Origin of the sequence: Amycolatopsis acidicola (assembly GCF_007713735.2) — a bacterium.
In the GTDB taxonomy this organism is placed as follows: Bacteria; Actinomycetota; Actinomycetes; order Mycobacteriales; family Pseudonocardiaceae; genus Amycolatopsis_E; species Amycolatopsis_E acidicola.
In genome coordinates this window covers 1-57247 of the sequence record NZ_VMNW02000042.1, presented here as the reverse complement: position 1 = coordinate 57247, position 57247 = coordinate 1, and the positions used below count along the sequence as shown (strand labels likewise).

Genomic DNA, 57247 nt, shown 5'->3' with positions numbered 1-57247 from the left:
CCTGTTCCGGCCCGCGATCACGACCCCGGCCAGGCCGAGTACGGCGAGCGCGACGAGCATGACGCCGAGCGCGGCTTTCGCGTTGCTCGTATAGGAAAGCTGCACGGCCAGCAGGGGAATGCAGGCCGCGCCGAGCATGTTGCCGAACTCGCGCGCCAGTCCCATGCCGCTGTAGCGGTACCGGGCGGGGAAGAGCTCGGCGACCAGCGGCCCGGCGGGCGCGACGATCGCGGACGCGGCGACCCCGTTGCCGAGGAACATCGCCAGCCACAGCCCCATCGGCCAGTCCGGCCGGATCAGCGCGAAGTTGGGGAACGCCAGCGCGCCCGAGGCCACCATGCCGATCGTGATCACCGTGCGGCGGCCCCAGAGATCGGACAGGATGCCGAACACCGGGATCAGCAGACCGCAGGAGACCTGGGCGACGATGAGCCCGATGAAGGTGTCGTTACTGGACAGTCCGATGTGGTTGCCCGCGTAGGAGACGACGAAGACCAGGTAGAAATAGCCGAACCCGGTCTGCGCGGTGACGATCGCGACGATGGCCGCGATCGCGCCGGGGCGGTGGCGCAGGATGTCGCGCAGCGGGGTGCGCGCCTTGCGCTCGATGGTCTTGAAGCTCGGGGTTTCCGGGAGCCGGATCCGCAGCCAGAGTCCGTAGGACACCAGGACGAGGCTGAGCAGGAACGGGATGCGCCAGCCCCAGTCGAGGAACTGCGCGGACGTCAGTGAACTCGACACGGCCAGCATGATCACGGAACCGAGCATCCCGCCGAACGAGGCGCCGGCCGCCGGCAGCGAACCGAGCAGGCCGCGCCGCCGCTTCGGGGCGAACTCGACGGCGACCAGGGTGGCCCCGCCGAACTCGCCGCTCGCGCCGATGCCCTGCAGGATCCGCAGCAGTACCAGGAGAACGGGCGCGAGCCAGCCGATGGTGGCGTGCCCGGGGATCAGCCCGACGCAGGCGGTCGCGATCCCCATCGTCAGCAGGGTGAAGATCAGCACGCGCTGCCGTCCGACGCGGTCGCCGAGGCTGCCGAGGAACGACCCCATCAGCGGCCGCACCAGGAACGCGATGCTGAACGTGGCGATCGACTGGAGCGAGGCCAGGAACGGCGACGCGCCGGGGAAGAAGACCTTCGGGAAGACGGTCGCGGCGGCGGTGGCGTAGAGGCTGAAGTCGTAGTACTCCAGCACCGAGCCGAAGAACGCCGCGGTTCCCGCCTTCCGGCGCACTTTCGGTTGCACCGCAGCGGTTTCAGGATGGGGCATCGTTGCTCCGTTTCCGGGGGACCGCCCGGCGGCGAGCGCGCCGGGCCTGGGAAATACGTGTTTCGAACCAGTTCGGGCACGCCTGATGAAGCGCTCGGCGCCCGGTGAAACTCCTCCCGGCTGCTTGCTGTGGGGCATTGCGCAGGAGGCCATAGTAACGGACACTGTCCGTTAGACAAAGTGGTCAGAGGTCGAGGAGCAGCCGGGCGCATTTCGCCCGTGAAACGCAGACCATCATGGTCTCGTTCGACGCCTGTTCCTCGGGCGTGAGCAAGGAGTCCCGGTGATCGGGTTCGCCAGCCAGTACAACGGTTTCGCAGGTGCCGCAGGTGCCTTCCTGGCACGACGAAGGCACGTCGAGGCCGGCTTCGCCGAGCACTTCGAGGATCGACTTCTCCGGCGGGACGGTCAGGACGCGGCCGGACTGGTCGAGCTCGACCTCGAACGACTCCGCGCGCGCCGGCTCGCCCAGGTCCTTCGGGGTGAAGCGCTCGACGTGCAGGGTTCCCGGCGGCCAGGCTTCGGCCTGCGCTTCCACGGCCTGGAGCAGCGGTTCGGGCCCGCAGCAGTAGATCGCGACGCCCGGCCGGGGTTCGCCGAGAAACGCGGCGAGGTCGAGCAACCCGGTTTCGTCCTGCGGCCGGATCCGTACCCCGTCGCCGTGCGCGGCCAGTTCGTCGCGGAAAGCCATACTGGACCGGGTGCGCCCGCCGTAGAGCAGCTGCCACGGGGCGCCGGTCCGCGCCGCTTCCTTGATCATCGGCACGATCGGCGTGATCCCGATGCCGCCCGCGATGAACAGGTACTCCTCCGCCGCGGACAGTTCGAAATGGTTCCGCGGGCCGCGCACCGAAATCCGGGTGCCTTCGGTGAGCCGGTCGTGCGCGAACTCGGAGCCGCCGCGGCTCGCGGGCTCGCGGAGGATGGCGACCTGCCAGCTGTGCTTGTCGTCGGGATCGCCGCACAGCGAGTACTGCCGCACGAGGTCCTCGGTGAACCGCAGATCGATGTGCGCGCCCGGGCTCCACTCGGGAAGCGGGGCGCCTTCGGGATCGGCCAGGCGCAGCCGGACCACGTCGTCCGCGAGTACCTCGCGGCGGTCCACCACGAGCTTCAGGTCTGCCTCTTCCGGTGTGCTCCGCACCTGATCCTCCGTCGTCGGTCTGTCCGGACGCATGAGACGCTAATCCTTGTAATCTTATATGTCTATTGGCGTTCGGTTGTTGCGCTCTAATCCTTGCAAAGATTACAAGCTTGTGCCAGGCTTTGACGGCAGCGGACAGCGCGGGGTCGACGAGGACGGAAGGGTGATCGCGGTGGATGTGCGGAACTTCGTGGGTGGTTCCTGGCAGCCGGCCGAGGGTGAACGGACCACGGTGAACTTCGATCCTTCGACCGGGAAGCAGCTGGGCCTGCTGGCCGAGAGTTCGGCCGCGGACGTGGACCGCGCGGTCGGGGCTGCCATCGAGGCAGGCCGCGAATGGCGGGAAACCCCGCTGTCCCAACGGATCGAGCTGCTGCACCGCGCCGCCGACATCGTCGACCGGCGGGCCGAAGAGCTCACCGGGCTCCTCGCCGCCGACACCGGCTGCGCGATCCGGATGTCCGCCGCGCTCCAGGTCGCCGGCACCTCGATGCTGCTGCGCGAATGGCCGAAGCTCGCGCCGTACCTGGAACGGCCCGAGGCCGCGCCGATCGACGCGTCGGCGTTCCTCGGCCAATGGGAGACGCACCGCCTGCCGCTCGGCGTGATCGCCGCGCTCACCCCGTTCAACGTGCCGATGTACGTGGTGGGGCAGAAGGCGATTCCCGCGCTGCTGGCCGGGAACACCGTTGTCGTCAAGCCTTCTCCGCTGGCGCCCGCCGGTCCGGCGTTGTTCGCGGAAGTGCTGGCGGAGGCCGGATTGCCCGCCGGTGCGCTGAACATCGTCAACGGCGGGGCCGCGCCGTCGCAGCATCTGGTGGCGCATCCCGAGGTCGCCGGGGTCTCCTTCACCGGCAGTTCCGCCACCGGCAGCAAGGTCATGGCCACCGCGTCGGAGACGCTCAAGCGGGTCCAGCTGGAACTGGGCGGCAAGTCTCCCGCGGTGATCCTCGAGGACGCCGATTTCGATCTCGCGCTGCCGGGCGCGGTGTTCGGTTCGGTGCTGCACGCGGGCCAGATCTGTGTCGCGACAAGCAGGTTGATCGTGCCGCGCGGCCGGTACGAGGAAGCCTGCGAACGGCTCGCGGGGCTCGTCGGCGCGTTGCGCGCCGGCCCGGCCACCGACCCGGACACCGACGTCGGCCCGGTCGTGTCGGCCTCGTCGGCGAAACGAGTGCACGACATGATCGCCCGCGCGCAGGACCAGGGTGCCAAGATCGCCGGTCGCGCGGGCACCAATGGCGAGCTCCCCGACGGCGGTTACTACGTGGTGCCGACCGTGCTGCGCGACGTGACGTCCGAAATGGACATCGCGCAGGAGGAGACCTTCGGCCCGGTGATCACCGTGCTGGCCGCGGATTCCGTGGACCACGCCGTGGAAATCGCGAACTCGACGCGCTACGGGCTCGCGGCCTCGGTGTGGGGGAGCGACCTCGTCGCGGCGCGCGCCGTGGGTGAGCGCATCGACTCCGGCACGGTCTGGGTCAACGAGTACGGCATGGCCCACGTCCGCGACTCACCGATGGAGGGCTGGAAGTACAGCGGCGTCGGCGCGCAGTACGGCACCGCCGCGCTCGACGGGCTGACCCGCACCAAGAGTTTCTACACCGCACTGGATCCGGACCCCGCGCGCCGGCCCTATGGGCTGCTCGGCGCCAAGTGGAACTGAAAGGAACGCAACGATGCGTCTGGCGAACAAGGTAGCGATGATCACCGGTGCGGGCTCCGGGCTCGGCCGGGTCTCGGCCCAGCTCTTCGCGCGGGAGGGGGCGAAGGTCGTCATCACCGACGTCCAGGAGTCCCGCGCCAAGGAGACTCTGGCGCTGGTGACGGAAGCCGGCGGCGAGGCGATCGCCGTCAAGGCCGACGTGACGGTGGAGTCCGAAGTGGAGGCTGCCGTCAACGCGACCGTCGAGCAGTACGGGAAGCTCGACGTGATGTTCGCGAACGCGGGCATCCCCGCCAAGGGGTTCGGGCTCGCGCCGTTCGAGGACATCACCGAGGAGGAGTGGGACGAGACCCACGACGTCGTGCTCAAGGGCGTCTTCTTCTCGGTCAAGCACGCCGTGCGCGCGATGAAGAAGAACCCCGGCGGCCCGGCCGGCAGCTCGATCATCTGCACCTCGTCGGCCGCGTCGCTGGTCGGCTACCCCGGTTTCCCGCAGTACGGCGCAGCCAAGGGCGGGATCAACGCGATGGTGCGGATCTGCGCGGCATGGGAGATCGGCAAGTACGGCATCCGGATCAACGCGATCTGCCCCACGCACGGGATGTCGGCGAACTTCATCCTGCCGCCGGAGGCGCCGGTGCTCGGCAAGTCGCACGAGGAAATGGGCGGCGAATGGATCCCCGAGCATTCGCCCATCCCGCTGAAGCTGCCGCGGCCGCCGCAGATCCTCGACAACGCGTACCCGGCGCTGTTCCTCGCCTCCGACGAGTCGATGTACATGTCCGGCGTCAGCCTCCCGGTGACCGACGGCGGGACCCTCGCGCAGGTCGCGATCCCGTTCGGTGACAACTGGCGGGAAAACATGATGGAACAGGCCGCCAGCGGGATCATGGGCGAGTAACGGGAGTGACCACAATGGACCAGAAGATCGCAGAACTGCGCACCGAACTCCGTCGTGACTACGACGTCTACGCCCAGACCACCATCGCCGAGCACCTGTCCGAGCTCGCGGACCGCCGCGAGAAGTGCCCGGTGAGCTTCTCCGCCGACGGCGGGTTCTGGGTGCTTTCCAGCTACGACGACATGAGCAGCGTGCTGCGCCGCAACAACCGCGGGTTCGTCAGCTTCCCCAACATGCCCGACGGTTCGCAGGCGTTCGGGCAGAAGCGGATGATCCCGCTGGAGATCGACGGCTCGCTGCACCGGCAGTACCGGCGGCTGCTCGATCCGCACTTCTCCCCGGAGGCCGTGGCGAAGCTCGAACCGCGGATCCGCGGCGTGGCCAACGACCTGATCGACCGGTTCATCGAGAAGGGCCACTGCGACTTCGACCCGGAGTTCGCTTTCCCTTACCCCGGAACGACTTTCCTCGCGCTGATGGGCTGGCCGCTGGAGGACGCGCCGAAGCTGACCAAATGGGTCGACGTGTTCCTGCACGGCATCCCCGGCGCTCCGCAGGAGGAGACCGACAAGGCCCGCGCCGAGGCCAGCGCCGGCGTGCACGGCTACGTCATGGAGCTGATCGAGCAGCGCAAGCAGAACCGCACCGACGACATCACCAGCGCGCTGCTGGAGTCGGAGATCGACGGCGAGCCGATCCCGGTCGACGACCTGTTCGACCTGTTCCTGGTGATGATGCTGGCCGGGCTCGACACCGTGCAGAGCGTGCTCGGGCAGAGCATGGCGTACCTGGCCCGCAACCAGGACAAGTGGGCGGAGATGTTCTCCGCGCCGGAAAAGCTCGAACCCGCCGTGGAGGAGCTGCTGCGCTGGGCCTCGCCCGCGGTGCCCACGCGCAACGTCGCCGTCGAGTCGGCGAAGGTCGGTGACCTCGAGCTGCCGCAGGGCGAGCGCGTGCACTGCCCGCTCGGCGCGGCCAACCGCGACCCGAAGTACTTCGAGGACCCGGACGAGGTCAAGTTCGACCGGCCGCCCAAACCGCATCTCACGTTCGGCCTCGGCGCGCACCGCTGCGTGGGCGTCCACCTGGCGAAGCTGGAGCTGAAGATCGCCTTCCAGGAGCTGCACCGGCGGATCCCGGAGTTCCGCCTCGCCGACGGGGTGGAGGTCGAGGAGCACCTCGGCCTCACCTGGGGCGTGGAGAACGTCGAGCTGGTCTTCGCGCCCGGCCGCCGCGAAACCGCCTGACCGGAAGGGAGGACACATGGGAGTCCTGTACGAGGCCGATCCGCACACGCACGTCGCGCTGATCACCATCGACCGCCCGGAGGCCCGCAACGCCGTCAACGGCGAGGTGGCCACGGGGATCGAGGAGGCGCTCGACACGATCGAGGCGGACGACGACATCTGGGTGTCGATCCTGACCGGCAAGCCACCGGTGTTCTCCGCGGGCGCCGACCTCAAGGTCGTCGGCGCGGGGAAGGACCGCGAGATGCGGACCCGCAAGGGCGGGTTCGCCGGGCTGGTCCGCCGGGAGCGGGCCAAGCCGCTCATCGCCGCCGTCGACGGGCACGCGCTGGCCGGCGGCACGGAGATGGTGCTGGCCTGCGACCTCGTCGTCGCGTCGACCAAATCGACGTTCGGGCTGCCCGAGGTGCGGCGGGCGCTCGTCGCCGGCGGCGGCGGGCTGTTCCGGCTCGGCCGGAAGATCCCGGTCACCGTGGCGATGGAGTGGGCGCTCACCGGTGAGGCGTACGGCGCGGAGCGGGCCTATGAACTGGGCCTGGTCAACGAGCTGTGCGAGCCGGGCGAGGCGGTGGCCGTGGCGCGCAAGCTCGCCGAGCGGATCACCGTGAACGCGCCGCTGGCCGTGCAGTACTCCCGTGAAGTCGTGCTGAACGCCACCTCGCTGCCGGACAGCGAGGCATGGCAGGTGTCGAACGACGCGACGCGGAAGGTCGGGAAGACCAACGACGTCAAGGAAGGCGTGCGGGCGTTCATCGAGAAGCGGGCGCCGGAATGGACCGCGTCGTGAGCCCGCGTGACGTGGTGATCATCGGCGCCGGGCAGCTGCGCGACAACCGCGGGCGTGCCCTCGACGCGGCGGTGGAACCGCTCGAGCTCGTACTGCGCGCGGTGAACGAGGCGGCCGCCGACGCCGGGGTGGACGCGCTGGCACTGTCCGGTTTGGACCTGGTGTCGGCGGTGAAGATCGTTTCGTGGTCCTACGCCGACGACGCCGGTGCCGTGGCGGAACGGCTCGGCGCGGCGAAAGCCCGGACCGCCACTTCGGGCGCGGGCGGGCACCAGCCGGTGGAACTGCTCAAGGGAATCGCGGAGCAGATCGCGGCTGGGGAAGCGGAACTGGCGCTGCTGTGCGGCGGGGAGTCCCAGTCGTCGCTGGAAGCGTTCCAGCGCGCGGAAAAGGAGCCGCCCTGGTCGCGCGATCCCGGTGGTCCCGGCAGGTTCAGCCGCGCGGTCGGCGGGACCGAGCGGATGTGGGACCTCGGGCTGGTCGGGCCGATCCGGATCTACCCGTTGTTCGAGAACAGGCTCCGGCACGAGCTGGGCCAGTCCTTCGCCGAGGCGCAGGACTGGTCGGCCCGCATGTACGCGGGGTTCAGCGAGGTCGCCGCCGGCAACGACGCGGCGTGGAATCCGCAGGTCCGGGCGCCTGAGGAGATCTCGGCTGTCGGCCCGAAGAACCGGATGATCTGCTTCCCGTACCCGCTGCTGATGAACGCGACCGCGAAGGTGGACCAGGCGGCCGCGCTCCTCGTCGCGAGCGTCGCGGAGGCGGACAGGCTGGGCGTGCCCGAGTCGAAGCGGATCCACGTGTGGTCCGCGGCCTCGGACAGCGACTGCGAGGACGTGCTGGAGCGCCCCACTTTCGGTGCTTCGGCGGGGATGGCGCGGGCGCTGGACGGGGCGCTCGGCGGCGCGGAACTGTCCGATGTGGACGTTCTCGACCTGTACAGCTGCTTCCCGGTGGTGCCCAAGCTGGCGAGCCTGCACCTGAAGGTGACGGACCGGCGGCTGTCGGCCACCGGCGGGCTGACCTCGTTCGGCGGGCCGCACAACAACTACTCGTCCCACGCGCTCGTCGCGGTGACGCGGGAGCTGCGCCGCAGCGGCGGCACCGGCCTCGTGTACGCGAACGGCGAGTACGTGACCAAGCATTCGGCCGTCGTGCTCTCCGGCACGGCACGGCCGGAGGGTTTCGTCGCGGCGCCGGGAATCGGGACACCGCAAACGATTGCGGTCGACGACCGGTACGCCGGCGACGCGGTCGTGGAGACGTTCACCGTCGAGTACGACCGCGAGGCGAACCCGGCCCGCGGGTACGTGGTGGCGAGCCTGCCCGACGGCAGGCGCACCGGGGTCCGGGTGTCCAAAAAGGATGGTTACACGCTGGGAGAGCTGGTGTCGGAGAACGCCGACCCGATCGGCCGTCGTGGCCGGATCACCGAGGCCGACGGCAGGCGGACCTTCGCGCTGGAGGGGGCGGCATGACGGCGACTCTCGACACGCACGAAGAGACCGGCACCTTCGGCTTCCTCGCGCTGTGGGACGCGATCGCCGAAGTGGTCGGCGACCGGGACTGCCTGGTGCAGAACGAGAAGCGGCAGAGCTGGGCCGAGACTCGCGACCGGACGAAGGCGCTCGGCTGGTGGCTCACGGCGCACACCGAGGGCCGCCGCGAGGGCGAGCACCACCCGTGGGAGTCGCCGAACGACCTCGTCGGGGTCTACGTGCGCAACAGGCCGGAGTTCCTCGAGGCGATCCTGGGCGGCTATCGCGCCCGGTGCGCCCCGTTCAACGTCAACTACCGGTACAAGGCGGGCGAACTGGCGTACCTGCTGCGCGACGCGGCGCCGAAGGTGCTGGTGTACCAACAGGAATTCGCGCCCGTGCTGCGGGAGGCGCTGGCTGAAGTGTCCGAGCCGCCCGTGCTGGTGTGCGTCGCCGACGACTCCGGCGCGCGGCCGGTGGCGGGCTCGCACGACTACGAGCGGGTCATCGCCGAGGCCGTCGCCCCCGCCGAGGAGCGCGTGCCCTCCGGTGATGACGTGCACATCCTGTACACCGGCGGCACGACGGGCATGCCGAAAGGCGTGATCTGGCGGCAGAAGGACGCCATCCCCGGGCCGTGCGGCATCCAGGTCCGTTCGATCGCGAAAGCCGTCGAGGGTGCCCCGCGCCGGGAATGGCTGCGTGCGCTGCCCGCGCCGCCGCTGATGCACGGCACCGCGCTCTGGTACGCGTTCAACGCGTGGTCCAGCGGCGGCACCGTGGTGCTCAGCGACGACCCGGTGCACTTCGACGCGGCCGAAACGGCGGAGACCTTGCGGCGGGAGCGGGTGTCGTCGCTGGCGATCGTCGGCGACGTGTTCGCCCGCCCGCTGCTGGACGCGTTCGCGGCGAGCACGAACCGGCCGGAGCACCTGCGGTTCGTTTTCTCCAGTGGCGCGGTGCTTTCCGAACGGTCGTGGAGCGGGTTCACCGAGCTCTTCGGAGACGTCACGGTCATCAACGCGCTCGGCTCCTCGGAGACGGGCCCGCAGGCGAACCAGACCCGCGGGGACACCGGCGGGTTCGTCGCCGGCCCGAACACCTGCGTCGTCGACGAAGAGAGCGGCGAGATCCGCGACGCCTCCGCGCCGGGCCGCGGCCTGCTGGCCAACGGCGGTTTCCTGCCGCGCGGGTACCTCGGCGACCCGGAGCGGACGCGTTCGGTGTTCCGCACCATCGGCGGCCGGTACCTCGCGGTGTCCGGCGACCGCGCCGAGATCGACGACTCGGGCCGGATCACGTTCCTCGGCCGCGACGCCACAGTGATCAACACCGGCGGCGAGAAGGTCTACGCCGAAGAGGTGGAGTCCGCTCTGCTGAGCCTGTCCGGCCTCGCCGACGCGCTCGTGCTGGGGCGTCCCAGCGAACGGTGGGGCAGCGAGGTCGTCGCGCTCGTGGTCACGGACTCACTGACAGACCAGGAAATGCGGGCCGCGGTCGCGGAGCGGCTCGCCGGATACAAGGTGCCCAAGGCGTTCCTGCGCGTCGAGCGGATCCGCCGGTTCGACAACGGCAAGCCCGACTACGGCTGGGCCAGGGCACAGGCAGGACAAGGAGACAGCTGATGCTGATCAAGGTGGGAGACCGGCTCGTGAGCCCGGTCTGCGGCACCCAGGTCATCGTGGTCCGGCCGCCGAAGAAGGCCGTCGCGATCACCTGCGGCGGCGCGCCGATGAGCCGCCTCGGCGAAGAGCCCGCGGAGCCGCCGGCCGGTACCGCGGTGGACCGCGAACGCGGCACGCTCATGGGCAAGCGCTACGTCCATCCCGGACTCGGGCTGGAGTTGCTGTGCACCAAGCCCGGCGACGGCACGCTCCGCGCCGACGGGCTGGTGCTGGAGATCAAGGAAGCGCGTTCACTGCCGTCCTCGGACTGAAGACCGCACGCGGAAGGGAGGTTTTCTCGATGGGCACAGTGCTCGACCATCTGTGGGTCGACGGCCGCCCCGTCCCGGCGACCGGGAGCGAGCGGATCACGCTGCTCAACCCGGCCACCGAAGAGGTCATCGGCTCGGCGCCGGTCGCGACGGAGTCCGATGTGGACACCGCGGTGCGGTCCGCTTCGGCGACTTTCGGTGCCGCGCAGTGGCGCAAGCTCGGCCCCGCCGACCGCGCCGCGCTGCTGCGCGGGCTCGCGGAGATCATCGAAGCGCGCGCCGGTGAGCTGGCCGCGCTGATCACGCGGCAGAACGGGATGCCGGTCAAGATGGCACGCTGGGGCAACGCCTACGGCGCCGCCGCGGCTTACCGCTACTACGCGGACCTCGTGGAAAACCTCGCGGAGGAGGAAGGCAGGCCGGGCGATCCCGCGCACGCGGTCGTCCGCCGCGAACCGGTGGGCGTCGTCGGGATCATCGCGCCCTGGAACGGGCCGCAGATCCTGGTGGCCTGGAAGCTCGCCCCGGCGCTCGCCGCGGGCTGCACCGCGGTGCTCAAACCCGCGCCGGAGACCAGTCTCGACGCGCACTGGCTCGCCGAAGCCGTGCAGGAGGCCGGTTTCCCGCCCGGCGTGCTCAACGTCGTGACCGGCGGCCGTGACACCGGGATGGCGCTCGTCGAGCACCCGCTGGTGTCCAAAGTGGCCTTCACGGGTTCCTCGGCGGCCGGGCGCGAGATCGCCGCGGCGTGCGGGCGAGCCTTGAAGCCCGTCACGCTGGAACTGGGCGGGAAGAGCGCGGCGATCCTGTTGGAGGACACGGATCTCGACGACTTCACCGGCCAGGTGACGCGGCTGTGCGCGCCGAACTCGGGCCAGGTCTGCTACTCCTGCACCAGGATCCTGGCGCCGGAGTCCCGCTACGACGAGGTGGTCGACGCCGTGGTCGCCGGGATGCGCACGGCGCGCCTCGGTGACCCGTCCGACCGCGGCACGGACTTCGGCCCGCTCGTCAACGCCCGGCAGCGCGATCGCGTGGCCGCCTACGTCGAGTACGGCAAGGGCGAGGGCGCCGAGGCCGTGCTCGGCGGCGAACGCCCGCCGGGGAAGGGTTTCTTTTACCGGCCCACGGTTTTCCGTGGGGTGAACAACGGGATGCGGATCGCCCGCGAGGAGATCTTCGGGCCGGTGCTGGTGGTCATCCCGTTCCGTGACGAGGACGAAGCGGTGGAGATCGCCAACGACTCCGACTACGGCCTCGGCGGTTCGGTGTTCACCGCGGACCCTGAGCGCGGGATGCGCGTGGCCCGGCGAGTGGAGACCGGCACCATCGGCATCAACGGGTACGACCTGAGCATGGAAGCCCCGTTCGGCGGCCGCAAGGCCAGCGGGCTCGGGCGCGAGCTGGGCCCGGAAGGGCTGACGCCGTACTACGTGCTGAAGTCGATCTACAACGCCCCGGTGGCCTCATGAGCACCGATCTGACCGGCAAGGTCGCCTTCGTCACCGGAGCGGGTCGCGGGCAGGGACGCTCGCACGCCATCGCGCTCGCCAGGGCCGGCGCGTCGGTGGTCGTGACGGACTGCTGCGCGCAGATCCCGACCGTGCCGTACCCGATGTCCACTTCGGACGATCTCGCGAAAACGCTGGCGGCGGTGGAAGAAGCCGGTGGCAGGGGGATCAGCGTGGTGGCGGATGTCCGGTACTCGCGGCAGCTCGCCGACGCCGTGGCGCGGACGCGCGAGGAGTTCGGGCGGCTCGACATCGTGGTGGCCAATGCCGGTGTCGCGCAAGGCTTCCCGGAAGAGGAAGCGCACACCCCGGACGAGATCTGGGGCGACTACCTCGCGGTCAACCTGACCGGGTCCTGGAACACCATCCGGGCCACCGCGCCGCTGCTCGTCGAGGGCGGCCGGGGCGGCAGCGTCATCCTCATCAACTCGACCTCGGGGTTGAAAGGCATGTCGCGCGGCGACCCCCGCAGCGACGCGTACACCGCGGGCAAGCACGGGCAGGTCGGCCTGATGAAGGCCTACGCGCTGGAACTCGGGCCGCACGGCATCCGGGTCAACTGCGTGCACCCGACCGCGGTGGCCACGCCGATGATCGACAACCCGGCGATGCGGTCCTGGGTGGAGCACAACATGGCGCGCGTCGCGACGGGTTTCGGCGACGCGATGCACGCCGGACGCCTGGAACCCGAAGAAATCAGCGCGGCCGTCCTGTGGCTCGCGTCCGACGCGACGAAGCACGTGACCGGAGTCAGTTTGCCGGTCGACGCGGGCTTCGCCGTCGTATGACCAACTTACCCGGAGGCCGGTGTGGACTTCAGTGATTCCGACCGCGGCGCGATACTGCGCCGCGAACTGCGTGACCTGGTGCGGTCCGCGATGCCGCGCGAGTACCTCGGGGCGTTCACCGACGACCCGAAGGATCTCGGGCTGGCGCAGAACTTCTGCAAGCTGCTGGCGGACAAGGGCCAGCTGACCCCGGCGTGGCCGGTCGAATACGGCGGCGCCGCGTCGAGCCCGTGGGAACAGGCGATCATGCGCGAGGAGATGTGGGCGCATTTCGAGCCCCGCGGCGCGCAGTACATGGGCGTGAACTGGGTCGGCCCGGCCATCATGCGCTTCGGCACCGAGGCGCAGAAGGCCGAGCACCTCGAACGCATCGCCCGCGGCCAGGTCATCTGGTGCCAGGGCTTTTCCGAGCCGGAAGCGGGCTCGGACCTGGCTTCCCTGCGCACCGCGGCGGTCGCCGACGGCGACGGCTGGCGGGTGCGCGGGCAGAAGATCTGGACCTCCTACGCGACCATGGCCGGCTGGTGCTTCCTGCTGGCCCGCACGAACCGCGGCGCGAAGAAGCACCACGGCATCACGGTGTTCCTGGTGCCGATGGACCGGGCGGGTATCCGCGTGGTGCCGATCAAGGCGCTCGTCGGCCCGCACCACCTCAACGAGGTCTACTTCGACGAAGTGCCGGTGACCCGGGAGGACGTGCTCGGCGAGGTCGACGAGGGCTGGTCGATCGTGCGCGAGGCGCTGGCCTTCGAACGCGTCGGCATCGCCCGTTACGCCCGCTGCGACCGGCTGCTCAACCTGGCGCCGGTCATGCTGGCCGACCGCTGGGAGCAGTTCCCCGTCGAGCTGAAACAACGCTGGGCCAACGCACTCGTGCACACCCGCCAGGCCCGGCTGCTGGCCTACCGGGTCATCGAGAAGCAGGAGTCCGGCACGGTCGACCCGGCCGACACCGCCGCGTACCGGATCGTCGCGACGCGGCTCGACCAGGAAGTGGCGGAGGTGCTGATGGACATGCTCGAAGAACGCGCGGTCGGCGCCGGTGACCCGGCCCGGCTCTTCGAACGCGCGGTGGACGACCACTGGCGCTACGCGCAGGCCGCGACCGTCGCGTCCGGAAGCATCGAGGTGCAGCGGATGCTGCTCTCGCGAACCCTGCTGGGGGCGAAATGAACACCGAACTGAGCAGCGAGGCCCAGGACCTCGAAGCCATCGTCGAATCCGCGCTGCGCAAGGCGGGCGGGTTCGAACTGGCCCGCCAGGCCGAAGCGGGCAACGCCGACGACACCGTGCAGCGGCTGCTCGGCGAGATCGGCGTGTGGGAGCTGCGCCCCCGTGAGTCCGAAGTGGACGGTGAAGCCGCCGCGGCGGTGTGCCGGGCGGCCGGGCGGTTCGCGCTGCCGTATCCCGTCGCGGAGCGGCTCGCCGGTGGGGACGAAGCGGTGGCCGTCGTGTCGCTGCCGAACCCGCGGGTGAACCTGGCCGGCATCGACCCCGCGCTGCGCTGGTCCGTTGTGGACGGTGATGGCCGCCGCGCCCCGGTCGTTTCGGTCGGTGAGCGGGTCGGCTCGAAGCTCGGCTCGCTGGCCTGCCCGGTCGAGCTGGGCGAGTGGACCGTGGACGACGGTGTCGTCCCGCTCGCGCTGACCCTGCCGTGCTGGGTGTTGCTGGGCATGGCCGACGAGGCACTGCGGATGACCCGCCGCCACCTGCTCGACCGCGAGCAGTTCGGCAAACCGCTGGCCACCTTCCAGGCCCTGCAGTTCCAGCTCGCCGACACCGCGGCCGGGCTGCAGAGCCTCGAAGAGCTCGCGAAGTACACGCTGTGGTCGGTGCTGGCGGGCAACCCCGGCGCGTCGGCGGACGCGCTCGCGCTGCGCACCTCCGCGATCGAGGTCGCGGAGAACGTGTTCCGCACCGGGCACCAGATGTTCGGCGCGATGGGCTTCTGCGACGAGACCGACCTGTCGTGGCTTTCCCGCTACAGCCAGCCGTTGCGCCGCCTGCCGTGGGGCCGCTCGCAGACCCAGGCCCGGCTGCTGAGCGCAATGGAGGCGGTCCCGTTCGCGAGCCTGTTCGACGATCTGTCCGGCGACCTGCTGGCACAGGGCTCATGACCGGGGAACGCAACGCCGCCACCGAGTTCTCGCAGCGGGTCGACGCGCCGTACTGGGAGGGCCTCGGCGAGCACGAGCTGCGGATCCAGCGCTGCACGTCGTGCCGGCGCTGGGCCTGGCCCGCGGACTGGCGGTGTCCCGGCTGCGGCTCGTACGAGCTGGGCTGGGAAGCCGTCGAACCGGTGGGCAGGGTGTTCAGCTGGATCCGCACGCATTACCCGTTCGTGCCCGGCTACGCCGAACTCGTGCCCTACGACAACGTGCTCGTCGAACTGCCCCAGGCCGGGGGAGCGCGGGTGATGGGCCTGCTGACCGGGGAGCCCGTGCGGATCGGGGACCGGCTGCGCGGCACGTTCGCCGCCGCCTCCGAGCGCACCGCCGGCCTGCCGGTGCTGACGTGGACGAAGGAGTCCTGACCATGACCAACCGGCCCACCCAGGTGGCGGTCGCGGGAATCGGGATCACGCCGTACCACAAACGCGGCCAGTCCCCGGACGCCGAGCGGAAACTGCTGCTCAAGGCGATCGACGCGGCCGCGGCGGACGCGGGCATCCCGGCGAGCGAGATCGACGGGTTCTGCTCCTACGGCGCCGATGTCCAGGAGGGCACGCGCCTCGCGGGCCCGCTCGGCACGAAGGAGCTGCGCTGGACCAGCCTCGTCTGGGGCGGCGGAGGCGGCGGCAGCGCGGGCGCGATCGCGATGGCCGAGGCCGCGATCCTGTCCGGGCACGCCGAAACCGTCGTCGTGTACCGCGCGACCGCCGAGTCGTCCAGCGGGCGGCTGCTGCGCGCGGTCAGCCAGGGCGTGTTCGGCCCGCACTACGCCGCGCACGGGGTGGATTCTCCCGCGCAGGCCTTGGGTTTGCGCACGCAGCGGCTGATCGAGCACGACGGCGTCTCCCCGTCGGCGCTCAAGGCGATCGCGCAGGCGTGCTACTACCACGCGGGCAAGAACCCCGGCGCCGTCGGACGGGGCGTCGACCTCACCGACGAGAAGTACACCTCGTCGCGGTGGATCGTGGAACCCTTGCGGCTCTTCGATTCCTCGCGTGAGAACGACGCCGCCGCGGCGATCATCCTGACCTCCGCCGAACGCGCCCGCGACCTCACCGGCAAGCCGGTTTACCTGCTCGCCTCCGCGATCGGCGCGGACGGCCCGCGGTGGGGCGAGCTGGAAGAGAACCACGAGCCGTACACGTCTTCGTCGCAGGTCTCGGCCGGGCGCCGGGTGTGGGAACGCTCGGGCGCCACGCCCGCCGACGTCGACGCCGTGCAGCTGTACGTGAACTTCACCGGCCCGGCCGTGTCGGCGTTGATCGACCTGGGTTTCTGCACCGCCGAGGGCGCGGGCGAGTTCTGCACCTTCGAGAACCTGATCGCCCCGGACGGGAAACTGCCGATCTGCACCGGTGGCGGCGACCTCGCCGAAGGGTTCCTGCACGGCATGGGCAACGCCGTCGAGGCCGTGCGGTTCCTGCGCGGCGAGTCGAGTAACCCGGTCCCCGGCGCCGAGCTGTGTCTCGTCTCCGGCGGGCCCATTTCGGAGCTGAGCAGCGTCGCGCTGTTCGCGACGACGGACGGAAGGTGAGCATGCCGGTACTGGCGGGACTGCGGGTTGTCGAGCTGGCGGAAGGGATTCCGGGCCCGTTCGCCGCCCGGTTGCTGGCCGAAGCCGGCGCCGACGTGGTCAAGGTGGAGCGTCCTGGCGGGGATCCCGCGCGCCGGCTGTGGCCCGCGGGCTTCGCGACCTGGAACCGCAGCAAACGCGGCACGCTCTGGGACGCGGACCGGTTCGACGAGCTGCTGGCGCGGGCCGACGTGCTGATCCACTCGCTGCCGATCGGCGAGGCCCGCGAACTGGGGCTCGACGAGGAGTCGCTGGCGAGCCGGCATCCGCACCTGATCCTCGGTTCCGTCCCGGCGTATCCCGAGGGGCATCCGCGCGCGGACTGGGCGGCGGCCGACTCGCTGGTGCAGGCCGCCGAGGGGTTCATGGACGAGCAGCAGGGCAACCGCGAGGGCCCGGTGTTCGTCCGGATGCCGTTCCCCAGCTGGTGCGCGGCGTACCTGGTCGCCTCGGGCGTGCTCGCGCGGCTGGTGCAGCGAGAGCGGACCGGCACCGTGCGCGCCATGCACACCAGCGTGTTCCAGGGCGCGCTCGCCCCGGCCGCGTTGTACTGGCAGCGTTCCGAACACCTGCCCGAAGGGCTGACCGGGCACACCCTGCCCAAGATCTGGCCGGACGCCGCGCTGAGCATTTTCGCATGCGCGGACGGCGAGTGGATCCAGCTCGCCGGCGCGATGGGCGGCTGGCTGGAGTCCCCGCCGATCCTGGAAACCCTGGCCGTACTGGACAAAGTGGACCTGTACGAGATCGGCGTGAACCCGGGAAACCGGGCCGAGTGGGCCGAAGTGTTCGCCCAGCACGACTCGGCGCACTGGATCGCGGAGTTCGCCGAAGCCGACGTGCCGTGCATGCGCATCCGCGACCTCGGCGACTGCTTCACCGAGGAACAGGCCAGGGTCAACGACTACGTGGTCGAGGTGGACGACGCCGAGATCGGCCGGTGCCTGCAGGTCGGCCCGCCGATCGGGACCACGCCGCCGAGCGTCGTGCGGTCCCCGGCGCCCCGGCTCGGCGAGCACGAATTCTCCGACGTGGTGGCGTCTTTCGGCGACCCGCGCCCGGAATTGTCGCGCGCCGGTGACGCGCTGCCGCTGGAGGGCTTGCGGGCGCTGGACTTCGGCAGCGTCGTCGCGGGCCCGTACGGCGCGCAGTGCCTGGCGGACCTCGGCGCCGATGTGATCAAGGTCGAGCCGAAGGGCGGTGACCGCGGGCGGGGGCTGACGCAGTTCGCCGGGTCCAACCGCGGGAAGCGTTCGGTCGCGCTCGACCTGAAGGCGCCCGAATCCCAGGAACCGTTGCGGCGCTTGATCGAAAGCGCGGACATCGTGCTGCACAACATGCGCCTGCGCCCGGCGGCCCGGCTCGGGATCGACGGGCCGGGGCTGCGCGCGGTCAACCCGCGCGTGGTGTTCAGCCACGTCAGCGCCAACGGCCAGAAGGGCCCGCTCGCGGCGTACCCCGGTTACGACCCGACGGCACAGGCGCTCACCGGCTGGGAACGGGCGAACGCGGGCGAAGGGCAGCCGCCGAACTGGCTGCGCAACTCGATCCTCGACGTGCAGGCCGGGCTTTCGGCGACGGTCGGCGCGCTGCTGCAACTGTTCCAGCGTGAGCACACCGGCGTCGTCGGTGACGCGGCCACGTCGCTGCTCGCGGTGGGGATGACGATGGCGAGCGAGGTCGCGCTGCCGGTTTCCGGCGAGCGGCTGCCGGTCGACCGGATCGACGCGGAGCAGACCGGAATCTCGCCGTGGCACCGGATCGTGCCCGCGCGGGACGGCTGGGTCGCGATCGCCGCGCTCACCGAGGAAGAGCGGGAACGGCTGGACGGCGTGGATCTCGACCGGACGGCCGGCGCACTGCTCGCGGCGCTGGAGGAAGCGGGCGTGCCCGCCACGCGCGTGACGCTCGACCGGATGGACGCGTTCTTCGACGACCCGGTCCACCGCGAACTGGGCGTGAGCCGTTCGTTGCGGACCAAGGGTTACGGCGCGCTGGACGTGGTCGGCGGATTCTGGAGTGCTTGCCGGAGCGGGGAATCCGTCCCCGCTCTCGGTGAGCACACCGCGGAGGTGCTCGACGAGCTCGCGGGAAAGACGGAGGTGATGGCGCGATGAACATCGCGATGCTGCTGGACATGGTGGCCGACGCGGCGGCGGAGCGGCGTGCGGTCGGGAACACGACCTACGGCGAGCTGCGGGAGCAGGCGCGCGCCGTCGCGGGCCACCTGACGGACCGCAAGGCGCGGCGGCTGGTGCTCGCCGGGCTCAACTCCGACGACATCCCGGCGATGGTGTTCGGCGGCGCGCTGGCCCGTGTCCCGTTCACCGCGGTCAACTACCGCCTCGCCGACGACCGGCTCCACGAGGTGCTCGGCCGGGCCGCGCCCGCGGTCGTGGTGGCCGACGAGCGCACCCGCGCGCGGATCGAGAACGTGCCGGGCCTGGATTTCGCGGACGACCTCCTGACGCCGACCTCCACCGAACCGGGCGAGGAGGGCTCCGACGTCGCGATCGCCCTGTTCACCAGCGGCACCACGGGCACCCCGAAGCTCGTGCTGCTGCGCCACCACAACCTCGTCTCCTACATCCTGTCCACAGTGGACTTCCTGAGCGCAGGCGAGGAAGAGGCCGCGCTCGTCAGCGTTCCGCAGTACCACATCGCGGGCATGGCGGCGGTGCTGTCCAATGTGTACCTCGGCAGGCGGCTGGTGTACCTGCCGCAGTTCGACGCCCGGCAGTGGGTCGGACTCGCGGCGGCGGAGAGCGTCACGCACGCCATGATCGTGCCCACCATGCTCGGCCGGATCCTCGACGTCCTCGAGGAAACCGGCACCCGGCTGCCGAGCCTGCGGCACCTTTCCTACGGCGGCGGGAAGATGCCCACCCCGGTCGTCGAACGGGCCATGAAACTGTTGCCCGAGGTGAACTTCGTCAACGCGTACGGGCTCACCGAGACCAGCTCGACGATCGCGCTGCTCGGGCCCGAAGACCACCGCTCGGCCGCCGCCGCGACCGACCCCGCGGTCAGGGCCCGGCTGGGCTCGGTCGGCCGGGCGGTGCCCGGAGTGGAGATCCAAATCCGCTCCGCGGAAGGGAAACCGCTCCCGGCGGGCGAGGTCGGTGACGTGCTCGTCCGCGGCGAGCAGGTGGCGGGGGAGTACGAGCACTCCGATGCCCGTGACGCCGAAGGCTGGTTCCGCACCAACGACACCGGGCGGCTCGACGCCGAGGGCTACCTGTTCATCGAGGGCCGCGCGGACGACGTGATCGTGCGGGGCGGGGAAAACCTGTCGCCGGGCGAGATCGAGGACGTGCTGGTCCGCCATCCCGCCGTGTCCGAAGTGGCCGTGGTCGGCGTGCCCGACACCGAATGGGGCGAGACCGTGGCGGCCGCCGTGGTGTTCCACCCTGGCCGGCACGCCGACGCCGAGGAGCTGCGGACGTGGGTCAAGGAGCGACTGCGGTCCTCGCGGGCGCCGTCGCTCGTGGTGGAGCGGGAAGAGCTGCCCTACAGCGAGACCGGCAAACTGCTGCGCCGCGTGCTTCGGGCCGAGCTCGCCGCGGCCCCGGCGGACCGCGGCTGAGCCCGTGTCCGCCCTAGTGTGCCGTCCAGCCGCCGTCGACGACGATGGTCTGCCCTGTCACGTACCCGCTGGCGTCGCTGGCGAGGTACAGCAGGGCGCCGTCGAAGTCGGCGGGTTCGCCGGCACGCGGGATGAGGGTGTTGGAGCGGACCCAGTCCTGGACCTTCTGGTGGCCGAGGACTTCGGTGGTCATCTCGCTGTAGAAGAAGCCGGGCGCGATCGCGTTCACCCGGATCCCGTGGCGCGCCCACTGCGCGGCCCATTCCCGGGTGATCGACTCCAGCCCGCCCTTGGACGCGGCGTAGGTGGCCTGCGGGAACCGGGCGATGCCCGCGCGAGCGACGATCGAGGTGACGTTGATGACCGAACCGCGGCCGCGTTCGGCCATCGAGGGGAAGACGGCCTGGGTCAGCCGGATCGGCGAGACCAGGTTCACGTTGAGCGTGGTGTCGATGTCGTCGGGCGTCTCGTCCTCGGCCCGCACCCCGCCCGCGATGTACGCGGCGTTGTTGATGAGCACGTCGATCTCGCCGACCTCGGAAACGGCCTTCTCGACCAGCCCCGGTACCACGGAGGGGTTCGAGAGGTCGGCCGGGACGGGGACGCAGCCGGGGTTCTTCTCCGCGATCTCCGCCAGCAGCTCGGCGCGGCGGCCGACGATGGCGACCTTCGCTCCGGCCTCGGCGAGAGTTTCGGCGAACCGGCGGCCGAGCCCCACCGTGGCGCCGGTCAGCAGCACCGATTTCCCTTGCAGGGAAAAGAGATCCTGTGCGGTGGGCATGGCGGTCCGCTCCTGTCGTCGACGACGTTAATGTTTGTAAAGATATACAAGATAAGCTACCGTATCAACCCGTGCTGAAAGACGAGGGTTCCATGACCGGGCACCCCTACCGGACGATTCTGACCGAGCGCACCGAGACCGGCGTCGCGATCGTCACGCTGAACCGTCCCGAAGTGCTGAACGCGTTCAACGAAGCCATGCGCGCGGACTTCGCTCGCTTGTGGACGGAGGTCCGCGAGGATCCTTCGGTCAAGGCGGTGGTGTTGCGCGCGGCCGGGGACAAGGCGTTCTCCACCGGGCTGGACGTCACCGAGCGCACCGGAAACTCCGACAGCCCGTGGCTGGACAAGGACGCGCCGTGGGACGAGAAGGAAGATCCCGGGCACCAGCTGAGTCCGAAGCGCAACGGGGTGTGGAAGCCGGTCGTCGCCGCGGTGCAGGGGATGTGCGCGGGCGGGGCGTTCTACTGGATCACCGAATGCGACATCGTGGTGTGCAGCCCGGAAGCCACGTTCTTCGACCCGCACGTGACCTACGGCATGGTCGCCGCGCTCGAGCCGATCGCGCTGTCCTACCGTATGCACTTCTCGGAGACCCTGCGGATGGCGCTGCTCGGCCTTTACGAGCGCATGACCGCCGAGACGGCGAAATCCGCGGGCCTGGTCACGGAGATCGTGCCGCGCGACGAACTGCACGACCACGCGCTGAAACTCGCCGAGGCCATCGCCTCACAGCCCGCCGCGGCGGTGCAGGGCACGGTCAAGGCGATGTGGCAGTCGCTGGACCGTACCCGCGCGCAGGCCCTCGACACCGCGCTGATGTACACGCAGGTCGGCAATCCACTGGGTGCCGAGGGACTCGACCGCAAGAGCGCGAAGCCGGCGAAATGGTGGACACGATGAACGAAGACGAACTGCTGGCACGGACGGCCGCGGAAATCGCCGGGAAATGCCAGGGCGACACGCACGACAGCTGCTGGAAGGCCCTCACCGACACCGGGTTCTCCGCGCTGCGCGACGTCGGCGACGGCGGTGACCCGATGGCGACCGTGACCCAGACCGCGCTCGTGGTGACCGAACTGTCCAAAGTGGTCTGTGGCGCGCCGCTGATCGGCTCGCTGCTCGCGGCCGAGGCGTTGCGGCTCGCGGACGCCGAGGTGGACGAGCCCGCCACCGTCGTGCTGGGCAGCGGGCTCGGCTCACTGGGTGGCAGCGTCGGCTGGGACACAGCTTCCCTGACCCACGCCGTCACCCTCGACAACGCCGAACTGGCACTGGTCAAACTGGGCGATCCGGTCGAGGCCGGGGACTTCACCCGCGGCGTCGCCGAGCGCGGTGACCTCGTGCGCGGGCTCGGCGCCGGGCTCCGGGAGTCGCAGCTGCGCCATTGGCAGGACTTCGCGCGCCTGCTCGTCACGGCGGACCTGCTCGGCGCCGCCGAGGGCCTGTTCACCCAGGCCGTCGAGTACGCGAAGCAGCGCGTGCAGTTCGGCCGCGCCATCGGCTCTTTCCAAGCGGTGCAACACATTCTCGCCCGCGCGTTCACCGAACTGGAAGCCATCCGCAGCACCCTCGCGCACGCCGCGCACGCGATCGACACGGGCGAAGATCCTCACACCGCCGCGGCCGTGGCCAAGGCGTACGCCTCGGAAGCGGCCGTGTCCGTCGTCGAAGCCTCGATCCAGGTCTTCGGCGGTGTCGCGATCACCTGGGAGTTCCCCGCCCACCTGCACCTGCGCCGCGTGGTCGCCGACGCCGCCCTGTTCGGCACCGCCGACGACCTGTACGGGCTGCTGCACGACGAGCTGGAAGGAGCCGGACGATGACCGACGAGATCGCGGAGTTCCGCGCGCGGTTGCGGGCCTGGCTGGACACGAACGTGATCACGCCCGAGCCGGACGAGCCGCACGCGCTGTTCCTCAAGCGCTGGCACCAGACCCTGTTCGAAGGCGGCTGGGTCGGGCTGTCCTGGCCCCGCGAGTACGGCGGCCAGGGCCTCGGGAACATCTACGACGTGGTCCTCAACGAGGAGGTCGGCGAGTACGGCGCGCCGGACGCGCCCCGTATCGGCTACCTCGGCCGCGCGCTCCTGCAGTGGGGCACCGAGGAACAGCGGGAGCGGTACCTGCCCGGCCTGCTCAGCGGCGCCGACTACTGGTGCCAGGGCTTCAGCGAGCCGAACGCCGGCTCCGACCTGGCCGGGATCGCGGCGCGCGCCGTCCTCGACGGCGACACGTACCGGATCACCGGCCAAAAGGTCTGGACCACCTACGGTGACTACGCGGACTACTGCCTGCTGCTGGCCCGCACCGGCCCCGCCGACGGGCGCCACAAGGGGATCTCCGCGTTCATCGTGCCGCTGCGCTCACCCGGCGTGGAGGTCCGCCCGATCCGCGCGATCACCGACGAGTCCGAGTTCTCCGAGATCTTTCTCGACGAGGTCGAGGTGCCGGCCGGGAACCGTGTCGGTGCCGAGGGTGACGGCTGGGGCATCGCGATGATGACCGTCGCCTACGAGCGGGGCGCGGCCGACGTCGGTTACCTGTCCAAGTTCGGCGCCACCCTGCACGAGCTGCGCGGGGAGCTGGCGCGACGCCGTCCCGGCGACCCGCTGGTGCGCCGCGAACTGGGCCGCGTCGAGGTGCTGTACCGGGTGCTGAGCCAGCACGTCGGCCGGCGGCTCGGCGAGCGGGACGATTCGGACGCCCCGCCCGGGCCGGAGATGTCCGTGGACAAACTGCTGATGACCGAGGTCGACCAGGCCCTGCACGAGGCGGCGGTCAAGCTGCTCGGGCCGGCCGCGTTGCTGGGCGAGACGACTTCGCCGTGGCTGCGGCGCTACCTGTACTCCCGCGCCGCCTCCATCTACGGCGGTTCCGAACAGATCCAGCTGAACATCCTGGCGCAGCGGGTGCTCGGCCTGCCCCGATGAACACCGGGGCGGGCCGGCCCCGCCGGTCAGTCCTGCTGGTAGACGTGCAGATCCGTCTGACGCTCGGTGACGTCGCGCAACCCGCGCAGCGCGCGGGGCGAGGAGGCGTCCACGACACGGTTGCCGAACTCCGCGAGCACCCGCTTCTGCAGGGCCTTCGCGTGGGCGCGGGCGATGCGCTCCGCCTCGCCCGCGTCACCCTTGAGGATCGACTCGGCGATCCGCTTGTGCGCGTTGAGCGCGGTGCGCTGCTCACGGCGGTTGGGGTAGCGCCCCGCCTCGGACACTTCGTGCGCCCACGTCTCTTCCTGTGCCGTCCACACCGCGACGACGCTGCGCACGACGAGGCCCATCGTGGCCTCCGGCACGTGCGCCACGATCAGGTCGTGGAAGAGACGGGAGGTGTGGGTGAACACGAGCCCGTCACCGATGGCCGCCTCGGTCTCGGCCAGGTTCGCCTCGATGAGCGGCTGCAGCACCGTCGCGCGGTCGGCCATCCGGGCGCAGCCCGCCGCGCACAGCGGTTCCAGCTGCAGCACCGTGTCGGCGAGGTCGCTGAGGCGGACCCGCTCGCCCTGCAGCGTCATGCCCAGCGAATGCGCGACCGAACCGCCGTCCGGCCGGTGGATCACCGCCCCGCCGACCTTGCCGCGGCGCACCGTGATCAGCCCGTCGACCTCGAGGATGCGCAGCGCCTCCCGCATCGGCGGCGCGCTCACCCCGAACTGGGCGATCAGGTCTTCCTGCTTGGGCAGCATGGAGTCGCCGTACGCGCCGTTGAGGATCTGCTCGCGGAGTTCGGACGCGATCATCTCGGCGAGCCGCGGCTGCACGCGCGCGCGTCGCGGCCGGTCCAGATGGTCGAGCATGAACGGCTCCCAACTCGGTTCAAGCGAAAAACATTGTCAAGTTTATCGGTATTACGCGGTGACCCGTGCCCGCCACGCTCAAAGTGTGCCAGTCCGGGGCCGCACGACGAGCCGTGCCCAGCCGTTGTTCACGCCCAGCTTCTCGAACCGCCGGGACGCCGCCCGGTCCACCTCGTAGTCCGGCATTTCGGCCAGCAGGCCGGCCACCGCGAGGCGGAGCTCCATCTTGGCGAGCCAGATCCCCATGCAGAAGTGGATTCCGGCGCCGAACGTCAGCGGCGGCCCGTCACGGCGGTCGGGGTCGATCCGCTCCGCGCAGGGGAACCGGTCCTCGTCGAGGTTCGCCGACGGGATGACCGCGGCGATGCGATCGCCCTCGTGGATCAGTGCCCCGTCCAGTTCCACGTCCCGCACCGCCGTCCTCGCGACCACCGGCGTGGCGGGGTAGTAGCGCACCAGCTCGTCGATCACCCGCGGGATCCGGGCCGGGTCGGCGCGCAGCTCTTCGCGCAGCTTCCGGTCCTGGTCCAGATGCCAGACCACGTTTTCCAGCGTCGCCGCGGTGGTGCGGACCCCGCCGAGCACCAGCGACAGCGTCAGCGACACGATCTCGTCGACGGTCAGCTCCGGTTCCGCGGCCACCATGATGCCGATCAGGTCCTCGGTGGGCGCCACTTTCCTGGCCACGACCACGCTCTTGACCAGCGCTTCCGCTTCGAGGAACCGCGAGGAGGTCACCTGCGCCACCGAGTCGCGGTCCGAGCCTGCCTCGGGGTCGATGGCGAACGCGTCCTCCAGCATCCGGATGAACTCGCCCTTGTCCTCGATCTCGTCGTCGAGGCCGACGAGCCGGAAGATCGTGCGCACGGTCAGCTCGAAGCTGAACTCGGAGGCGAACTCGAACTCGTCGCGGTCGCGCAGCGTGGCGAGGAGCTCCGCGACGAACCCGGTGACCGCTTCGGCCATGTGGGCTTCCACGTTCGGGCGCAGGAAGAACCGGCGCAGCGGGTCACGCAGCCTGTCGTGCGGCGGGCCGTCCAGCGCGCCGGGGAGGATCAGCGGCGCGTGCGGCGCCGACGGGATCAGCTTCCCGCCGCGCAGGCCGTCCGCGCTGCGCTCGACGGTGAAGTTCTCCGGCTCGGACAGCACGCGGCGCGCGTTGTCGTAGGTGGTGGCCACCCAGTAACCGTCGTGGCTGGCGGTGTACCCGAGCGGGCACTTCTGCCGCAGCGCGGTGAGCTCCGGCACCGGATCACGGTTGAAGTCCGGCGAGTGGTGGTCGAACTCGACCGCGAGCTCCTTCTTCGTCTTCATCGTGCCGCTTCCCTTCCGTCCGCGCCGACGGGGACCATTGTGCCTTATCTTAGCAAAGATTACTATGTTGAGACTGAGTGCGAGGAGGCACGACACGGATGACCTTCGTTATCTCCCAAGGCTGTTGCCGCGACGCCTCGTGCGTGGCCGTCTGCCCGGTCCAGTGCATCCGGCCCCGGCCGGGTGACCCGGAGTTCGAAACGGCCGAGCAGCTCTACATCGACCCGGCGGTCTGCATCGACTGCGGCGCCTGCGTCGAGGAGTGCCCGGTGGACGCGATCCACCCGGACCACGACCTGCCGGCGGAGCTTTCGGGATACCTGGACGTCAACGCCGCGCACTTCGCGTCCGGAGCGGACTATGACCGGATCCCGGTGCGGCACGTCCGGCCGAGGTTGCCCGAAGCGGCCGAGGAACTGCGGGTGGCGGTGATCGGCACCGGGCCCGCGGCCTGTTACGCCGCCACGGAACTGGCCACGAACAGGGGGACGCACGTCACAGTGCTGGACCGTCAGCCCGCGCCGTTCGGCCTCGTGCGTTCGGGCGTCGCGCCCGATCACCCGCGCACCAAGCTGATCGCGGACCGGTTCGCCTCCGTGCTGTCGCGCTCCAATGTGGACTGTTACTTCAACGTGCACGTCGGCACCGACGTCACGGTCGCGGAACTGCTGGAGCACCACCACGCGGTCATCGTCGCGACCGGCGCGCAGGACGACCGCCGGCTCGGCATCGAGGGCGAGGACCTGCCGGGCTCCCACGGCGCCAAGGACTTCGTGGCCTGGTACAACGGGCATCCCGACCACTCCGGTGACGTCGTGGATCTCTCCGGGGAACGCGCCGTGGTCATCGGGACCGGCAACGTGGCGCTGGACGTCGCGCGGATCCTGATGCGGGACCCGGAAACCCTGGCTCGCACGGACATCGCCGAGCCCGCGTTGCAGGCGTTGCGGGACAGCAACATCCGCGAGGTGGTCATCGTCGGCAGGCGCGGACCGGAGTCGATCGCCTGCAGCGCGGGGGAACTCGAAGAGCTGGCGAAGCTGCCCGGCGTCGAGCTGACCGTCACCTGCCCGCCCGAAGACCTCGAGCACCTGGATCCCGGCGACCGCCGGTTCCGGGTGCTGACGGAAGCGGCGCGCGAGCCCAGCGGAGGCAAGCGGATCGACCTGCGGTTCCGGTCCGTGCCGGAGGCGCTGAACGGGACGGACCGGGTGGAGAGCATCACGCTGGCGGGGCAGGGTGAGCTGGCGGCCTCGCTTGTGGTGCGTGCCATCGGGTTCTCGTCGCAGCCGCTCGCCGGGCTGCCTTTCAACGCCGACAAGGGAATCCTGCCGAACGAACGCGGCCGTGTACTGGAACCGGAAACGGGCGAGCCCGTCGCGGGCGTCTACTGCACGGGCTGGGTGAAACGCGGGCCCACCGGCGTGATCGGCAGCAACAAGGTGTGCGCGGAGGAGTCGGTGGCCGGGCTGCTGGAGGACTTCGTCTCCGGCAGGCTCGTGAAACCCCTGCACACCAGGGAAGAGTTCGCCGCGCTGATGGCCGGACGCGTCCCGGGCGCCGTCGGCTTCGACGGGTGGCGGCGCATCGACGAAACCGAACGCGAGCGTGGCGCGGAGTCCGGGCGCCCGCGGCTGAAGATCGTGACCAAACAAGAGATGCTGACGGTCGCGAGTGGACGGTAAGCGACTCCGGCCGGCGTCCGGGCGGACGCCGGCCGGGCCGGGCTCAGAGCCGTTCGATGATCGTGGCGTTGGCCATCCCGCCGCCCTCGCACATGGTCTGCAGGCCGTAACGGCCGCCCGTGGCTTCGAGGTGGTTGAGCAGCGTGGTGAGCAGGCGCGTGCCCGAAGCCCCGAGCGCGTGGCCGAGCGCGATGGCCCCGCCGCGTGGGTTCAGCCTGTCCGGGTCGGCCCCGAACTCCTGCTGCCACACCAGCGGCACCGGCGCGAAGGCCTCGTTCACCTCGTAGGCGTCGATCGCGTCGATCGCCAGCCCGGACCGGTCCAGCGCCTTGCGGGTGGCCGGGAGCACGCCGGTGAGCATGAACAGCGGGTCGCTGCCGGTGACGGCGAACGTGTGGAAGCGGGCCTTCGGCCGCAGCCCGAGGCTGTTCGCCTTGTCCTCGCTCATGATGAGCACGGCGGAGGCGCCGTCGGTCAGGGGCGAGGAGTTGCCAGGGGTGATCTTCCAGTCGATCTCCGGGAACCGGGCCGAAAGCCGTTCGTCGCGAAAGGACGGTTTGAGCGCCGAGAGCCCTTCGGCCGTGGTGCTCGGCCGCACCGTCTCGTCCTGGGCGACCGAGCCGATCGGCACGATCTCGTTGTCGAAGCCCCCGGCGGCGATGGTCGCGGCCGCGCGGGCGTGGGAACGGGCGGAGTACTCGTCGAGCGCGGCGCGGTCGAGCTTCCAGCGCGCCGCGATCAGCTCGGCCGAAACCCCTTGGTTGACCAGGCCTTCCGGGTAGCGGGCGGCGACGGCGGGCCCGAACGGGTCCTGCCCCATCGGTGCCGTGCCGATCGGCACCTTGCTCATCAGCTCGACGCCGCAGGCGATCGCCACGTCGTACGCGCCCGCGAGCACGCCCTGCGCGGCGAAATGCGCGGCCTGCTGGCTGGACCCGCACTGGCGGTCGATCGTCGTGGCGGGAATGTGCTCCGGCAGCCCGGCGCCGAGTACCGCGCTGCGCGTGATGTTGACGGCCTGTTCCCCGGCCTGGCCCACGCAGCCGCCGATCACGTCGTCGATCAGCGCGGGGTCGATGCCGGTGCGGTCCACGAGCGCGGACAGGACGTCGGACAGCAGGGCGGCCGGGTGGAATCCGGAGAGCTGCCCGCCCGGTTTCCCCTTGCCCGAAGCGGTGCGCACCGCGTCGACGATGACGGCGTCGGTCATTTCTCGTCCTCCTTGGGATTTCGTGGCGGACCTGCCACAGAGTTCATCGACGATCGCGAATCCCCGGTGGAATTGTCAAGGGTCGCCTAGCTCACTGTCCACTGTGTACTTACCGGAAAGGAGTGCCCGATGGTGCGGACGAAGTTCTGTGACGTCTTCGGCGTCGAACACCCCATCGTGCAAGGCGGGATGCAATGGGTCGGCCGCGCGGAGCTGGTTTCCGCGGTCGCCAACGCGGGCGGTCTCGGTTTCCTCACCGCGCTGACCCAGCCCACGCCCGAGGCGCTGGCGAAGGAGATCGTCCGCTGCCGTGAGCTGACGGACAAGCCGTTCGGCGTGAACCTGACGATCCTCCCGTCGATCAACCCGCCGCCGTATGGTGAATATCGTGACGTGATCGTGGAATCCGGCGTCCCCGTGGTGGAAACGGCGGGCTTCAACCCGGCCGAGCATTTGCCCGCGTTCCGTGCGGGCGGGGTGAAGGTGCTGCACAAGTGCACCAGCGTGCGGCATGCGGTGAAGGCGCAAACCCTGGGCGTGGACGGGATTTCGATCGACGGCTTCGAATGCGCGGGGCATCCCGGGGAGGACGACATCCCGGGCCTGGTGCTGATTCCCGCGGCGGCCGAGCGGATCACCATCCCGATGCTCGCTTCCGGCGGTTTCGCCGACGCGCGTGGTCTGGTGGCGGCGCTGGCGCTGGGCGCGGACGGGATCAACATGGGCACGCGGTTCCTGGCGACGCGGGAATCCCCGGTGCACGACAATGTCAAGCGCCGGCTCGTCGAAGCAGGCGAGCGGGAGACCGAGCTGATCTTCCGTCCCCTGCGTAATACCGCCCGCGTGTCGCGGAACGCGGTGTCGAGCGAGGTCGTGTCCATTTTGGACAATGGCGGGAAGTTCGAAGACGTGCGGGAACTCGTGGCGGGTGCGCGTGGGCGCCAGGTGTTCGAGACCGGGGATCTCGACCTCGGCGTGTGGACGGCGGGGATGGTGCAGGGCCTCATCCGCGACGTCCCGACCGTCGCCGAGCTGATTTCGCGGATCGTGACCGAGGCGGGCGAGCTGATCGAAGGTCGCCTCGCCGCAACAGTGAGGAGTGGGAAGTGAACATCGAAGACACGGTCGCGCTGGTGACCGGCGGTGCGTCCGGCCTTGGCCTGGCGACGGCCAAGGAGCTGCTCGCCCACGGCGCGCGGGTGGCGATCGTCGACCTGCCTTCGTCACAGGGCGAGACGGTCGCGAAGGAACTGGGCGACGGCGTCGTGTTCGCCGCGGCGGACGTCACCGACGAAGAGCAGGTGACGGCCGCGCTGGACAAGGCCGCGGAACTGGGCCCGTTGCGGATCGCGGTGAACTGCGCCGGGATCGGCAACGCGATCAAGACGGTCGGCAAGAAGGGCGTGTTCCCCCTGCCGGACTTCGCGAAGGTCGTCAACGTCAATCTCATCGGCACCTTCAACGTGATCCGCCTTGCCGCGGAACGGATCTCGCACGCGGAGCCGGTCGGGGAGGAGCGTGGTGTCATCGTGAACACCGCCTCGGTCGCGGCTTACGATGGCCAGGTCGGACAGGCCGCGTATTCCGCGTCGAAGGGCGGGATCGTCGGCATGACCTTGCCGATCGCGCGGGACCTGGCGAGCCTGAAGATCCGCGTCGTGACGATCGCGCCGGGCCTGTTCCACACACCGCTGTTCGCGACGTTGTCGGATGAGGCGATCGCTTCGCTGGGCGCACAGGTGCCGCACCCGTCGCGGCTCGGCGACCCCACGGAGTACGCGGCGCTGGCCAGGCACATCGCGGAGAACCCCATGCTCAACGGCGAAACGATCAGGCTGGACGGCGCGATCCGGATGGCACCGAGGTAGGAAACCCGGCCGGCGGTGACCGGCCGTTTCCCGGGAACGAAAGCGGAGGCCCACCTCGCCCCCGCTTCCCACCGCGCAACCGCCACCCGGCAACGCGAAGCGAGCCGTCCCGCCAGCCTCGCCCCGTCAACCGCCGGTCGGCAACGCGAAGCGAGCCGTCCCGACGACCACCCGGCGCCAAATGTCACCCGGCAACGAAAGCCGGGAACACCCGACGGCCACACCCCTCCGCCGCTCCGATCCCCAGCTGTCCCTTGCGATCTTGGTGCCGGGTCAAGGCATCTTTCCCGCCTTGACGCGGTGCCGAGATCGCGAACACTTCCGGATCGGGGCGGCGGAGGGGTGCACACAGCGCGCCCTGCGCGCGTCCGTTGCTGCCTCAGGCCGCATCGAGCCCAAAAAGCCGAGGGGAAAAGCAAAAAGAATGTCCTCGCCGGACGGGCTGGCTCCGGGATGACAGGGGTTTTGCAGACACGCTTAACTCCCAGCGTGGCTGGGTTGGGGGAGTCGGGTGGTCATCCCGTCGCCTGCGGTAGCGGTATCACTTCACCCCGGGCCCGCAAGCTTTGTGTTCTCGGGCGCCGGACCCAGCAGAGGTTGCGGGCCCGGGCCGAAGTGATGAGGGCCAGGGCAGGCGACGGGATGACCACCCAACTCCGGGCGGGCGTCTGCTGGCGCAGACTGCCCGCCCGCCTGTGCGGACCGCCGCCCGTACGGCGCGGCTGGGGCCCGACGCTCACCCGAGCCAGAGGGAAGCGACCAGGTACACCAGCCCCGCGATGATGGCCGTCGCGGGGCTGGTCAGGACCCAGGCGCTGACGATGTTCCCGGCGACTCCCCACCGCACGGCGGACAGCCTGCGGGTCGCGCCGACGCCCATGATCGCGGAGCTGATCGTGTGCGTCGTGGAAACCGGCGCCTGCAGGCCGAGCGCCATCACGTACAGCACGCCCGAAGCCGTGGAGTCGGCGGCGAAACCGCGCACCGGGTCGAGTTTGATCACGCGGCGGCCGAGGGTGCGCATGATGCGCCAGCCACCGGAATACGTACCCAGCGAAATCGCCCCGGCCGCGGCGAGTTTGACCCACAGCGGGACGTCGTGGCCGCTGTGCAGTCCGGCCGTCGTGAGTGCCAGCACGATGACGCCCATCGTCTTCTGCGCGTCCTGCAGGCCGTGCCCGAAAGCGAGCGCCGCGGCCGAAAACGACTGTCCCGTCCGGAATCCCCGCTGCACGCGGTGGGGCGAGGCCCGGCGGAACAGCCACGAGATCCCGACCATCACCCCGTAAGCCAGCCCGAACCCGATCAGCGGCGAGATCACCATCGGGACGAGCACCTTCCCGATGATCACCGACCAGTGCACGGTCACCGCACCGGCGATGCCCGCGCCGATGAGCCCGCCGATCAGCGCGTGCGAGGACGAGGACGGCAGCCCGAGCCACCACGTGATGAGGTTCCAGGTGATGGCGCCGAGCAGTCCGGAAAGGACGATCACCATCCCGTGCTCGGTTTCCGGCGGCGTGATGATGCCGCTGCCGATCGTGCTCGCGACCCCTTCGGACACCAGCGCGCCCGCCAGGTTCAGCACGGCGGCGAGCAGCAGCGCGATCTTCGGGGTGAGCGCGCGGGTGGAGACGGAGGTGGCGATCGCGTTGGCCGCGTCGTGGAAACCGTTGGTGTAGTCGAAGGCGAGCGCGATCACGACGACCGCGATGACGAGCGCGAGGTCCACTCAGGACTCCTTGAGCGCGATCTGCTCGACGATGTTCGCCACCTTCTCGAACGAGTCGACCGCGGCCTCCAGCTCTTCCACCACGTCCCGCAACCGCATCACGGTGAGCGTGTCGTATTCGCCGGAGAACAGGTTGGCCAGGCTTTTGCGGTAGATGTCGTCGCCGACGTTTTCCAGCCGGTTGACCTCGATCCAGTACTCCTCGAGATCCCGCATCCCCCGCAGCTTCGGCATCGCCGCCGCGGTCAGATCCGCCGCGTGCCGGAGGACTTCCACCTGGTCGGGCACCCCCGGAGGCAGTTCCCGGATGTCGTAGAGATGGATGTAGTCGGCCGCCGCCTCCATGTTGTCCATGACGTCGTCGAGCCTGCTGGTGAGCTGGTAGATGTCCTCGCGGTCGAACGGGGTGACGAACGTGGAGTTCACGCGGCGGACGATTTCGTGGGTGACGTCGTCGCAGTCGTGTTCGACGTCCTTGATCTTGCGTGCCGTGGCGGCGCGATCGTTGCCGCTGTCGAGCATTTCGGTGAGCAGCCGCGCGCCGGTGACGAGGTGGTCGGCGGACCTGCCGAACATGTCGTAGAACGCGGTGTCGGTGGGCAGGACGGAGAATCGCACGGGAAACCCCTCGGTGGGTTGGGGAGAAGCGTGGTGGTGGGCCGGTTTTCCGGGCCGGCCCACCACGACCGGGCTCAGCTGCCGCGGACGACCTCGTCGTTCGCGAGCGCCGTGTTCCGCTGCTGCAACGTCTTCCGGAGAGTGTCGGCTTCGGAGTCGACGCTGCTCTTCGGGTTGGCGTTGAGCTTGTAGGAGGCCACGATCTTGTTCAGCGTGTCCTCGGCGTGCCCGCCGGCGAGCACGTCCTGGTACACCTCGCGGTACGCCTTTTCGTAGACGCCCTTGAACGCGTCGCTCGCCAGGAACCGCTCTTTGAGCTTGTTCCCGGACAGCCCGCCCATGCCGCCGCCCTGGGCACCGTCCGGCGGCTGCATGCCTTGCGGCAGCTGCATTCCCGCCTGCGCCTGGCCAGGCTGCCCCTGACCACCCTGGGCCTGGCCTGCCTGCTGCCCGCGGCCGCCCATCATGGCGCTCATGCTCTGGGTGTCGTGCGGGCCGGCGTCGGCGTCGCCGCTGAAGGCGAGGTTCATGTCCCAGCTGATGACCTTGAACTTCTTCGTGTCCTCGTCGTACCAGAGGTAGTAGTTCTTGCCCGGCCCCGAGATGTCGTCGAAGTTCATGACGATGTTCTGCAGCGCCAGGTACTTCGCGAACGACTCTACGTCGAGCCGTTGCGCGAGGCCGTTGGCGAACTCCTGGTCCGAGGACTGCTCGACCCATTTGATCAGGTCGATCACGGGCTGCAGATCCGTTCCGCCGACCTCGTTGATCTGCTTGAAGTCGTCGGTGTACTCGGTCTGGTCGTCGCCCTGGTAGCTGAACTGCCCGGTGGCCAGCGACTTGTACAGCACGCCGTTGCCGAGGTCGTCGGCGTAACCCTCGTCCAGGTACTCGACGAGCAGCCGCGGCGCCGACTCCCGGTCGTTCACCGTGACCCCGCTGTAGGTGTAGCGCTGAGCGGGTTCGCCGGAGGCGTCGACCATCGAGATCGCCAGCGACTCGTTGAGCTGCGCGCCCGATTCGCTGGTGCCGGGGCGGACCGAGATCTGCGTGTGGCCCTGGTAGCGGCGGCCCTCGACGTACTCGTCGAAGTTGATCAGCCAGGGCAGGTTCTCGGGTTCCTCGGCCTTGAGGTCGACGTTCATCGCGCCGCCCATCATGCCGCCCGCCTGACCACCGGGCTGGCCGCCCGCCTGGCCGCCGGGCTGGCCCTGACCCGCGCCCTGCGGAAGCTGCATCCCCTGGGGCGGCTGGCCGCCGCCCGGCCGGTTGCCGCCGCCGATCCCGCTTTCCCGCCGCTGCCCGTTCCAGGTCAGCGACGACAGTGTCGAGTTGCCCTTGAGCCGGATGCCGACGTTGTCGATCCTGGTGCCGTCGATGGTGACGGTGGCCGGGATGTAGTCCTTTTCGCCGCTGTCGAAGTACTCCTTCAGCATCTTCTGGTAGTTGGCTTCGCTGTAGTCGATCTTGACGTCGTGCGCGACGGTGGTGTCGAACAGGTCCTTGGTCCCGGCGATGTCCTCGGTGACCACGACGGGTTCCGCCTGCGCCGCCGAGGAGGAGTACGGGCGGATCATGCCCGTGCCGAACACCCCGGCGAGCACGGCGACGAAGGCGATGGTGCCGGCGACGAGCTTCCAGTAGTGCCGTAGCCGGACCGGGATGCGGTGGCGCAGCCGCTTCTTCGGCGCGGAGGTCATGCCGGGCTCACAGGTCGGTCTGGTCGTAACCGGTGAGCACCGTGACCCCTTGCGCGTGGTTGCGTTCCCGCAGCTCGGAGATCAGGTTCCCGGGTTCGTGCCCCTTCTTGATCTTCACCGTGTACATCAGCTCGTTCAGCGCGCCGCCGCGGATGGACTCCATGCTGACCAGCTCGAACTCGTCGGTGTGCCGGATCAGCACGTCGGAGATGACGTGGCTGTAGTCCTCGTCGGCGGGCACCTGCACCTTCACGACCTGGCGCTGCACGTTGAGCTGGAACCAGTTGAACCGGAACATCAGGAAGATGACCAGCGAGATCGCGACCGCGGACACCGCGGCCAGGCTGTAGAACCGCGTGCCGACCGCCATGCCGACGGCCATCACCAGGAAGATGAACCCGACGTCGCGGGTTTCCTTGATGGCGTTGCGGAAGCGGACCACCGACAGCGCGCCGACGAGCGCGAACGCCCGCGCGATGTTCGAGCCGACGACCAGCATGATCACCGAGACGAGCATGCACAGGATGATCAGCGTCTGCACGTAGGACTGGCTGTAGGAGACATTGCGGTGGGTGGCCCGGTAGACCCAGGCGATCATCGCGCTGAGCACGAAGGACAGCAGGAGCGAGACGGCGACGTCCAGCACGCTGAAGGTGCCGGTGAGGTCTTCGAAGGAGAGGTTCATCGGTGTGCGGTCTCCGAAACGGTCAGGGGCTGGTCGGTGGCGAGTTCGTCGACGGGGACGTGGAACATCGAGCGGGGAGCGTGCCCGTAGGCCTCCACGCTCTGGCAGTACTTGGAAATGCGGACGATCTGGAGGTTGTGCTCGGCGGCGAGGTCGGTGATCCAGTAGGGCACCCGCTCGTTGGCCTTGACCTCCATGATCGACATGCCGGCCGGCACGATGAGCCGGTTCTCCGCCTCGGTGCCGAGGTGGAAGTCGCGGTCGCGGCCGCGCACCCGCTGGTCGAAGGTGACCCGCAGGCCGAGTTCGCTGCCGCGCCCGAGATAGGCCTGCCGCTGGTAGCCGGTGATGGCCGAGGGACGCAGGTCGAGCCGCTCGACGAGGTCGAGGACCTCCTCGACGAAGCCCCGGGCGCCGGGCTCGATGTTCGCCGGCTCCTTGCCGGAGCACAGCCGCAGCGCCTCCCGGTAGGGCAGCTGGATCCGGCGCTTCTGGGTCACCCGGTTCACGCGCTGCTTGATCTCGACGTAGACCGGGGTGTCCTCGTCGACGTCGAAGCGGTTCCCGTAGTGCCGCAGGCGCAGTTTGCGCCGGAACTTCAGGCCTTCGATCTTCTCCCAGTAGAAGCGGAGCTGGCGGGTGTCGTAGTAGACGCTCCACACCCCGTACCCCGTGACATCGCTGTAGGGGTCGCGGTCCATCCGCGCTTCGATGGTCGGCGTCATCTCCTCGACCTGCTTCACCGGCACGAGGTACTTGACCTCGTAGCGGTTGAAGCTGCGGAGCGAGTTCGGGCCGCGCAGGGCGTGGCCCGTGTCGCCGTTCTGTTCGGGGGCCGGTGCGGGGTCAGGTGCCGCCGTGGGCCCGGGTCGTCGTCGTGACCGGAACAGCATGGTCCTCCTCTCGTTGGAGGACATGCCACACGAACAGTGTGCGAGAAGTGTGTGAACGGATGCTGAACTACGGGTGGATCAGGGTGCCGATTCACCGTGACCAGGGCCGTTGACCGGCAGCACGACCCGGAAACTCGTGCCGGAGCCGAGTTTGCTGTCCACGGAGATCCGGCCGTCGTGGGCTTCGACGAGCGCGGCGGAGATCGCCAGCCCCAGCCCACGCCCGCCGGGGGAGCGTGCCGGGTCGGCGCGGTAGAACCGGTCGAAGAGGTAGGGCAGGTGTTCGGCGGCGATGCCGGGACCGTCGTCCGACACCTCGATTTCGATGGCGGGTAGCGACTCTCCGGCGGTCAGCGTCGGCCGCAGCCGCACGCGCACCTCGCCCTCCGGTGAATGCGTGAGTGCGTTGCCGACGAGGTTCGCGACGACCTGGTAGAGCCGGTGGCTGTCGCCGAGCACGTGCATGCGCAGTGGTGGCGCGGAAACCGTGACCGAGCGGTCCGGGTGCCGGGCCAGCGCGTCCTGCGCCACGTCCTCGACCAGGCCGCGCAGATCCACATCGCTGAGATCGAGCGCGGGTTCGCGGTCGAGCCGCGCGAGCAGCAGCAGGTCGTCGACCATCCCGCCCATCCGGGCCGCCTCGTCCTCGATCCGGCCCAGGATCCGTTCCACGGCGGGATCCCGCTCGGCTTCCCCGTGCTGGTAGAGCTCGGCGAACCCGCGGATCGACGTGAGCGGGGTGCGGAGCTCGTGTGAGGCGTCGGCGACGAACCGGCGCAGCCGCTGCTCGGAGCTCTCCCGGTCCCGCATCGCGGTCCCGAGCCGGGTCAGCATCGTGTTGAGCGCCCTGCCCAGGCTGCCGGTTTCGGTGCGGGGATCGCTGTCGGCGACCCGGAGCTCCACGTTCCCGGCCGAGATCGCGGTCGCGGTCTGTTCCATCCGGGTCAGCGGGCGCAGGCCGAGCCGGACCACGACGCGGCCGACCGCGGCCACCAGGACGAGGATCCCGGCGCCCACCGCGACCTCGATCAGCAGCAGCCGGTGCACGGTGTCTTCCAGGTCCACCAGCGAGATCGCGACGACCATGCGGTCGGTGCCCTTGCCCGGCACGGAAATCGCCCGCCAGCTGGAGTCGCTGTCCCCATCCGCCACGGTCGTCGGCGTCGAGGACCGGTCGTGCACCAGGGCATTGGGCACGACCGGGCCGTCTTCGGAGTCCGTCGGCGCGCGCCACAGGAGCTTGCCGGATTCGTCGTAGGTGTAGATGGTGAAGTCGGTCGGGAGGTCGTCGTCCCCCGCCTGCGGTTCCGGTGCCCGCCAGCCCTTCTGCAGCCCGCCGGCCATCGCCTGCAACTGACCGTCCGCGCGCGCCGTCATCGACTGGTTCAACAGGAGCACGCTGCTGACGGCGAACGCCGCGAGCCCGGCCGCGCACAACGCCAGCACGGCCAGCAGCAGGCGCAGCCGCAACGGCCACGGCCTCCGCGCACGCCGCCGCAGGAATTTCGTCGTCCTCACCGGCGCGTGGACGCCTCGCGCAACGAGTACCCCACGCCCCGCAGCGTGTGGATCAGCGGCACGCCCTCGGCGTCGATCTTGCGGCGCAGGTAGCTGATGTAGGAGTCCACGACCCGGCTCTCGGCGCTGACGCCCTGGCCCCACACCCGGTCCAGCAGCTGCCCCTTGGTCAGCACCTGCCCGGAGTTGCGCATGAGGTAGGCGAGCAGGCGGAACTCCGTGGGGGACAAGCAGATCTCCCGCTCGCCGCGCCGCACGCGCTGGTTCTCCTCGTCCAGCAGGAGATCGGAGTAGCGCAGCAGTCCGTCGTCGTCCGGCTCCGGGGGCAGGCTCCGGCGCAGGATCGCCCGCAGCCGCAGGACGAGTTCCTTGATGCTGAAGGGTTTGGTGACGTAGTCGTCGCCGCCGGCGGTCAGCCCGGCGATGCGGTCCTCGACCCCGTCCCTCGCGGTGAGGAACAGCAGCGGCACCGTGTCGCAGGTGCTGCGCAGCATCCGCGCCACCGTGAACCCGTGCATGTCCGGGAGCCCGACGTCGAGCACCACGATGTCGGGCTCGTATTCGGCGGCATCCTCGAGCGCCCGCCCGCCGCTGGGCACCGCGCGCACGTCGAATCCGTTCAGTCCCAGGCCCGAGCTGAGCAGCTCCCGGATGTTCGGCTCGTCGTCCACCACGAGCACCTGTGGCTTACGGCCCCGTCCCTCAGCCTTAACACCCATGTCAGGGGTTCTATCGGACCGAGCTGTGCGAGGGCTGTGAAATTCCAGGTGAGCACACTGTGAACACGAAACGAACGGAAAGTGTCCCTTGTGGAGTGACCCCGGTCGTGTTCAGGCTTTCCGGTTCGCGGGATGGCGCTTGCGGTAGGTCGCCGAGCTCGCCTTTTCGCCGCAGGCGGCCATCGTGCACCAGCGGCGGTTGCCGGGGCGCGAGCGGTCCACGAAGAACAGGGAGCAGTCGTGACCGATGCAGGCCCGGATGCGGTGCTGGAGCGGGCCACCGAAGAGGTCGATGGTGTCACGGGCGAGCATCGCCAGGATGCCTTCCAGGGGCGCGTCGGCCGGGGGGAGCAGCGTGTGCGCGTCCGAACCCAGCAGCGCCGGCGGCGCGGCGGAGAGCGCGGCGGCGTTGATGATCTCGATGGCCGCGGGGTCCGGCGTGAGGCCGTCGACGTGACGGCGGGTGAGGGTGTGGATCGCTTCGCGGAGTTCCCGCACGCGACGCAGATCGGCCTCCGTGACGGACCCGCGCGCGGCCGGGAGTTCGGCGACGTGCAGCCAGGTGCGCAGCGCCGCCGGGCCGGTCAGCAGCTCGCGGTCGCCCATCCCGCGTTTGGCGACCGTCGCGACGAAATCGAGGCACAGCCTGCCTGACCGGAACGGGAATCCGGCACGCCTCAGGTCTTTGGTGGCCGCCACGGTCATGGCTCTCCTTACTGCGTCGTTGGTTATGAACCCGACGGCAGCCACGGCGGAAAGGATGCCTGCGAGCAGGTCGGTCGCGGACCGTATCCGCCTTCTTTCGGTCGGGTTCATAACAGGAGCGGGTCCGTAAGTCCAGCCCCGCCTCGCCCTGTCCCATATAGCGTGAGTGGTTTGACAACTCACTTTAGCCCGAAGACGCTCCATGGTCATCACGGCATTGATGAACAGGACGTCATGATGACTACTCAAACCCCTCACGCGGCCTTCGACGAGCCGGACGGGCTCGCCGCGCGCGGCACGGTGCTCGTGCTGCCGGGGCGCGGCGAGCGGCCCGGGCTGTACCAGCGGTTCGGGCGGCGGCTGGCCGCCGACGCCTACCGGGTCCGGGTGGCCGGGGACGCGACGGCCGACCTCGAAGCCGTTTCGGCGCAGGTCAAGGACTTCGCGGCGGACGCGGTGGGCCCGGTGGTGCTCGCCGGATCGGACACGGGCGCGCTGCTGGCGCGGCACCTGGTCGCGTCCGGCGCCGTGCCCGCGGACGCCCTGGTGCTCGCCGGGCTCCCCGGCACCGGGAAGCGCGCGATCGTGAACGAGGAGGTCGAGCTCCGCGCGTCCTGCCCGACGCACCAGACGATTCTGCGCGCCGGTGAACACGTCGAGCTCGGCGCGCTGCGCCCGGAACGGATCCCGCCCCTGCTGCGCGAGCCGGTGCCGCCGGTCTCCGTCCCGGTGCTGGGCCTGCACGGTGACAACGACTTCATCGCACCTTTCGCCGAAGTCGCCGGAGACTACGCGGGCGCGCGAGTGTCCCTTGTGGACGATGGAAGGCACGACGTACTCAACTCCGCGCACCACCGCAGCGTCGCCGCGACCATCGTGCTGTTCCTGGAAAACCTGCGCGCGGAACGCACCCCGGTCACCGGAGCCGGCGATGTCCGTTGAGTTCCTCGGGTTCCTCGCCGCCCACGACGCGCAGGAGATCCGCGGCCGCACGACCAGCCCGGTCGACCGCGGCTACGTCCGCGAGCTGGCCCGCGTCCAGGACGAGGGCGGGTTCGACCGGGTGCTGATCGGCAACGGTTCGGCCATGGCCGACGGCGCGCAGCTCGCGGCGTGGGCGGCCGCGCACACCGAGCGCCTGGGCTTCCTGATCGCGCACCGGCCGGGATTCGTCGCGCCGACGGTCTTCGCCCGCACCATCGCCACCCTCGACAACCTCAGCGGCGGCCGCACCGCGGTGCACCTCATCACCGGCGGCAGCGAAGCCGACCAGCGGCGCGACGGTGACTGGCTCGCCAAGGAGCAGCGCTACGCGCGGACCCGCGAATTCGCCGAGATCGTCAAGCGCGTGTGGACCGAGCGCGGCGAAGTGACCTACACCGGTGAGCATTACCGCGTCGAAGGTGTCGACGTCGACGTGCACCCGGTCCAGCAGCCACGCCCGAAGCTCTACTTCGCGGGCTCGTCTCCGGCCGGGATCGACGCCGGGGTGCGCGTCGCGGACGCCTTCGCCTTCTACGGCGAGCCGCTCGCGCAGACCCGTGAACAGATCGCCCGCATCCGCGCGGCGGCAAGCGAAGCGGGCCGCACCGAACCGCTGGGCTTCACCGTGTCCGTGCGCCCGATCATCGCGCCCACCGACGAACAGGCGTGGGAAAAGGCCGAGGACATCGCGAACCGGATCCGCGCGCGCGTGCACGGCGGCAGCTGGGACCGGGTGCGGCTGCGGTCGGTGACCGACAAGACGCAGAACAACGAGGGCAGCGAACGGCTGCGCCGGGTCAACGCCTCGGCCACGAAGCTCGACCGCGCCTACTGGACCGGGACTTCCCGCGCCACCAACGCTTCCGGCATTTCCTCCGCGCTCGTCGGCTCGCCGGAGACGGTCGCGCAGGCCGTCGCCGACTACACCGAACTGGGCGTGCGTTCCTTCCTGTTCAAGGGCTGGGACCTCGTCGAGGACGCGCGCGACTACGGGCGCTATCTGCTGCCCGCCATCAAGGACGTACTGGCCGACCGCGGCCTGACACAGGAAAGAGAGGTGTCGTGATGAGGCGAGTTCTCCTGGCCGTCGCCCTGCTGGTGCTCACCGCGTGCGGCGCCCCCGCGCCGGCGAAGCAGGCCGACGGCAGCCCGGACCTGTCCGGGGTGACCATCACCGCCGGCCAGTCCAACAAGCTGTCCAACCGGACCCTGCTGCAGGCCGCGGGCCTCGACGACACCCCGTACAAGATCAACTGGGTGGACTTCAACGCCACCCCCGACATGCTGCAGGCCATTTCGGCCGGTGCCGTGGACGTCGGCGGCAACGGCGGTACCACCGGCGCGATCCAGGCGCACTACGCCGGGGTGAACGTCAAGGTCGCCGCGGCCGCCGCCGGGACCGGCGCGGGCGCGCAGAGCTCCGCGATCGTCGTGCCCAAGGACTCGCCGGTGCACTCCGTCGCCGACCTGCGCGGCAAGAAGATCGCGATGACCTTCGGCGCGGGCGTGCAGTACTACAGCGTGCTGGCGCTCAAGCAGTTCGGTCTCACCACGAACGACGTGCAGCTGGTCAACCTGACCACGAACGCGGCGCTGGCGGCGTTCCAGTCCGGCCAGGTCGACGCGTGGGCGATCTGGGACCCGGTGCTGGCCACGGCGCAGACCCAGTTCGGCGCGCGGTCGATCCTCGACGCCGGGCAGATCACCGGTCTCGGCGCCCAGTACACGTTCCAGTTCACCAGCCCGGCCGTGCTCGCCGACCAGGGCAAACGAGCCGCCGTCGCGGACTTCCTGCACCGCGTGGCGCAGGCGCAGGACTGGGTCAACCAGCACCCCGACGCGTGGGCCAAGGCCGGGAAATCGGTCAGTGGGCTGCCCGACGAAGCGGCGAACCTCGCGGCACAACGGCAGGCGAAGAAATACGTGCCGATCGGCCCCGACGTGATCGCCGCACTGCAGAAGGAAGCCGACGAATGGGTCGCTTTGGGGACCTACAAGGAAAAGAGTGACGTCTCGACGGTGTTCACGACCGAACTGAACAACCAGGTGGTGACCTCATGAGCCGGTACGTGATCATCGGCGCCGGCGCGGTCGGCGCGACGGTGGCGGCGCAGCTGCACGAGTCCGGCGCCGATGCCGTGCTCGTCGCGCGCGGCTGGAACCTGGAAGCGTTGCGCACGCACGGTTTGCGGTATGTGCGGCCCGACGGGGAGCGCACGCTGGCGCTACCTGTCGTCGGCGGCCCGGACGAACTCGAGCTGCGCGCGGACGACGTGCTGGTGCTCGCCGTCAAATCGCAGGACACCGAGGCCGCGCTGCAGGACTGGGCGTGGCGCCCGGTCGAGGACGGCGTCGCCGCCGCGCGGCTGCCGATCCTGTTGCTGCAGAACGGACTCGAGAACGAACGCGCGGCGCTGCGGCGGTTCCGCACGGTCGTCGGCGCGGTGGTGTGGCTGCCCGCGAGCCACACCACGCCCGGGACGGTCGTCTCGCCCGCCACGCCGAAGGCCGGGGCATTGTGGCTGGGCCGCCCCTCGGCGGACCTGACGCGGGACCTGCGCGCGGCCGGGTTCGTCGTGACGGAGGTCGACGACATCCGGCCGTGGAAGGCCGAGAAGCTCGTCACCAACACCGTCAACGTCCTCGACGCGCTCTACCGGCCGAGCCCGTTGCGCGCCGCCGCGGCGAAAGCACTCCAGGCCGAGGCTCGCTCGGTCCTGCGTGCCGCCGGGTTCGACTTCGCCCGTCTGCCCGTCACCGTAGAAGGCGTTGTCGCGCAAGAGATCCCAGGGTACGCACGGGGCGGCAGCTCCACGTGGCAGAGCCTCGCCCGGCAGGCGCCCCCGGAAACCGACTTCCTCAACGGCGAAATCGTGCTGCAGGCCCGGCTGCTCGGCCGTGAGGCGCCGTTGAACGAGGCGCTCACCGAGCGGATCCACCGCGCGGGCGAGGCGGGCGCACTCGGCGACGAGGACCTGCTCGCGGCCTTGCCGGACCTCCAACGCCGGACTGTCCTCATCGGACCGGACGAGCTGCGTGAGCTGGTCGAGAACGACGACGCCCCAACGCTTCTGGACGTGCGCTGGGCGCTGGGCGATCCGCACGGGCGCGAGCATTACCTCGCGGGACACATTCCCGGCGCGGTCTACGTCGACCTCGACACCGAACTCGCGGCGCCGCCTTCGCCGGAACAGGGCCGCCATCCCTTGCCGGACCTGGAAAAGCTGCAGGAATCCGCACGCCACTGGGGCGTGCGGAGTGGCAAGCCGGTCGTGGTCTACGACGACAACGGTGGCACGGCCGCGGCGCGGGCCTGGTGGCTGCTGCGCTGGGCCGGGCACACCGACGTCCGGATCCTCGACGGGGCGCTTGGTTCCTGGACCGGTCCGCTGTCCACAACGGACGAGAATCCCGAACCCGGTGACGTCGTGCTGGCCGGGGACAACCTCCCCACGATCACGGCCGACGAGGCCGCGAACCTCGCCGGCAAAGCGATCCTGCTCGACGCCAGGGCGGGGGAGCGCTACCGCGGCGAGACCGAGCCCGTCGATCCGCGTGCCGGGCACATCCCCGGCGCGCTGTCGGCACCGACCGGCGACAACCTCACCGGCGACGGAACCTTCCGCACCACAACGGAACTCCGCGAACGCTTCGCCGAACTCGGCGCCGACGAGACCACCGAGATCGGCGTCTACTGCGGCTCGGGTGTCACCGCGGCGCACGAGATCGCCGCGCTCGCCGTCGCCGGACTGCCGGCGGCGCTCTACCCGGGCTCGTGGTCGGCGTGGTCGGCCGACCCGGCCCGCCCCGCGGCCACCGGCGAACGACCGAAGGGAGCAAGCTCATGACCGCCACCTCCGAACAGGTCGTGACCTCGCGCGAGGTCGACCTGGTCACCATCCGGCCCGAGCACACCACCCGCCGCTGGAGCCCGCCACGCCCGGTCCGCCGCGCCGCGGGCCCGCTCGGCGCCCTCCTGTTGTGGTGGGTGCTTTCGGCGACCGGCGTGCTGCCGAAGGACATCCTCGCCGGTCCGGGCGACGTGCTCGGCAAGGCCTGGGACATGATCACCGACGGCGAGCTGCCGACCGCGATCGCCGTGTCGGCGCAACGGGTGTTCCTCGGATTCGCCATCGGCGCGGCCCTGGGCATCGTCATCGCGCTCGTGGCCGGGCTGTTCCGGCTCGGCGAGGATCTCGTCGACTCGACCGTCGGCATGTTCCGCACGCTGCCGTGGGTCGGGCTGATCCCGCTGTTCATCATCTGGTTCGGCATCAACGAGGAACCCAAGATCGCGCTCGTCGCGCTCGGCGTGCTGTTCCCGATGTACTTCAACATCTACGCCGGCATCCGCGGCGTGGACGCGCAGCTCGTCGAGGCCGGCCGCGTGCTCGGCCTCAAGGGCTGGCGGATGATCCGGCACGTCGTGCTCCCCGGCGCGCTGCCCGGCGCGCTGGTCGGGCTGCGGTACGCGCTCGGCACCGCGTGGCTCGCGCTGGTGTGGGCGGAGCAGGTCAACGCGTCGCAGGGCATCGGGTACCTGATGAACAACGCGCAGCAGTTCTTCCAGACCGACGTCATCGTGGTCTGCCTGATCACCTACGCGATCCTCGGCCTCGTCTGCGACCTGATCGTCCGCCTCGCCACCAAATACCTGCTGTCCTGGCGCGCCTCGTTCGAAGGAGCCTGATGAACGTCCCCACCGCGGTCCGGATTTCCGGGCTTTCCAAGTCCTTCGGCGAACGTCACGTCCTCGACGGGCTCGACCTCACTGTGCGCCAGGGCGAGTTCGTCGCCCTGCTCGGCCGCAGCGGCTGCGGCAAGTCCACGCTCCTGCGGATCCTCGCGGGCCTCGACCCCGAGATCTCCGGCGACGTCACCGTGCCCCGCAAACACGCCGTCGCCTTCCAGTCCCCGCGCCTGATGCCGTGGAAACGCGCCTGGCACAACGTGGTCCTCGGCCTGCCCGGCCGTCCGGACCGGCGGCTCGCGCAGCGTTATCTCGAAGAGGTCGGCTTGCCGAACAAGGCACGAGCCTGGCCGAAAACGCTTTCCGGTGGTGAAGCCCAGCGCGTGTCGCTGGCGCGGGCGCTCGTGCGTGAGCCGGATTTGCTGTTACTGGACGAACCTTTCGGTGCGCTGGACGCGCTCACCCGGGTCACCGCGCAGCAGCTCGTGGCCAGGCTGTGGGAAAAGCACGGCTGCGCCGTCCTGCTCGTCACCCACGACGTCGAAGAGGCGCTCCTGCTGGCCGACCGCGTCCTGGTGATGGACGACGGGGTGATCGCGCATCAGGCCGTGGTCGATCTGCCGCGGCCCCGTGACGTCGGCGATCCCACGTTCGTCGCGCTGCGCACGGAACTGCTGGCGCGGCTCGGTGTGGAGGAGGTTTCCCATGCCGTTTAGCAATCCGATCAAAAGTAGGCGGATACGGTCCGCAGCCGAACTGCCGGAGGAAACCCATTTCCGCCGTGGCTGTGGTCGGATTGGTAAACAACGGCGCAGTAAGCGTTTTTCCGCCATTGTGAGCGCGCTCCTGCTCGCGGGCGGGCTCGCCGCTTGCGGTCAGTCCGGCGCGCAAGGACAGCTGACTCTCACCCTGGGGGACCAGGCCAACGGACTGCAGACCCTGATGACCGCCGCGCACGTCCTCGACGGCACCAACTACCAGGTCAAATGGGCCGAGTTCCAGGGCGCCGCGCCGCTGTTCCAGGCGATGCAGGGTGGGCAGGTCGACACCGGCACCGCCGCGGACCTGCCGACGCTGCAGGCGATCAGCGGAAAACTGCCGATCAAGCTCGTCAGCGCGCTGCAGGGCTCGGGCGCGGGCACCGCGATCCTGGTGCGCGGCGACTCGTCCGTGCACTCGGTCGCCGATCTCAAGGGCAAGACCGTCGTCGTGTCGTCCGCGCGCGGCAGCGTCGCCGAATACCTGCTCGCGAAAGTGTTGCAGGACAACGGGTTGAAGTTCTCCGACGTCACCGTGCAGTACGTGCTCCCGACCGCCGCGCAGGCCGCGTTCAACTCCGGGCAGACCGAGATCTGGGCGACCTTCGACCCCTACCACTCGATCGGGCTCGCCTCGGGCGGGCGGGTGCTCGTCGACGGCACGCAGGGCCGTGTGTCGGGCGTCGGGTTCATCTCGGCCGCGGAGTCCTCGCTCGCCGACCCGGCGAAGAAGGCCGCGATCACCGACTTCCTGCAACGCCTCACCCGCGCGGAAGCGTGGGCGACGGCCAACCCGGACCAGTACGCGCAGGTGTACGCGAAGACCAACAGCGTGGCGCCGGACATCGCGAAGAAGGTCGTCGAGCACGGCCAGACCGCCGCCGGCCCGGTGACGCCGCAGGTGGTCACGACCGTGCAGGGCGTCGCGGACCTCATGCACGGCATCGGCGCGCTGCCCACGGACGTGCGCGTCGCCGACGTCACCGACACCAGCGTCTACCACTGAGCGAGGAGTTCCCCAGGTCATGCCGGTCGAATTCATCAGCGCCGTCAACCCGAACCGCGCCTCCGACACCGACCCCGGCGCCACCGGGCTCGATGTCGAGTACGCGCGCCACTACGCGCACGTCCTCGACGACGGCGGCTTCGACTACACCCTCGTCGCCTACCACTCCTCGTGGCCCGACGCGACGCAGCTGGCGCAGTTCGTCGTCGCCAACACCGAGCGGATCAAGCCGATGCTCGCGCACCGCCCCGGCGTGGTGTTCCCGACCAACGCCGCCCGCACACTGGCCACTTTGGACCAGATCGCGCGCGGCCGCCTCGCCGTGCACATCATCTCCGGCGGCAACGACACCGAGCAGCACCGCGAAGGCGACTACCTCACGAAAACCGAGCGCTACGAACGCTCCGACGAGTACATCCGGATCCTGCGCCGCGCCTGGCACGAGCCGGAACCCTTTTCCCACGAAGGAAAGTACTACCGGTTCGAGGACTTCCGCTCCGACGTGCGCCCGTACCAGGACACCATCCCGGTCTCGGTCGGCGGCTCCTCGGCGGACGCGTACCGGGTGGGCGGGCAGCAGGGCGACATCTTCGGCCTGTGGGGCGAGCCGCTCGCCGAGACCAGGCAGCAGATCGCGGCGGTGCACGCGATCGCCGACGCGGCCGGGCGCCCGCGGCAGCGGATCTGGGTGTCGTTCCGGCCGATCGTCGCCGCCACCGACGAGCTGGCGTGGGAGAAGGCGCACCGGATCCTGGACCGGGTGAGCCGCACGCATCAGGCGCGGGCCGCCGCATCGCACTACCCGGCCAAAGGGCAGGGCAGGCCGGCCAACGTCGGTTCGCAGCGCTTGCTCGACGTGGCAGGCAAAGGCGAGCTGCACGATCGTGCACTGTGGACACCACTGGTGACGGCCACGAACGCGGCAGGCAGTTCCACGGCGCTCGTGGGCAGCTACGAAACCGTCGCGAAGGCGTTGCTGGACTACGTGGACATCGGGTGCGAGCTGCTGTCAATTCGTGGCTACGACCCGCTCAACGACGCCATCGACTACGCGCGCTACGTGGTTCCGTTGGTGCGTCAGGAACTCGCGAACCGCCGGGAGCCCGTCCATGCGTAGAACCGCCGCGCTGCTGGCGGGTGTCGTGCTGCTGCTGACCGGATGCGCCACCGGCGGCGCGTCCGGCGGCACCACGATCGTCCTCGGTGACCAGCAGGGCACCCTGCAGACCCTGGCGAACGCCAGCCACGCGTTCGACGGCACCGGCTACACCGTGAAGTGGGCCGAGTTCCGCAGCGGCGCCACGCTGTTCCAGGCCATGGGCGCCGGTCAGGTCGATGCCGCCTGGGCCGCCGACCTGACCACGCTGCAAGCGCTTTCCGGTGGCCTGCAGGCGAAGCTGGTGGGCGCGATCCAGGGCGACGGGTCGAACAGCTCCCTGATGGTGCGGGGGAACTCGCCGATCCGCACTGTCGCCGACCTCAAGGGCAAGGACGTCGTGGTGTCCTCCGCCCGCGGCGGGATCGCCGAATACCTGCTCGCGAAAGTGTTGCAGGACAACGGGTTGAGCTACCGCGACGTGCACGTGCGCTACCTCGCCTTCGCCGACGCGCAGGCGGCGTTCGCGTCCGGGCAGATCGACGCGTGGGCCACCAACGGGATCTACGCGGAAACGGCGAAGAGTCAGGGCGGGCGCGTACTCGCCGACGGACGTGACGGCCGGACCAGCGGACTCATGCTCGTCTCCGCCCTGCCCGCCGCGCTCGACGACCAGGCCAAGAAGACCGCGCTCGGTGACGTCCTCAAGCGGCTCGGCACCGCGTATGAGTGGGCCGGCGCGCACCAGGCCGAGTACACCTCGCTCTACGCCACGGCGAACAAGATCCCCGAAACCACCGCGTCCGTGGTGGTCAGCCAGGGCCAGGGCGTCGTCGGCCCGGTCACGCCCGCGGTGACGGGCACGATCCAGTCGGTCAACGACCTCATGACCTCCATCGGCGTGCTGCCCAAGGCTGTCACCGTGGCGCCGCTCGTGGACGGCGCCGTCTATCCCGCGCAGTAAGGAGAACCCCATGGCTGTCGAATTCGTCGGCATGATCGGCGCTAGCTACTACAGCGAAACCGCGCGGCCGGGAGGGCCCGCGGTCGACCTCGGCTACCTCAAGAAGTTCGCCAGAGCGTACGACGAAGGCGGTTTCGACTGGACGCTCGTGCCGTACGCGTCCGCGTCCCCCGAGGCGACCCAGCTGGCCGCCACGGTCCTGGGCCGCACCGAGCGGCTCAAGGTCATGCTCGCGCACCGGCCCGGGGTCGTGTTCCCCACCAACGCCTCGCGGCTTTTCGCCACACTCGACCAGTTGTCGGAAGGGCGGCTGGGCATCCACTTCCTGGCCGGGGGCAACGACACCGAGCAGCGGCGCGAGGGGGACTACCTGGCCAAGGACGACCGGTACGCGCGGGCGGGCGAGTACATCCGCATCCTGCGGCGCGCCTGGGCCAGCTCCGAGCCCTTCGACCACGACGGCACCTACTACCGGTTCGAGAACTACTCGTCGTCCGTGCTGCCGGTCAATCGCGGCCTGACCGTCTCGGTCGGCGGGTCCTCCGAGGCGGCGTACAAACTCGGCGGCGAGGAGGGCGACGTGTTCGGTCTCTGGGGCGAGCCGCTCGCCGAGACCGCGCAGCAGATCGCGTCGGTGAACGCCTACGCCGATGCCGCCGGCCGTCCACATCCGCGGATCTGGGTGTCGTTCCGGCCCATCACCGCCGCGACGGACGAGCTCGCGTGGGAGCGGGCCGGGCGGATTCTGGGCGGTATCAAGGGGAACTACGTCCCGAAGTCGGTCAACACGGCCGCGCCGCAGAACGTCGGCTCCCAGCGCCTGCTCGACGTGGCCGCGAAGGGCGAACGCCACGACCGTGCATTGTGGACTCCGACGGCCTCGGCAACGTCCGGCGCCGGCAGCTCGACGGCGCTCGTGGGCAGTTACGAGACGGTCGCGAAGGCGTTGCTGGACTACGTGGACATCGGGTGCGAGCTGCTGTCGATCCGCGGTTACGACCCGCTGAACGACGCCGTCGACCTCGCCCGGTACGTGCTTCCGTTGGTGCGCCAGGAACTCGCCCATCGCCGTGAGCCCGTTCATGCGTGATGTCGCGTCGCGGCTCGCCGACAGGCTGCCCGCGGACCGGCTGCTGCTCGACGACGACAGCCTCCGCGCGCACCGGCACGACCGCTCAGGCTGGGAGCCCGCGGGGCTGCCGTCCGCGGTGGTCACACCCCGCAGCACCGCCGAAGTGCAGGCGGTGCTGGAAGTCGCGAACGAGACCGGCACGCCGGTCGTGGTGCGGGGCGCGGGCACGGGACTTTCCGGCGCCGCCACGGCGACCGCCGGGGAACTGGTGCTGTCCACCGCGGCGCTCAACGCCATCACCGAGCTGTCCGCCGCCGATCAGCTCGCGGTCGTGCAACCCGGCGTGGTGACCGCGGAACTCGATCGCGCGGCGGGGGAGCACGGCCTGCGTTACGCCCCGGACCCTGCCAGCGTGGAGATTTCCACCATCGGCGGCAACATCGCGACGAACGCGGGCGGCCTGCGCTGCGCGAAGTACGGCGTGACCCGCGATTCGGTGCTGGGACTGGAAGTCGTGCTCGCGGACGGGCGAGTCGTGCGGACCGGGCGGCGCACGGTCAAGGGCGTAACGGGCTACGACCTCACCGGGCTGTTCGTCGGTTCCGAAGGCACGCTCGGCGTCGTCACGTCGGCCACCGTGCGGCTGCGCCCGGCGCCGGCGGAGACCGCGACCGTCGCCGCTTTCTTCGACAGCGTCGAGAAAGCCGCCGCGGCAGTGGGACGGTTGCGGGTGCAGCCCGCTATCGCGGAACTGCTCGACGCCGACGCGCTCGAAGCCGTCGACGCCGCGCAGAACACGTCCTTCCGGGCAAGGGGTGCCGCGTTTCTGCTGGTGCAGACAGACGGGCACGGCGCGGGCGCGGAAGCGGAACTCGTGCGTGCGGATCTCGCCCCGCTGGCCACCGGCGTCGAGGTCACCACCGACCCGGCGGTCGCGGGCGAACTGCTCGCCGCGCGCCGCTTCGCGTTGCCGTCCCTGGAAAAGCAGGGCCGGGTGCTCATCGAGGACATCGCCGTGCCGCGGGCGCGTCTGGCCGAGGCCGTCGCCGCGATCGCCGCGATCACCCGGCGGCACGGCGTCACCGCCGCCACCCTCGCCCACGCCGGGGACGGCAACCTGCACCCGATCTTCGTGATCGACCGCGCCGCCGCCGAGATCCCCGAAGCGGTGTGGGCCGCCGCCGGCGAGGTGTTCGAGACCGCGCTGCGCCTGGGCGGAACGCTGACCGGCGAGCACGGAGTCGGTGTCCTCAAACGAAAGTGGCTGCCCGGCGAACTCAGCCCGGACACGCTGGCCCTGCACCACTCGGTCAAGCGGCTGTTCGATCCGCGGGGCATTCTCAACCCCGGCAAGGCTATCTGACCCTGGCCGACGCGAGGCAGGCGGCGGCCAGGGAGGGGTGTTCGAACGTCGGCGTGCCGATCTAGCCGGGGGCGATGGCGTTGCCCCGGATCCGCGGGCCGAGTGCGACCACCTCGTCACCCGCGGCCGTCACCCTTCCCACCAGTGCCCAGCCAAACCCGGGCCGGTGCCGTCCGGCCGGGATGACGCGGAGCTGCCTCGGTCTTCACGCCGGCCCCGAACTCACTGGTAAGGACATTTCCAGTAACTGTAAATGGCATTACCGTAAAACATAACAATCTTACCAACCTCAGCGAGTACGGCTCGGTAATATTGCGAGTCGGCCATCCAGGCTGCTAGCGTCTGCCTCTCAGTCCGCCTGACCACGGCGGACGCACTGGATCACGGTCACGGGAAACCGTGGCGCCCGCGGTAATTTCCCAGCATTTTCCCAGCACGGCCGACAGCAGTTCACCCGCACACCGGAACACGAAGATCAACCAGTGCCGCCGGACCGTTACCCGGCAGGGAAACGTCGATTCGGCCACGGCTATCCGCTCACTTCAACGACGAATGCGTCCGGAGGGCCCCGTGAGTTCGACCTCCTCATCCCCCGCGGCCGGGAGTCCGTTCGGCAGTGCCGGCTGGACCCCGCGCCTCGTCCTGTCCCTCATCGCCATCCTGTGCCTGGTCGAAGCGGTGGCGTTCGCCTACGTGGGCACCACGACGGCGCTACCCCAGATCATCGAGCACTTCCAGACCACGCAGGCCGGCTGGCTGCTGACCGCGTACGCGCTGGTCGGCGCGGCGTCCGCGCCGTTGTTCGGCAAACTCGCCGACCTCTACGGCAAACGCAGGCTCGTGCTCGTCTCCCTCGGCCTGGCCGTGGTGGGCGACGCGCTGGCGGCGATCGCGCCCGCGTTCTGGGTGATGGTGCTGGGCCAGGTGCTGCACGGCTTCATCTCCGCGTGCATGTTCCTCGGCTATTCGCTGATGCGCGACGTCTACCCGAAGAAGCTGGTGCCGTTCAGCGCGAGTCTGTCGATCACCGGCGCGGGCATCCTCTCCATCGGCGCGCCGTTCCTCATCGGGTACCTCATCGACCACTTCGGGTTCCGCTCGGTGTACGTGTTCGACCTGTGCTGGGTGGTCGTGATGGGCGCGGTGATCGTGCTGACCACGCCCGAGTCGCCGCTGCGGCGCCCGGCGCGGGTGGACATCGTGGGCGCGGTGCTGCTGGCCGCCGGCCTCACCTCGATCCTGCTCGGTGTCAGCAAAGGCCAGGAATGGGGCTGGGGTTCCGGCCGCATCATCGGGCTGTTCGTGCTCGGCCTGGTACTGCTCGGCGTCTACGTGTTCTTCGCGCTGCGGATCCGGGAGCCGATCCTCAACCTGCGGCTCCTCGTCCGGCGGACGATCCTGTTCGCCGTGCTGACCGGCGGGGTCGCCTACGGGCTGAACCCGTTGAACCAGACGCTGCTCGCCCTGATGGCCCAGACGCCGCGGCAGCTGGGCGGCACCTACGGGCTGGGCTACTCGGCGAGCCGGTACGCGCTGATCACCGGGCCCTTGGCGCTCGCGAGCGTGCTGTGCGCCGTCGCGGTCGGGCTGCTGATCCAGCGGACCGGCGGCCGGATCATGATGTACATCGGGCTGGGCCTGTCCACCGTCGGCGCGGCGTTCCTGACGTTCCAGCACGACACGTTCGGCGGCCTGCTCACCGGGGCGCTCATCCTCGGCGCGGGGACCGGGTTCGCGCTGGCCGCCATGCCGAACCTGATCATCGTGGGATCGCCGGCGGCGGAACAGGGTTCGATGTCCTCGGCCGGCGAGCTCAGCGCAGGCCTGATCGGCGCCGCCACCCCGATCATCGCGTTCGCGATCATGACTCCCAGCGCGATGTCCCCGCTGCCGGGCGTGCTCATCTACAGCGATTCCGGGGTCACGACCAGCCTGGTGGTCTCGGCCTGCATCGCGCTCGGGACACTGCTCATCGGCGCGCTCTTCCTGCGCGCGCGAGGGCGCGAGGGCACCGAGGAACGCGAGTTCACACCGGTCCAGGAAGGCGCGGCCCCGGCGTGAAAAGCTCGGCGCCGCGGCCCTTCCGGCCGCGGCGTCCGGCTTCGTCTCAGAGCAGGCCCAGCTGCTCGAGATCGGTGATGTACTTGACGATCAGTTCGGCGTCGAGGTGCGGGATGTCGCCCTCGGCGCCGATCTTGTCCGCCTGCACGGTCTTCCGGAACTCGGTCGCCGGTGCCACCCCGCCCCGCAACGGTTCGGCCGGCTGCTCGTAGGCGTGCAGCAGCGGCAGCAACGAGTTCCGCCGCTGCGCTTCGGGCAGCTCGCGCAGCGCCTTTTCGAAGCGGCGCAACCAGTCCTGGTAGTCCTCGACGCGGTCGACGGGGTAACCCGCTTCGACGAGCCAGTCGACGAACGTGTCGAGCGAGATCTCGTCGGCGTGCGGGTTGAGGACGTGATAGGTCCGGTAGCCCTCGGTGTGCCGCGCGCCGATGGTGTTGACGGCTTCGGCGCTGAAGTCCGCGGGCAGGCCGTCGTAGTGCGCCTTGGGTGCGGCTCCGTCAGGACCCGTGCGGTAGAAGGACTTCGGCGCGACCCCGGTGGCGACCAGGCTGAGCATCAGCCGGGTGAACATGTCCGGCACGTTGAGCTGCCCGGTGTAGCGGCTGTGCGTGAGGATCATGTCCGAACGGAACACCGCCACCGGCAGCCCGCACCGGTCGTTGGCTTCGCGCAGCAGCACTTCGCCTGCCCATTTGCTCATCGAGTAGCCGTTGGCGTAGTCGTCGTTGCGCCGCCGGACCGCGCTCAGCTCGCGGATGTCGGCGATCTCGTCGAACCTGCCCGGCTCGACCTGGTCGGCGACGCCGATCGTCGAGACGTTGGTGAACGGCTTGAGCTTCCGGGTGACCGCCAGCCGGATCAGCTCCGCGGTGCCGACCACGTTGGGCCCGAACAGCTGTTCGTAGGGGAGCACGTGGTTGACCAGCGCGCCGGGGTGCATGATCACGTCGACCTCGTCCGCGAGCCGCGCCCAGGTTTTTTCGTCCAGGCCGAGGCCGGGTTCGCCGAGGTCACCGGCGAGCACTTCGAGGTGCTTCGCGGCCAGCTCACGGAAATGCCGGATGAGTTCGGCGTCCCCCGTGTCGAAGGTCGAGTCGAGGCGCTGCCACGCCGCCGCGTCGTCGGCGCCGCGGACGATGCACACGAGTTTCCCGCCGTGCTGGGCGAACCGCTCCAGCCAGTCGATGCACATGAACCGGCCGAGGTAGCCCGTGGCGCCGGTCAGCAGCACCGTCTTCGGCTCCCCCTCCGGGCGGGGCAGGCTCGCGGCCGCTTCGATGGTCTCCGCGGGGAGGAACTTTTCCAGGCTCAGATCGGTGGCCCTGATCTCCGTGGCGTCCTCACCGTGCACCGAGGCGAACGTCGGCCGCCCGCCCTCCGCGGAGCGCTGCGTTTCGACGTAGTCCGCGATCGAGCGCAGGTTCGCCGCGGGGCTGATCAGCACGCCGACCGGCACCTCGACGTGGAAGATTTCGCCCAGCAGCTTGGAAAACGTCAGCGCCGACAGCGAGTCGCCACCCAGGTCGGTGAAGTGCGCTTCGGCGTCCAGGTCCGAACTCGAGCAGCCGAGCAGGGCCTGCGCGGCGCGCGTGATCGTCTCGTAGACCGGCTGGCCGGGGCCGCCACGGCGAAGCGCGCGCAGTTCTTCGTTCTGGCTGCGGGAAAGTTCGGTGTACAGCTCCTCGAGCCGCTCGCCGTAACGCTCACGAAGCCTGGGGCGCAACAGTTTCCGGATGTCGGAGAGCAGCCCGTTGGCCATGGTGAACGGTTCGGTCTCGACCAGGAAGTCGCGCGGGATCTCGTACGACTCCAGCCCGGCTTCACGCGCCGTGCGCTGCAGCGCGTCGGCCAGCATCGTCTTGAGCTCGGACGGGCTGCCCGCCTGCCGCACCGCGCTTTCGGCGGGCACGATCACCGCGAGCAGGTAGGGCCGGTCCCCGCTGCCGTAGGCGTAGATCTGGCGGATCAGCGGGTTCGCGGTGAACACGGACTCCACTTTGGACAGTGTGACGAACTCGCCCTGTGACAGCTTCTGCACGTTGTTGCGCCGGTCCACGTACACCAGCCGGCCGGGGCCGGTCAGTGCCATGATGTCCCCGGTCTTGTAGAACCCGTCCTCGTCGAAGACCGAGGCGGTGACCTCCGGGCGGTTGTAGTAGCCCGGGAACATGTTCACGCTCTTGAGCAGCAGCTCGCCCCGCGGGTACGGCCGGTCGGTGCCGTAGTAGCCCAGTTCCGGGACGTCCACGAGCTTGTACTCGAGCACCGGCGGGCTCTTGACCTCGTCGTCGAACACCGCCATGCCGAACTCGGTCGCGCCGTAGCCCTCGCTCAGCGGGATCCCGAGGCAGGACTCGGCGAAGGACTTCATCTCGGGTGAGATCGGCGCGCTGCCCACGAGCGCGCTGGTGACCCGGCCACCGAGGAACCGCTCCCGCAGGTCGGCCTTCACCGCGGCGTCCAGCTCGGACTCGTCGGCGAACTCGCGCTCGCGCCGGTCGAGTTCGCTTTGGTACTCCTGGAAAAGCATGTCGAAGATGCGTGGCACCGCGAACAGTTCGGTGGGCCGCGCGAGGCCGATGTCCTCGAACAAGGTCGACAGATCGCTCTTCGCGGTGAAGTGGTTGAGCCCACCGCGGCCCAGCGTGGCGGCGATCGTGGTGCGGCCGAACATGTGACTCATCGGCATGTAGCTGATGGTGATCGCCGGGACGTCCTCGGCGGTCGGCAGCTCCCCGGTCCAGTACTTGCGCAGCATCGACTCCGGATACATCGCGCCCTTCGGCGCGCCCGTGCTGCCGGAGGTGTAGATCAGCAGCGCGAGTGGATCCTCGCCGGGCGCGGGTTCGCGCGGAGACGCGGCGGGCAGGGACTTCCCGTGTTCGAGCACCTCGTCGAGCGTGCGCACGGTGATCCCGGCGTCCGCGAGGCGCCCGGCGGCGGCCGTGAAGGTCTCGCGCTCGTCGTCGACCTCGGGGTGGTAGTCGAAGACCAGCAAGCGGGGCCGTGCCGGCGACTTCGTCGCGAGCTCCACCGCTTTGTCCAAATAGGACGGACTCGCCGCGAGCAGCCGGGGCGAGGTCTCGTCGACGATCTCCTGCAGCTGGGCCACGGCCGCGCTCGGCTGCAGCGGCACGGAAACCGCGCCGAGATACGTCGCCGCGAGGTCCAGCACCTCGTAGTTGCTGCTCGTGAAGCCGATCGTGGCCACGAAATCGCCCGCCACGATGCCCGCGTCCGCCCAGTCGGCGGCCACCTGCTTCGCCTGCGTCCACAGTTCGCCGTAGGTGCGGGTGGTGAACTCGGGCAGCAGGCGAAGCGAGCCGCGGCCCGAGGCCGGATCGGTGACCAGCTCCGTCTTGCGCTCGGCGGTCGCCGGGCGGTCGGCGTACCCGGCCATGATGCGCTCGACCGTCTGCGCGAGCCCGAGACCCGGTTCGCTCGCCGCCGCTTTGACTGCCTCGTCCGGCAGCTGCGCGGTGAACTGCGGATCGGTCTCCCGCAGCTTCGCCTTCAACCGCGCCGCGCGCTCGTCCTCCCACTCGGGTGCCGCACCCACGTTCCCTCACCAGCTTTCGTAGTCGCTTGCCGCCTCCATTAGTTGACTGTACTGACAAGTAATTAAATGCGGTTGGTGATCGAGGTGTGACAATCAGCTCCGGCCGGAGTGGCTCGCGATGTCTTGACCGACCGCGAGAGGACCACTACGTTGCGCCATTTCTTAGGCCGGTTGGCGTAGCGATGGGGTGCATTCGGGCGTATGGGGTTTTCCGGGCGTGGCTGGCGGCGACGGTGAGGTGGCGGCGACGGTGAGGTGGCGGCCGGGGCGGCGAACATGCGCGCGAGGGAAGGGTGAACTCCCCGCCGGAGCCGGGCGCCGGGGCCGGGGCCGGAGCGGGACTGGCGCCGGAGCGGGAGCCGGGGCCGGAGCGGGGGCCGGAGCGGGAGCCGGAGCCGGAGCC

The 57247-nt window shown here is 70.0% G+C and carries 48 protein-coding genes (1 of these 48 cut by a window edge); 33 read left to right on the top strand and 15 right to left on the bottom strand.

What is annotated here, in order from left to right; translation table 11 throughout:
- Together FPZ12_RS25475 and FPZ12_RS25470 are read right to left on the bottom strand one after the other, a co-directional pair.
- Positions 1-1272 carry the 5' portion of an MFS transporter gene (locus tag FPZ12_RS25475; protein ID WP_144748897.1) on the bottom strand. Its footprint begins 63 nt before the window's first position, so the window shows 1272 of its 1335 coding nt (coding positions 1-1272); its start codon is at positions 1270-1272; its stop codon lies off the left edge, out of view.
- A 184-nt stretch (positions 1273-1456) separates the two neighbouring features.
- Positions 1457-2416: a PDR/VanB family oxidoreductase gene (locus FPZ12_RS25470; protein ID WP_424923640.1), complete on the bottom strand. Its 960-nt coding sequence runs from the start codon at positions 2414-2416 to the stop codon at positions 1457-1459.
- Between the two features lie 163 nt (positions 2417-2579).
- On the opposite strand from FPZ12_RS25470, the gene FPZ12_RS25465 reads away from it, so the two are divergent.
- Genes FPZ12_RS25465 through FPZ12_RS25395 form a run of 15 tightly spaced genes read left to right on the top strand, consistent with a single transcriptional unit; the run spans position 2580 to position 20063 of the window.
- Complete coding sequence (locus tag FPZ12_RS25465) at positions 2580-4085, top strand: aldehyde dehydrogenase family protein (protein WP_166462903.1); 1506 nt, start codon at positions 2580-2582, stop codon at positions 4083-4085.
- 13 nt (positions 4086-4098) lie between these two features.
- The gene (locus FPZ12_RS25460; protein WP_144748894.1) at positions 4099-4986 is read left to right on the top strand and encodes an SDR family NAD(P)-dependent oxidoreductase; all 888 of its coding nucleotides are present in this window, start codon (positions 4099-4101) and stop codon (positions 4984-4986) included.
- A 14-nt stretch (positions 4987-5000) separates the two neighbouring features.
- Entirely contained in the window at positions 5001-6233 is a 1233-nt protein-coding gene (locus FPZ12_RS25455; RefSeq protein ID WP_144748893.1) for a cytochrome P450, read from the top strand.
- A 16-nt stretch (positions 6234-6249) separates the two neighbouring features.
- Entirely contained in the window at positions 6250-7020 is a 771-nt protein-coding gene (locus FPZ12_RS25450) for a crotonase/enoyl-CoA hydratase family protein (protein ID WP_144748892.1), read from the top strand.
- Positions 7005-8498: an acetyl-CoA acetyltransferase gene (locus FPZ12_RS25445; protein WP_144748891.1), complete on the top strand. Its 1494-nt coding sequence runs from the start codon at positions 7005-7007 to the stop codon at positions 8496-8498. The genes FPZ12_RS25450 and FPZ12_RS25445 overlap by 16 nt, the downstream gene beginning before the upstream one ends.
- Positions 8495-10123 (top strand): AMP-binding protein, encoded by a 1629-nt coding sequence (locus FPZ12_RS25440; RefSeq protein ID WP_144748890.1) that lies wholly within the window; start codon positions 8495-8497, stop codon positions 10121-10123. Before FPZ12_RS25445 ends, FPZ12_RS25440 begins: the two co-directional genes overlap by 4 nt.
- The gene (locus tag FPZ12_RS25435) at positions 10123-10434 is read left to right on the top strand and encodes a hypothetical protein (RefSeq protein ID WP_208026002.1); all 312 of its coding nucleotides are present in this window, start codon (positions 10123-10125) and stop codon (positions 10432-10434) included. The genes FPZ12_RS25440 and FPZ12_RS25435 overlap by 1 nt, the downstream gene beginning before the upstream one ends.
- Positions 10435-10463: 29 nt before the next feature.
- Positions 10464-11906, top strand: a complete 1443-nt coding sequence (locus FPZ12_RS25430; protein ID WP_144748889.1) for an aldehyde dehydrogenase — start codon at positions 10464-10466, stop codon at positions 11904-11906.
- Positions 11903-12733: a mycofactocin-coupled SDR family oxidoreductase gene (locus tag FPZ12_RS25425; RefSeq protein WP_144748888.1), complete on the top strand. Its 831-nt coding sequence runs from the start codon at positions 11903-11905 to the stop codon at positions 12731-12733. Before FPZ12_RS25430 ends, FPZ12_RS25425 begins: the two co-directional genes overlap by 4 nt.
- Positions 12734-12754: 21 nt before the next feature.
- Positions 12755-13906 carry an acyl-CoA dehydrogenase family protein gene (locus FPZ12_RS25420; RefSeq protein WP_144748887.1) on the top strand — a complete coding sequence of 384 codons (1152 nt, stop codon included), beginning with the start codon at positions 12755-12757 and terminating at the stop codon, positions 13904-13906.
- Positions 13903-14850 carry an acyl-CoA dehydrogenase family protein gene (locus tag FPZ12_RS25415; RefSeq protein ID WP_144748886.1) on the top strand — a complete coding sequence of 316 codons (948 nt, stop codon included), beginning with the start codon at positions 13903-13905 and terminating at the stop codon, positions 14848-14850. The genes FPZ12_RS25420 and FPZ12_RS25415 overlap by 4 nt, the downstream gene beginning before the upstream one ends.
- Entirely contained in the window at positions 14847-15266 is a 420-nt protein-coding gene (locus tag FPZ12_RS25410; protein ID WP_144748885.1) for a Zn-ribbon domain-containing OB-fold protein, read from the top strand. The genes FPZ12_RS25415 and FPZ12_RS25410 overlap by 4 nt, the downstream gene beginning before the upstream one ends.
- 2 nt (positions 15267-15268) lie before the next feature.
- Entirely contained in the window at positions 15269-16438 is a 1170-nt protein-coding gene (locus FPZ12_RS25405) for a thiolase C-terminal domain-containing protein (RefSeq protein ID WP_144748884.1), read from the top strand.
- Positions 16439-16440: 2 nt separating this feature from the next.
- Positions 16441-18594, top strand: a complete 2154-nt coding sequence (locus FPZ12_RS25400; protein WP_243770022.1) for a CoA transferase — start codon at positions 16441-16443, stop codon at positions 18592-18594.
- Complete coding sequence (locus FPZ12_RS25395) at positions 18591-20063, top strand: class I adenylate-forming enzyme family protein (protein ID WP_144748882.1); 1473 nt, start codon at positions 18591-18593, stop codon at positions 20061-20063. The genes FPZ12_RS25400 and FPZ12_RS25395 overlap by 4 nt, the downstream gene beginning before the upstream one ends.
- 13 nt (positions 20064-20076) lie before the next feature.
- Here the strand turns inward: FPZ12_RS25395 and FPZ12_RS25390 are convergent, their stop codons facing one another.
- A complete protein-coding gene (locus FPZ12_RS25390; RefSeq protein ID WP_144748881.1) occupies positions 20077-20844 on the bottom strand; it encodes an SDR family NAD(P)-dependent oxidoreductase in 768 nt (255 codons plus the stop codon).
- A 71-nt stretch (positions 20845-20915) separates the two neighbouring features.
- On the opposite strand from FPZ12_RS25390, the gene FPZ12_RS25385 reads away from it, so the two are divergent.
- The 3 genes from FPZ12_RS25385 to FPZ12_RS25375 are packed head-to-tail and all read left to right on the top strand — an operon-like array spanning position 20916 to position 23775.
- Positions 20916-21746, top strand: a complete 831-nt coding sequence (locus tag FPZ12_RS25385) for an enoyl-CoA hydratase/isomerase family protein (protein ID WP_243770020.1) — start codon at positions 20916-20918, stop codon at positions 21744-21746.
- Positions 21743-22669, top strand: coding sequence for an acyl-CoA dehydrogenase family protein (locus FPZ12_RS25380; protein WP_166462902.1), 927 nt, complete (start codon positions 21743-21745; stop codon positions 22667-22669). Before FPZ12_RS25385 ends, FPZ12_RS25380 begins: the two co-directional genes overlap by 4 nt.
- Positions 22666-23775 carry an acyl-CoA dehydrogenase family protein gene (locus tag FPZ12_RS25375; RefSeq protein ID WP_144748879.1) on the top strand — a complete coding sequence of 370 codons (1110 nt, stop codon included), beginning with the start codon at positions 22666-22668 and terminating at the stop codon, positions 23773-23775. The genes FPZ12_RS25380 and FPZ12_RS25375 overlap by 4 nt, the downstream gene beginning before the upstream one ends.
- 26 nt (positions 23776-23801) lie before the next feature.
- Here the strand turns inward: FPZ12_RS25375 and FPZ12_RS25370 are convergent, their stop codons facing one another.
- Positions 23802-24644, bottom strand: coding sequence for a FadR/GntR family transcriptional regulator (locus FPZ12_RS25370; protein WP_144748878.1), 843 nt, complete (start codon positions 24642-24644; stop codon positions 23802-23804).
- 78 nt (positions 24645-24722) lie between these two features.
- Complete coding sequence (locus tag FPZ12_RS25365; protein WP_144748877.1) at positions 24723-25958, bottom strand: cytochrome P450; 1236 nt, start codon at positions 25956-25958, stop codon at positions 24723-24725.
- 98 nt (positions 25959-26056) lie between these two features.
- Here FPZ12_RS25365 and FPZ12_RS25360 point away from each other — a divergent pair, with 98 nt between their 5' ends.
- On the top strand, positions 26057-27643 hold the full coding sequence (locus FPZ12_RS25360) for an FAD-dependent oxidoreductase (protein ID WP_144748876.1): 1587 nt from the start codon (positions 26057-26059) through the stop codon (positions 27641-27643).
- Positions 27644-27686: 43 nt separating this feature from the next.
- On the opposite strand, the gene FPZ12_RS25355 is transcribed toward FPZ12_RS25360, so the two are convergent.
- Positions 27687-28853, bottom strand: a complete 1167-nt coding sequence (locus FPZ12_RS25355; protein ID WP_144748875.1) for an acetyl-CoA C-acyltransferase — start codon at positions 28851-28853, stop codon at positions 27687-27689.
- Positions 28854-28982: 129 nt separating this feature from the next.
- Here FPZ12_RS25355 and FPZ12_RS25350 point away from each other — a divergent pair, with 129 nt between their 5' ends.
- Positions 28983-29963 carry an NAD(P)H-dependent flavin oxidoreductase gene (locus FPZ12_RS25350; RefSeq protein WP_144748874.1) on the top strand — a complete coding sequence of 327 codons (981 nt, stop codon included), beginning with the start codon at positions 28983-28985 and terminating at the stop codon, positions 29961-29963.
- Entirely contained in the window at positions 29960-30721 is a 762-nt protein-coding gene (locus FPZ12_RS25345) for a 3-hydroxyacyl-CoA dehydrogenase (protein WP_144748873.1), read from the top strand. The genes FPZ12_RS25350 and FPZ12_RS25345 overlap by 4 nt, the downstream gene beginning before the upstream one ends.
- Before the next feature lie 736 nt (positions 30722-31457).
- On the opposite strand, the gene FPZ12_RS25340 is transcribed toward FPZ12_RS25345, so the two are convergent.
- The 8 genes from FPZ12_RS25340 to FPZ12_RS25305 all read right to left on the bottom strand — a co-directional run bounded on the left by FPZ12_RS25340 (position 31458) and on the right by FPZ12_RS25305 (position 39291).
- Positions 31458-32453 carry an inorganic phosphate transporter gene (locus FPZ12_RS25340; RefSeq protein ID WP_144758380.1) on the bottom strand — a complete coding sequence of 332 codons (996 nt, stop codon included), beginning with the start codon at positions 32451-32453 and terminating at the stop codon, positions 31458-31460.
- Positions 32454-33071, bottom strand: a complete 618-nt coding sequence (locus FPZ12_RS25335) for a DUF47 domain-containing protein (protein ID WP_144758382.1) — start codon at positions 33069-33071, stop codon at positions 32454-32456.
- Positions 33072-33145: 74 nt separating this feature from the next.
- Positions 33146-34771, bottom strand: coding sequence for a CotH kinase family protein (locus tag FPZ12_RS25330; protein WP_144758384.1), 1626 nt, complete (start codon positions 34769-34771; stop codon positions 33146-33148).
- Positions 34772-34778: 7 nt separating this feature from the next.
- Positions 34779-35456 carry a DUF4956 domain-containing protein gene (locus tag FPZ12_RS25325; RefSeq protein ID WP_144758386.1) on the bottom strand — a complete coding sequence of 226 codons (678 nt, stop codon included), beginning with the start codon at positions 35454-35456 and terminating at the stop codon, positions 34779-34781.
- On the bottom strand, positions 35453-36349 hold the full coding sequence (locus FPZ12_RS25320) for a polyphosphate polymerase domain-containing protein (RefSeq protein WP_144758388.1): 897 nt from the start codon (positions 36347-36349) through the stop codon (positions 35453-35455). The genes FPZ12_RS25325 and FPZ12_RS25320 overlap by 4 nt, the downstream gene beginning before the upstream one ends.
- Positions 36350-36427: 78 nt before the next feature.
- The gene (locus FPZ12_RS25315; protein ID WP_243770019.1) at positions 36428-37867 is read right to left on the bottom strand and encodes a sensor histidine kinase; all 1440 of its coding nucleotides are present in this window, start codon (positions 37865-37867) and stop codon (positions 36428-36430) included.
- Positions 37864-38586, bottom strand: a complete 723-nt coding sequence (locus FPZ12_RS25310) for a response regulator transcription factor (RefSeq protein WP_144758391.1) — start codon at positions 38584-38586, stop codon at positions 37864-37866. The genes FPZ12_RS25315 and FPZ12_RS25310 overlap by 4 nt, the downstream gene beginning before the upstream one ends.
- A gap of 111 nt (positions 38587-38697) precedes the next feature.
- The gene (locus FPZ12_RS25305; protein WP_166462901.1) at positions 38698-39291 is read right to left on the bottom strand and encodes a CGNR zinc finger domain-containing protein; all 594 of its coding nucleotides are present in this window, start codon (positions 39289-39291) and stop codon (positions 38698-38700) included.
- 237 nt (positions 39292-39528) lie between these two features.
- Here FPZ12_RS25305 and FPZ12_RS25300 point away from each other — a divergent pair, with 237 nt between their 5' ends.
- The 12 genes from FPZ12_RS25300 to FPZ12_RS25245 all read left to right on the top strand — a co-directional run bounded on the left by FPZ12_RS25300 (position 39529) and on the right by FPZ12_RS25245 (position 53285).
- Positions 39529-40233, top strand: coding sequence for an alpha/beta hydrolase (locus FPZ12_RS25300; RefSeq protein WP_243770018.1), 705 nt, complete (start codon positions 39529-39531; stop codon positions 40231-40233).
- Positions 40223-41341 carry an LLM class flavin-dependent oxidoreductase gene (locus tag FPZ12_RS25295; RefSeq protein WP_144758401.1) on the top strand — a complete coding sequence of 373 codons (1119 nt, stop codon included), beginning with the start codon at positions 40223-40225 and terminating at the stop codon, positions 41339-41341. Before FPZ12_RS25300 ends, FPZ12_RS25295 begins: the two co-directional genes overlap by 11 nt.
- Positions 41341-42336 carry an aliphatic sulfonate ABC transporter substrate-binding protein gene (locus tag FPZ12_RS25290; RefSeq protein WP_144758404.1) on the top strand — a complete coding sequence of 332 codons (996 nt, stop codon included), beginning with the start codon at positions 41341-41343 and terminating at the stop codon, positions 42334-42336. Before FPZ12_RS25295 ends, FPZ12_RS25290 begins: the two co-directional genes overlap by 1 nt.
- On the top strand, positions 42333-44123 hold the full coding sequence (locus tag FPZ12_RS47025) for a rhodanese-like domain-containing protein (RefSeq protein ID WP_144758406.1): 1791 nt from the start codon (positions 42333-42335) through the stop codon (positions 44121-44123). The genes FPZ12_RS25290 and FPZ12_RS47025 overlap by 4 nt, the downstream gene beginning before the upstream one ends.
- On the top strand, positions 44120-44965 hold the full coding sequence (locus tag FPZ12_RS25280) for an ABC transporter permease (protein WP_144758409.1): 846 nt from the start codon (positions 44120-44122) through the stop codon (positions 44963-44965). Before FPZ12_RS47025 ends, FPZ12_RS25280 begins: the two co-directional genes overlap by 4 nt.
- Positions 44965-45681, top strand: coding sequence for an ABC transporter ATP-binding protein (locus FPZ12_RS25275; RefSeq protein WP_144758412.1), 717 nt, complete (start codon positions 44965-44967; stop codon positions 45679-45681). Before FPZ12_RS25280 ends, FPZ12_RS25275 begins: the two co-directional genes overlap by 1 nt.
- A gap of 118 nt (positions 45682-45799) precedes the next feature.
- Entirely contained in the window at positions 45800-46729 is a 930-nt protein-coding gene (locus FPZ12_RS25270) for an ABC transporter substrate-binding protein (RefSeq protein ID WP_166462900.1), read from the top strand.
- A gap of 19 nt (positions 46730-46748) precedes the next feature.
- Positions 46749-47846 (top strand): LLM class flavin-dependent oxidoreductase, encoded by a 1098-nt coding sequence (locus tag FPZ12_RS25265; RefSeq protein WP_150980497.1) that lies wholly within the window; start codon positions 46749-46751, stop codon positions 47844-47846.
- On the top strand, positions 47839-48789 hold the full coding sequence (locus FPZ12_RS25260) for an ABC transporter substrate-binding protein (protein ID WP_144761016.1): 951 nt from the start codon (positions 47839-47841) through the stop codon (positions 48787-48789). The genes FPZ12_RS25265 and FPZ12_RS25260 overlap by 8 nt, the downstream gene beginning before the upstream one ends.
- Positions 48790-48799: 10 nt before the next feature.
- Positions 48800-49879, top strand: coding sequence for an LLM class flavin-dependent oxidoreductase (locus tag FPZ12_RS25255; protein WP_144761019.1), 1080 nt, complete (start codon positions 48800-48802; stop codon positions 49877-49879).
- Entirely contained in the window at positions 49872-51224 is a 1353-nt protein-coding gene (locus FPZ12_RS25250) for an FAD-binding oxidoreductase (protein WP_144761022.1), read from the top strand. Before FPZ12_RS25255 ends, FPZ12_RS25250 begins: the two co-directional genes overlap by 8 nt.
- 570 nt (positions 51225-51794) lie before the next feature.
- The gene (locus FPZ12_RS25245; RefSeq protein WP_166462899.1) at positions 51795-53285 is read left to right on the top strand and encodes an MFS transporter; all 1491 of its coding nucleotides are present in this window, start codon (positions 51795-51797) and stop codon (positions 53283-53285) included.
- A gap of 46 nt (positions 53286-53331) precedes the next feature.
- On the opposite strand, the gene car is transcribed toward FPZ12_RS25245, so the two are convergent.
- Positions 53332-56844 carry a carboxylic acid reductase gene (gene car, locus FPZ12_RS25240; protein ID WP_208026000.1) on the bottom strand — a complete coding sequence of 1171 codons (3513 nt, stop codon included), beginning with the start codon at positions 56842-56844 and terminating at the stop codon, positions 53332-53334.
- Positions 56845-57247: the final 403 nt, after the last annotated feature.

What these genes read in the sequence shown, in the direction of transcription:
- FPZ12_RS25255 (WP_144761019.1), top strand. Translation starts at nt 48,800, where the DNA reads ATGGCTGTCGAATTCGTCGGCATGATCGGCGCTAGCTACTACAGCGAA.
- FPZ12_RS25260 (WP_144761016.1), top strand. Translation starts at nt 47,839, where the DNA reads ATGCGTAGAACCGCCGCGCTGCTGGCGGGTGTCGTGCTGCTGCTGACC.
- FPZ12_RS25380 (WP_166462902.1), top strand. Translation starts at nt 21,743, where the DNA reads ATGAACGAAGACGAACTGCTGGCACGGACGGCCGCGGAAATCGCCGGG.
- FPZ12_RS25360 (WP_144748876.1), top strand. Translation starts at nt 26,057, where the DNA reads ATGACCTTCGTTATCTCCCAAGGCTGTTGCCGCGACGCCTCGTGCGTG.
- FPZ12_RS25350 (WP_144748874.1), top strand. Translation starts at nt 28,983, where the DNA reads ATGGTGCGGACGAAGTTCTGTGACGTCTTCGGCGTCGAACACCCCATC.
- FPZ12_RS25410 (WP_144748885.1), top strand. Translation starts at nt 14,847, where the DNA reads ATGACCGGGGAACGCAACGCCGCCACCGAGTTCTCGCAGCGGGTCGAC.
- FPZ12_RS25275 (WP_144758412.1), top strand. Translation starts at nt 44,965, where the DNA reads ATGAACGTCCCCACCGCGGTCCGGATTTCCGGGCTTTCCAAGTCCTTC.
- FPZ12_RS25250 (WP_144761022.1), top strand. Translation starts at nt 49,872, where the DNA reads ATGCGTGATGTCGCGTCGCGGCTCGCCGACAGGCTGCCCGCGGACCGG.
- FPZ12_RS25365 (WP_144748877.1), bottom strand. Translation starts at nt 25,958, where the DNA reads ATGAAGACGAAGAAGGAGCTCGCGGTCGAGTTCGACCACCACTCGCCG.
- FPZ12_RS25375 (WP_144748879.1), top strand. Translation starts at nt 22,666, where the DNA reads ATGACCGACGAGATCGCGGAGTTCCGCGCGCGGTTGCGGGCCTGGCTG.
- FPZ12_RS25265 (WP_150980497.1), top strand. Translation starts at nt 46,749, where the DNA reads ATGCCGGTCGAATTCATCAGCGCCGTCAACCCGAACCGCGCCTCCGAC.
- FPZ12_RS25295 (WP_144758401.1), top strand. Translation starts at nt 40,223, where the DNA reads ATGTCCGTTGAGTTCCTCGGGTTCCTCGCCGCCCACGACGCGCAGGAG.
- FPZ12_RS25405 (WP_144748884.1), top strand. Translation starts at nt 15,269, where the DNA reads ATGACCAACCGGCCCACCCAGGTGGCGGTCGCGGGAATCGGGATCACG.
- FPZ12_RS25445 (WP_144748891.1), top strand. Translation starts at nt 7,005, where the DNA reads ATGGACCGCGTCGTGAGCCCGCGTGACGTGGTGATCATCGGCGCCGGG.
- FPZ12_RS25305 (WP_166462901.1), bottom strand. Translation starts at nt 39,291, where the DNA reads ATGACCGTGGCGGCCACCAAAGACCTGAGGCGTGCCGGATTCCCGTTC.
- FPZ12_RS25425 (WP_144748888.1), top strand. Translation starts at nt 11,903, where the DNA reads ATGAGCACCGATCTGACCGGCAAGGTCGCCTTCGTCACCGGAGCGGGT.
- FPZ12_RS25395 (WP_144748882.1), top strand. Translation starts at nt 18,591, where the DNA reads ATGAACATCGCGATGCTGCTGGACATGGTGGCCGACGCGGCGGCGGAG.
- FPZ12_RS25325 (WP_144758386.1), bottom strand. Translation starts at nt 35,456, where the DNA reads ATGAACCTCTCCTTCGAAGACCTCACCGGCACCTTCAGCGTGCTGGAC.
- FPZ12_RS25430 (WP_144748889.1), top strand. Translation starts at nt 10,464, where the DNA reads ATGGGCACAGTGCTCGACCATCTGTGGGTCGACGGCCGCCCCGTCCCG.
- FPZ12_RS25355 (WP_144748875.1), bottom strand. Translation starts at nt 28,853, where the DNA reads ATGACCGACGCCGTCATCGTCGACGCGGTGCGCACCGCTTCGGGCAAG.
- FPZ12_RS25280 (WP_144758409.1), top strand. Translation starts at nt 44,120, where the DNA reads ATGACCGCCACCTCCGAACAGGTCGTGACCTCGCGCGAGGTCGACCTG.
- FPZ12_RS25310 (WP_144758391.1), bottom strand. Translation starts at nt 38,586, where the DNA reads ATGGGTGTTAAGGCTGAGGGACGGGGCCGTAAGCCACAGGTGCTCGTG.
- FPZ12_RS25320 (WP_144758388.1), bottom strand. Translation starts at nt 36,349, where the DNA reads ATGCTGTTCCGGTCACGACGACGACCCGGGCCCACGGCGGCACCTGAC.
- FPZ12_RS25400 (WP_243770022.1), top strand. Translation starts at nt 16,441, where the DNA reads ATGCCGGTACTGGCGGGACTGCGGGTTGTCGAGCTGGCGGAAGGGATT.
- FPZ12_RS25435 (WP_208026002.1), top strand. Translation starts at nt 10,123, where the DNA reads ATGCTGATCAAGGTGGGAGACCGGCTCGTGAGCCCGGTCTGCGGCACC.
- FPZ12_RS25330 (WP_144758384.1), bottom strand. Translation starts at nt 34,771, where the DNA reads ATGACCTCCGCGCCGAAGAAGCGGCTGCGCCACCGCATCCCGGTCCGG.
- FPZ12_RS25450 (WP_144748892.1), top strand. Translation starts at nt 6,250, where the DNA reads ATGGGAGTCCTGTACGAGGCCGATCCGCACACGCACGTCGCGCTGATC.
- FPZ12_RS25290 (WP_144758404.1), top strand. Translation starts at nt 41,341, where the DNA reads ATGAGGCGAGTTCTCCTGGCCGTCGCCCTGCTGGTGCTCACCGCGTGC.
- FPZ12_RS25440 (WP_144748890.1), top strand. Translation starts at nt 8,495, where the DNA reads ATGACGGCGACTCTCGACACGCACGAAGAGACCGGCACCTTCGGCTTC.
- FPZ12_RS25455 (WP_144748893.1), top strand. Translation starts at nt 5,001, where the DNA reads ATGGACCAGAAGATCGCAGAACTGCGCACCGAACTCCGTCGTGACTAC.
- FPZ12_RS25370 (WP_144748878.1), bottom strand. Translation starts at nt 24,644, where the DNA reads ATGCTCGACCATCTGGACCGGCCGCGACGCGCGCGCGTGCAGCCGCGG.
- FPZ12_RS25390 (WP_144748881.1), bottom strand. Translation starts at nt 20,844, where the DNA reads ATGCCCACCGCACAGGATCTCTTTTCCCTGCAAGGGAAATCGGTGCTG.
- FPZ12_RS47025 (WP_144758406.1), top strand. Translation starts at nt 42,333, where the DNA reads ATGAGCCGGTACGTGATCATCGGCGCCGGCGCGGTCGGCGCGACGGTG.
- FPZ12_RS25300 (WP_243770018.1), top strand. Translation starts at nt 39,529, where the DNA reads ATGACTACTCAAACCCCTCACGCGGCCTTCGACGAGCCGGACGGGCTC.
- FPZ12_RS25415 (WP_144748886.1), top strand. Translation starts at nt 13,903, where the DNA reads ATGAACACCGAACTGAGCAGCGAGGCCCAGGACCTCGAAGCCATCGTC.
- FPZ12_RS25460 (WP_144748894.1), top strand. Translation starts at nt 4,099, where the DNA reads ATGCGTCTGGCGAACAAGGTAGCGATGATCACCGGTGCGGGCTCCGGG.